This is a genomic window from Conexibacter sp. JCM 18997 (assembly GCF_055391915.1).
In genome coordinates this window covers 5,192,773-5,248,147 of record NZ_AP043885.1, presented here as the reverse complement: position 1 = coordinate 5,248,147, position 55,375 = coordinate 5,192,773, and the positions used below count along the sequence as shown (strand labels likewise).

Genomic DNA, 55,375 nt, shown 5'->3' with positions numbered 1-55,375 from the left:
CAGGCCGCCCAGCGTGGACGGGTCCAGGCACGGGCCGCGCTCGATCTTCTTGACCGCCAGCCGCCCGTCGGACAGCACGACCATGCCGTTGTAGGCCGCGCCGGTCTGGGCCGGATCCTCGGGCAGCTCGCGGCGGGCCAGCGTGGCGCCGTCGGCCGGGTTCAGCTTGACCAGCACGTTGCCGTAGATCGCGTAGACGAAGCCGTTGCCGTGGACGAGCATCACGCCCGGGTAGCTCCACTGCCCGGCCGGCGAGGCGTCCAGGATGCGCGTGCGCCACACCTCGCGCAGGGTGCGCGTGTCGACGCGCGCGACGTACCCGCCCTGCGTCGCGGCGTCCGCGCCGTAGCCGTAGACGAACAGCTCGCCGCGGCGCCGGGTGGCGGCGATGTACGGCGTGGTGAAGTCGGCCGCGGCGGCGCGGCGGCGCACGACGACCGCGCGGCCGTGGCTGAGCTCGGCGGTGGTGCAGGTCGCCGGGAACACCTGGGTGCGGGCCGAGTCGAAGTGCTCGAACGGGGCGACGGTCCGATAGAGGCCCGAGCCCGACACGCCCGGGTGCAGCGCGGCGCTGCGCGCGCAGCGGTCCGCCGCGGAGGCCGGCCCGGCCGCCGCCAGCGCGATCGCCAGCACCCCGGCGCACGCGGCGCCGGCCCGCGCGCGCGGGCTCAAGCCTCGTCCGTCAGCGCCGGCTCGTCGATCGCCGCGCGCTTGTCGGCGGTGATGCTCTCCTTGAAGCCGCGGATGCTCTCCCCCAGCGCGCGGCCGGCCGAGGGCAGCTTCTTCGGGCCCAGGATCAGCAGGGCGACGAGCGCCACGAGGGCGATCTCCATCGGACCGATGTTCGGCATTCCCATCACTCCTTGGGTGGTTCTGCGGACTCGTCGGGGTCGACGGGCGCGATGCCCGTGTCGGCCAGGACGCGAATGTCGGACGGGGGCAGGTGCACGGTCACAGCATCGCCGGGCGTGCGGCTGAACGCCGTGCCGGTGTTCTGCACGAGGCACTGCACCACGGTGCCGTCGGGCAGGCCGACCACGACCTGGTGGGCGTGGCCCAGGAAGATCACGTTGCGCACCACGCCGGGCGCGCGGTTGAGCCCCGTCGCGCCCTCGGGTTCGAGCACGATCCGCTCGGGGCGGATCGTCACCTGCGCCGCGCCCCGCGTCGCCGCGGGGCCGCTGGCGGCCACGAAGCCGCGATCGGCGATGGTGATCGCGCAGCCGCCGTCGGTGGCCCCCGCGGCGACCGCGTCCAGGAGGTTCGAGGTGCCCAGGAAGTCGGCGACGAACGTCGTCTCGGGCTCCTCGTAGATGCGCTGGGGCGCGGCGACCTGCTCGACCCGGCCGTGGTTCATGACCGCGATCCGGTCGCTCATGGTCAGCGCTTCCTCCTGGTCGTGCGTCACGTAGATGAACGTGATGCCGACCTCCTGCTGGAGCGTCTTCAGCTCGACCTGCAGGACGCGCCGCAGCTTGGCGTCCAGCGCGCCGAGCGGCTCGTCGAGCAGCAGCACCGAGGGCTTGAGCACGAGCGCGCGGGCCAGCGCGACGCGCTGCTGCTGGCCGCCGGAGAGCTGCTGCGGACGGCGCTGGGCGAACGCGTCCATCTGCACGAGCGCCAGCGCCTCGTTCACGCGCGGCGGGATGTCGCGGCGCGCGACCCCCTGGCGCTTGAGGCCGAAGGCGACGTTGTCGGAGACCGACAGGAACGGGAACAGCGCGTAGCTCTGGAAGACCGTGTTGACCGGTCGCCGGTGCGGCGGCGTGCGCGTCACGTCGACCCCGTCGAGCAGCACGGTCCCGCGCGTGGGCTCCTCGAAGCCGGCGACCATCCGCAGCGTCGTCGTCTTGCCGCAGCCCGACGGGCCGAGCATCGAGAAGAACTCCCCCGGTGCGATCTGCAGGTCGATCCCGTCGACGGCCGTGAAGTCGTCGAACGTCTTGAACAGCCCCTCGAGGCGGACTTCCCCGCTCATGCGCGCACTCCAGCCTGTCGGCGGCTCAGCGCGCGGTACAGCAGCCCGCCGAGCGCCACGAACACCGCGGTGAAGATCACCAGCGAGGTCGCCGTGGCGTTCAGCGCCGGCGTGGCCGACCCGCGCGCGCTTGTGTAGATCAGCATCGGGACGGTCTGCGTGGACTCGTCGGACGCCATGTACTGCGTGATCACGAAGTTGTCGACCGACAGCGCGAACGCGATCACCGCGCCCGCGACGATCGCGGGCTGCAGCAGTCGCACGAGCACCAGCCACATCGTGGCCGAGGGCGACGCCCCGAGGTCCATCGCGGCCTCCTCCAGCTCCGGCGTGATCGACGCCAGCCGGGCGCGCGCGATCACGATCACGAAGGGCATCGTGAAGGTCACCTGGCCGATCACCTGCGCGACCGTGCCCAGGTGCACGAACGTCAGCAGCTGCGTGATGAGCAGGAACAGCGCGATGGCCAGCACGAGCTCGGGAATGACCAGCGGGATCGTGGCCAGCAGCGCGACCTGGGCCGAGCCGCGGCCGAACCAGCGCGACAGCGCGATGGCCAGGGCGATGCCGAGCGGGACGGCGATGACCACGTCGAGCACCGCCAGCGTGAGCGACTGCTCCAACGCCGAGCGGAACACGTCGCCGTGCAGCACCGACGACGACCCGTCGGTCCACCAGCGCAGCGAGAAGCCCTGCCACTGGCTGCGCGACTTGCCGTCGTTGAAGGAGAACAGCATCGCGATGGCCGCGGGCACCAGCGACCACAGCAGGTAGGCCGCGAAGAACAGCCCCAGGAGGGTGGGCCCGCGCCGGCGCCTCATGCCGCCGCCGCCCGGGCCGCGCGCGTCGAGCTGCGCAGGTAGAAGGTCAGCAGGCCGCCGAGCACCACGAGCAGCAGGACCGACAGCGCCGCGCCGACCGTGCGCTGCTGGCTGCTCTCCACGTAGGTGTTGATCAGGTTGCCCAGCATGCTGGTGGACGGCGCGCCCGACACCAGCGCGTTGGTGTAGTAGTCGCCGAACATCGGCAGGGCGATCAGCACCAGGCCGGCCAGGATGCCCTGGCGCGAGAGCGGCAGCGTGACCTTCAGGAACGTCGTCGTCGGCGACGCGCCGAGATCCCGCGCGGCCTCCAGGTAGCGCAGGTCCAGCCGCTCCAGCGAGGCGTACAGCGGGAGGATGAAGTAGGGCACCCAGCCGTAGGCCAGCGCGATCACCACCGTGCTCGCGCGTCCGTCCAGCCAGTCCTGCGGGCCGGAGATCAGGTGCAGCCACTCCAGCGAGCGGTTGACGTAGCCGTCGGGCGCCAGCAGGCCGACCCAGGCGAGCATCCGCAGCATGTAGCTGACCAGCAGCGGGAGCACGAGCAGGACCAGCCACAGCGGCTTGGCCCGGCCCGCGCGCACGGCCACGTAGTAGGCGACGGGGTAGCCGATCAGCACGCACAGGACGACGGCGATGGCGATGTACACGCACGTGCGCGCGAACACCGACCAGATCTCGCCGCCGGGCGCCAGACCGTCGAACGCGGTCTGGAACGCCGTGGTCTGCCAGTCCAGCGGCGACCACGCCGGGTGGGGCTCGAACAGGATGTCGTCGACCGACCCGAAGGCGACCGCGAGCAGCACGTAGACGCTGACGCCGACGAACAGCGTGACCCAGGCCAGGCCGGGAAGTCCCAGCCCGGCCAGCGTCGCCAGCGGATAGCGCGATCGCGGGCGCACCCCTACTTCGCGCCGGAGGAGAACGTGGCGAACGTCTTGTCGATCAGGCCGACCTGGGCCACGGTCGGGGTCGGGTTGGGCAGGCCGTTGGCCGCCTGGGTGTCGGTCACGTAGACCTCGTCCAGCAGCTCCGGCGCGCCGACCTTGTCCTTCTTCAGCGCGGCCAGCGTCATCGTCGACAGCGGCTGCTGGTAGCCCACGTAGGTGTAGTTGGACACCGCCTGCTCGTAGGTCAGCAGGTGGTTGAGCCACAGGTGGCCGAGCACCGGGTTCTCGGCCGTCTTGGGGATCACCCACTCGTCGCTGTTGGCCGAGCCGCTGCCGTCCTCGGGGAACCAGTACTGCACGACGTCGGCCGGCGTGCCCTTGGGCAGCAGGCTCGGCGCGACGAACGCGTCGCCCATCCAGGCCTGGCTGAGGATCTCGGTCCCGTCGGCCAGCGCCTGGAAGGCCGTGTAGTGCAGCTTGACACCGCGCTTGTTGAGCTCCAGCAGCTGGTCGCCCGCGTCGTTGATCTGCTGGTCGGTCAGGTTGGAGAAGTCGCGGATGCCCATCCGCAGCAGCGCCAGCGACAGCGGATCGAACGACGCCGCGTTCTGCACGCCCATCTTCCCGATCGCCCGGTCCTCGGTCCAGAAGGCGTCCCACGGGTTGCTCATCGTCGACGGGTCGAAGTCCGGCAGCTTGTCCGCGCGCCAGGCGATGCCCGTGGTCCACACGAAGTTCGGCACCGAGTACTGCGACCCCTGGTCGTAGTACGGGTCCGCGAACACGGGCAGGACGTTCTTCAGGTTGGGGATGTAGGAGTGGTTGATCGGCTGGACGATCTTGGCCGCCACCAGCTGCGGCAGGCGGTCGACGACGGGCACCCAGGCGTCGGGCTTGACGGCGCCCGAGCGGATCTTCTTGACCGCCTCGTCGTAGCTGGCGAAGTTCGTCACGTTGACCTTGACGCCGTGCTCCTGCTCGAAGGACTTGACGACCTCCGGGCTCAGGTAGCTGGCCCAGTCGAAGACCTCCAGCGGCCCCTTCTCCGGCGCCAGCCCGGAGGCGATCGCCGTGTTGTCGGAGTACAGCGGCAGCTTCACCGGGTTGGACTTGGTGGCGATCGGGATGCCCCCGACCCCCACGCGCCCAGTACCGCCGGCGGCCGCGGTCGCCGCGGTCGATCCAGCGCCGCCGCTGCTCCCGCCGCAGGCGGCCAGGATCAGCGAGGAGCCGGACAGCGCGGCGGCGGCACCGCCCGCTCGCAACAGGAATGCGCGACGGTTCAGGTCGCTCGTCGACAGCCGGTCCATCGGTCCGTCCCTTCGTTCGTGGTTCACGCTGACGACCCCAGGAGCGTGCGCAGTCCCCGGTCGATGAACGCCAGGTCCTCCGCTGCTCGTCCGCCGCCGGCGTAGTGGCCCCAGCTCGACGGAATCGGCTCGACCCGCCCCCGGCGCAGCAGGGCCGCCTCGGCCTCGCTGTCCTCGGGCGGGAAGTACAGGTCCGTGCGCCCGGGCAGGAGCAGGACCTCCGCTTCGATGGCGGCCATGGCCGCCGCAAAGTCACCGGCGTACCGGTCGTTGGCGCTGATGTCCGCGTGGCGCCAGGTGGCCAGCTGCGTGACCATGTTGTTGGCGTCGCGCTGGGCGTACATCGCGTCCCAGGCCTCGGTCAGATACGTCTCGAGCGTGTCGTAGCCGAGCTCGCGGAAGCGCTCCTCCCGGTACCACTGCTGCGACAGCGCCCAGCCGGCCCACACGCGGGAGATCGCCCGCAGGCCGACCCGCGGCGGCTCGGTGTAGGCGCCGCCGGCGAACGCGGCGTCGGCCGTCAGCGCCGCCTCCACGCCCCCGAGGAAGACCTCGGTGTGCGGCGCGGTGCGGGCGGCGCCGCAGATCACCGCGACGCGCTCGACGATGTCGGGCCGCGACGCGCCCCACTCGTAGGCCTGCTGACCGCCCATCGAGTAGCCGACGGCCAGCGCGATCCGCTCGACGCCCAGCTCCTCCAGCAGCAGCCGCTGCTGGAGGGCGACGTTGTCATGGATCGTCACCAACGGGAAGCCCGCGCCGCCCTGCGGCCCGCTCGTCGTGCTCGGCGACGACGAGATCGCGTTGCCGATCAGGTTCGGCACGACGATGAAGTACCGCCCCGGGTCCAGCGCGAGGTCGGGCCCGATCAGGTACTCGCAGTCGACGTCGCGCCGCGCGAAGCCCATCGGGTAGACGACGGCGTTGTCGCGCGCCGCGTTCAGCGTCCCGGCGGTCGTGTAGACCAGCCGCGCGTCCGACAGCGACGCGCCGCTCTGGAGCGGGAAGTCCCCCGCGTGATAGGTCGCGCGCTCCAGCATCAGAAGAACCGCAGGTACTCCTCGGTCTCCCACTCGGTGACGTGCTGGTGGAAGCGCTCCCACTCGTCGTGCTTGTAGGCGCTGAACTGCTCGTGCATCGAGTCGCCCAGGACCGCCTTGGCCAGCGGATCGGCGTCGAACGCCGTGACCGCCTCCAGCAGCGTCTTGGGCAGACGCTGGATCCCGTCGGCGCTCCACTCGGCGTCGCTGCGGTCGTACATCGCCTCGTTGCACGGCTCACCCGGGGAGAGCTGCTGCTGGATGCCCTCCAGCGACGCCGCGCAGGTCAGGGCCAGCGCCAGGTAGGCGTTCATGGTCATGTCGGCCGCGCGGTTCTCGATGGCCCAGCGCGCCTGCGGCAGCCGGAACATCGTCGAGCGGTTGTTCATGCCGTAGCTGATGTGGGTCGGCGCCCAGGTCACGGTGCCGCCCTCGAAGCCGGCGACCCGCGCGACCAGGCCCTTGTAGGAGTTGACCGTCGAGCAGGTGAGCGCGGTCAGCGCGCCGGCGTGGCGCATCAGGCCGCCCAGCGAGTCGATCGCCGCCTCGCCCCAGCCCTCGCCCTGGTGGTAGACGTTGCCGCCCCCGCCGTCACCCAGCGCGGCGAAGCTGTGGTTGATGTGCGCGCCGTTGCGCCAGTCGCCCTGCATGGGCTTGGGCATGAAGCTGACGAACAGCCCCTGCTGCTTGGCGATCTCCTTGATCATCACGCGCAGGAACGTGAAGCGGTCCGCCGTGGTCAGCGCGTCGGCGTGACCGAAGTCCAGCTCGAACTGCGAGTAGGCGCCCTCGGCCACCACGTTGGTCAGGCCCCACCCGAGCTCCTCGATGGCCGCGGCCAGCGCGTCCAGGAAGGGCATCGAGTCCAGCGAGAACTCGGCGTCGTAGCCGAAGGCCTGGCGGCGCGGGCGGAAGCCGGCGACGGGGTCGTTGTCGAACGCCTTCACGGGCTGGCCGTCGACGTAGCGCAGGGCGGTGAACTCCGGCTCGATGCCGGCCAGCAGCTGCAGGTTGGCCTGCGCGGCGCTGTCGGCCTGGCGCTTGAGCGCGCCGCGCGGGCAGCCGGCGTAGCGCTCGCCCTGGAAGTACAGGTCGGCGAACACCCACGCGAAGGTGCGGTCCCACGGGCAGATGACCAGGCTGTCGAGATCGGGGATCGCCACCTGGTCGGGGTCGGCGGGCCCGAGATCGGGCACCATCGAGATCGAGTGCACCGCGAACTGCGGGCCCTTGCCCGCGCACAGCGCCTCGAACTCGCCGATCGGGACCGGCTTGGTCTTGGGGATCCCGAGCAGGTCGACCCAGCAGGAGAGCACGTAGCGCACGCCGGCCTCCCGCAACCGGGCGCCGGCGGCCTCGACGGCCTCCGGCGCGGGCAGGACGTGGTCGAGGCTCGGGGCCGAGGAGGTGATCACGCGTTCGCTTCCTTCCATTGCAGGGGGGCCGATCCGGCCGCTTCGATCTCGCCGGCCACGCGGCGTCCCGAGGCGATCGCGCCGTCCATGAAGCCGACCCATTCGCCGGCGGTGTCCGAGCCGGCCCAGTGGACGCGGCCGACGGGCGCGCGCAGGGCGCTCCCGGTCGACGTCCAGGCGCCGGGCGGCGCGTAGGACGCGTAACAGCCGCGCGACCAGGGCTCGTCGCACCAGGCCCAGTCGACGTAGTCCAGCGCGTCCAACGCGCGGTCGCCGAGCGTCCGGGCGATGCCGGCCAGGATCAGGTCGCGCCGCTCGGCGACGGGCAGCGCGGTCAGCTCGATCGCCTGACGCCCGGTGACGAAGCCCACGAGCATGGCCGGCTGCACATCGGGCCAGCAGTTGTCGTACAGCCAGCTGACCGGCCCGATCGTGCTGAGCACGAGGCCGTTGAGGCCGTCGGCCCGCCAGAACGGCTCGTCGTAGAAGGCGACGGCCTTGAGCGCGGCGCCCATCGGCATGCGCTGGCAGAGCTGGTCGCGACGGGCGGGCAGCGCGGGCTCGAAGCGCAGGCGCGCGGCCAGCGGCGGCGGGAGCGCGACGACGACGCGGTCGGCGGCCAGGCGGCGCCCGTCCTGCAGCTGCACGTCGACGCCGTCTGCGTGCTCGACGACCGCCGCGACGGCGGCCTCCAGCACGACCCGGTCGCCCAGCTCGGCCGCCGCGCCCTGCGACAGCGGCTGGGTCCCGCCGAGCACGCGCAGCTCCTGCGCATGCCACACGGCCGCCTCGAAGCTGCCGCCCAGGCTGTGCAGCATGAACAGCATGTGCAGGAGCGAGGCCTCGTGCCAGTCGGCGGCCAGGCAGACCTCCATCGACAGGCGCAGGAACGCGCGCGCGCCCGCGTCGTCGACGCTGGAGCGCACCCACTCGCTGGCGGTCATCGCGTCCCAGTCGGCGGCGTCGGGCGCGGTCCAGGGCGCGTCGAGCGGGACGGTGGCCGCCATCGCGTCGAGCTGATCGACCGCGGCGCACAGCTCGGTCAGCGCCGCCGGCGGCAGGTCGGGCCACAGGCCCGCCTGGCGGCGGACGCCGTCGGGCAGCTCCAGCAGCCAGTCACCGTCGGCGTAGGCGGGCCACACCTCCAGGCCGTAGCGCTGGGCCCAGGCCAGCGTGTGGTGCTGCGTCGGGCCGACGTACTGGCCGCCGCCGTCGACGGCGATGCCCGCGTGCTGCTCGGTCAGCGTGCGCCCGCCGACGCGATCGCGCGCCTCCAGCACGGTCACCTCGTGACCGCGGTCGCGCAGCTCCAGGGCGGCGGACAGGCCGGAGAGCCCGGCGCCGACGACGATCACGCGCATCAGCTCGGCCGCTCCGTGAGCTCGATGCGGTAGCCGTCGGGATCGACGATGAAGGCGATCAGCGCCGATCCCTCGCGCACCCGGAACGGCGGCTTGACCGGCTCGATGCCCAGCGGGGCCAGCCGCTCGAGCTCGGCGTACACGTCGTCGACGTGGATGGCGATGTGGGCGTAGCCGCCGCCCAGGTCGTAGGACTCGACGCCGAAGTTGTGGGTCAGCTCGAGCTGGTCGTCCTGGCCGGGCAGCCCGAGGAAGATGTTCGTCGCCTCGTCGCGCACCGGGAAGCGGCCGCGCTCCTCGAAGCCGAGCTTGGCGTAGAAGGCCACCGATCGCTCCGGGTCGCCGATCCGATAGCAGGTGTGCAGCACGCGCTTGGTGCTCATCCGGTCACCGCCTCGACGACCAGGCGCTGGAAGTGGCGCAGCAGCCACTCCTCGTCGTGCAGCAGCTGGCCCTGGCCGAACGCGCCGGACTGCAGGCTCGTCTGCACGCCCTCGAAGACGCGCCAGTCCTCGCGCATGATCTGCCCGATGTCGGCGATCGCCTCCTCCAGCTCGTCGTCGCTGACCGAGGCCGGGAAGAAGTAGTCGTTGACCTGCAGCGTGCGGCCCGGGGCCAGCGGGACGTAGCGGTAGGTGTAGAAGTGCTCGTCGCCCCGCGCCGACAGCATGAAGTTCGGCCACAGGTAGTACAGGTGGAAGTCGGCGGCGTCGGCCGCGTCGGGGCGCTTGGGCGGCGAGACGTGGGCGAACGACTTGGCGAAGCCGCTGACCCGGTAGTTGTCGCGATCGACGTGGTAGTCGCTGCGGAAGCCCGGGTGGACGGTCGCGCAGTGGTAGCACTCGGTGTTGTTGTCGAGCGTCACCTTCCAGTTGGTGGCGATCTCCCACTGGCGCCGCGCGCGGAAGGGCAGCGCGGTCAGGTCGAAGCCGCGCTCGCGCACGAGATCGCCGACGCCACCCAGCGTGTCGGCCAGCGGCGCGGCCTCGGGGTCGAGGTTGACGAACAGCAGCGGGCCCCATGTGTCGACGCGGACCTCGCGCAGGCCGATCCGGTCGCGGGGGAAGTCGCGCTCGCGATCGGACCGGGGCGCGCCCTTGAGCCGGCCGTCCAGGCCGAACGTCCAGCCGTGGTAGCCGCACTGCAGCGTGCTGCGGCAGCCCTGGCCCTCGGCCACGGGGAAGCCGCGATGCGGGCAGATGTTGACGAAGGCGGCGATCGCGTCCGCGCGGCGCACGACCACGACCGGGACCGTGGCCACCACGTCGGTGAAGTACGAACCGACCTCGGGGAGCCGCGAGGCGGCGCCGACGTACTGCCACTCACGGGCGAAGATCGCCGCCTGCTCGTCGGCCAGCAGCGCGGGATCGGTGTACCAGCAGGCGGGCAGCGTCCGGCCCTCTTCCAGTCCCGCCAGGAGCCATTCGCGGTCCATCTCGGCGGAATCGCCCGAATTAGTGTCGAACTTCGTTTCAAACACCATCTTGCGGCGAGTGTATCGTCGCGAAACGGGTTGTCAACAGCGTATTTCGTTGCGGCGAGGTGGACCGCGTGGTGCCCGCAGGTGTCCCGCCGGTCCAGTCCGGACCGCGATCGGCGGGCGAGCGGGCGGCCGCGCGCCGCCGTGGTCAGACCGGCGTGACCGGGCGGTACAGCAGGTCCAGGTAGATCCACGGCTCGGCGTCGCGGACGCCGTGCAGCGAGCGGATCTGCTGGTTGAGGAACTGCAGGAGCGCCGGCGCGTCGACGCAGGCGACCTCGGCGAAGATCTCGTAGCGCCCGGCACACAGGGCGACGTAGATGACCGACGGGAGCGCCGCCAGCTGTCCGGCGATCACCTCGGCGTTGGCGCCGCTCTCGACGGTGATGCCGACGATCGCCAGCGTCTCCAGCCCGATGCCGCGCGGGATGGTCAGCGCCATGATGCGCAGGGCGCCCGACGCGGTCAGGCGCTTGACGCGCTGGCGCACCTGGGACTCGGACACCTCGAGCTCGCGGGCGATGCCCTGGAAGGCGGTCCGGCCATCGACGCTGAGCAGGCGGATGATGCTGCGGTCGATCTCGTCCACACCGCGAAAAGCCTCGTTGGCGTCGACCTTGCCGGTGGTGTGCGAGAAGCCGAAGGCGGGGTCGTGGTAGGACAGCCGCAGGTACGGGTGCACCTCGTAGTCGGCGATCCCGCCGATCACGCCCAGGCCGCCGTCGAGCGTGGCCAGCAGCTCGTCGGTGCTGTGGCAGGTCAGCTCGGCGACGATGTTGTAGCGGCCGGTGACGGCGCCCACGTAGAACGCGCCGGGCAGCGCGAACAGCTGGCGCACGATGTCGGAGACGGCATGCCCGCCGCGCACGCGGATCCCCACCAGCGCGATCATCCGGTAGCCGTACAGATGCGGGTCGGCGACGGTGGTGATGCGGATCACGCCGTCGTCGCGCAGGCGCCCGACCTCCTGGCGCACCGTCCGCTCGCTGATGCCCAGATCGGTGGCGATCTGGCTGAACGAGCGCCGCCCGTCCTCCTGCAGCGCGGCGATGATCGCCCGGTCCTGATCCGTCAGCGAAGGGGCGAGCACGAGCGCACCGTTGGGCATCGGGTCCAGCATCGCCCGAGCGTACTTGCGCGCGCGGCGCGGCTGCACGACACCAGCGCGCCGCGCTCTGCGCTTTGATCGCTTCTGTGGTAGTACTTCGACGAATCCATGACTGTCGAGACGCTATCGCAACGAATCACGACCGCCCAGGACGAGATCGCTCGACGCCGCGACGAACTGGTCGCGCTGGCCACGGAGCTCGTCGGCTTCGACACCACGACGCGGGTGGCCGTCGGCGACCCCGCCCGGGCCGACGCCGACCTGCAGCGCGCGCTGGCCCGGCGGCTGGCGGGCCGGGGCGCGGACGTGCGCCTGTGGGAGCCGCCGGACGACGCGCTCCCGCGCACCGCCCAGTTCCCGCGCCCCATGTCGTTTGCCGGGCGACCACAGCTGACCGCCCGGTTCGCCGGTGCCGCGCCCGGGCCGACGATGCTGCTGGGCGGCCACGTCGACGTGGTCCCGGCCACCGGGGACGAGGGCTGGAGCAGCGACCCGTTCCGGGGTGAGGTGCGCGACGGGCGCCTGTACGGTCGCGGCACGACCGACATGAAGGGCGGCGTGGCGGCCATGACCGTCGCGGCCGAGGTGCTGGCGGACCTGGCGCTGCTGCCCCGCGGTGACGTCCTGCTGGCCACGGTGACCGACGAGGAGTTCAACGGCGGCGGCATGGCCGCGCTGGTCGGCGCCGGCCTGCGGGCCGACGCGGCGATCGTCCCCGAGCCGTCCTCGTTCACCACCCGCGTGTGCTGCCGCGGGTGGCTGGGCCTGCGGGTCACGGTGCGCGGCCGCCAGGCGCACGCCGACGCGCCCCAGCCCCACTGGCGCGAGGGGGGCGCGGTCAACGCCGTGACCGAGGCCTATGCGGTCGTCCAGGCGCTGGCCGAGCTGCAGCGCGCGTGGAGCGTCGCGCCAGAGGCCCAGCACGCCTACGTGGCGCCCGGGACGATCATCCCCACGCTGATCTCGGGCGGCGAGTGGTGGGTCAGCTACCCGGCCGGCTGCGAGCTGACGTTCAACATCAACTACACGCCGGGCCAGGGCGTCGACGGCGGCTGGGGCGACACGGCGCGCGCGCAGGTCGAGGCCGCGATCGCCGCCTGCGCGGGCCAGGACGGCTGGCTGCGGGAGCACCCGCCCGAGCTGGACTGGGAGATCAACCTGCCCGCCGCCGAGCTGGACCCCGACGCGCTCGTCGTGCGCAGCCTGCTGGCGGCGACCGAGTCCGTGGGACGGGCGCCCCGGCGCAGCGGGATGCATTCGTGGGACGACACGGCGACGCTCAACCACGCCGGGATCCCGGCCTGCACGTTCGGGCCCGCCGAGCGCGATCCGGCCAGCGGCCGCACGCTCTCGCACTCGGTCGACGAGTTCGTGACCGTCGACGATCTCGTGACCACGGCCCAGGGCATCGCGGCCGCCGTGCTGCACCACGCCGATGCCTGACGCGCTGGCCGGCCTCACGCTCCCGCGCGATCTGTGGATCGACGGCGAGGCCCACCCGGCCGCCGACGGGCGCACGCTGGACGTCGTCTCGCCCCGCACCGACACGGTGATCGGCGTGGTCGCCCGCGGCGGGCGAGCCGATGTCGACGCGGCGGTGGCCGCGGGCCGACGCGCCTTCGCCGCCGGGGACTGGTCGCTGGCCACCCCGGCCGAGCGCCGCGCCGTGCTGCTGCGCCTGGCCCGGCTGGTCGAGGACCACGCCGACGAGCTCGCGCTCCTGGAGTCCGTCGACATGGGCAAGCTGCTGGCCGACGCGCGCGCCGGCGACGTGCCCGACGCCGCCGCCACGCTGCGCTTCTACGCCGAGGCGATCGACAAGCGCGGCGGCGAGGTGGCTCCCACCGGGCCGTCGGACCTGGTCACCGTGACGCGCGAGCCGCTGGGCGTCGTCGGCGCGGTCGTGCCCTGGAACTACCCGCTGCTGATCGCCATGTGGAAGGTCGCCCCGGCGCTGGCCGCGGGCAACTCGGTCGTGCTCAAGCCGGCCGAGCAGTCGCCCCTGACCGCGCTGCGCCTGGGTGAGCTGGGCACGCTGGCCGGCCTGCCCGACGGCGTGCTCAACGTGGTCAGCGGGCTGGGCCCCGAAGCGGGCGAGGCGCTCGGACGCCACCGCGACGTCGACGCGCTGACCTTCACCGGCTCGACGTCGGTGGGCGGGCGCTTCCTGACCTACGCGGGCGAGTCCAACCTCAAGCGGGTGTCGCTCGAGTGCGGTGGCAAGAGCCCCTGCCTGGTCTTCGCCGACGCCGACCTGGAGCGCGCGGCCGCGCTCATCGCCGGCGACATCTTCGCCAACCAGGGCCAGGTCTGCTCGGCCCACTCGCGGGTGCTGGTGGACCGCGCGGTGCACGCCGAGCTGGTCCAGCGCGTCGTCGCGCATGCCGAGGCGCTGGTGCTCGGCGACCCGCTGGACCCGGCCTCGACCATCGGGCCGCTGGTCGACCAGGCGCACGCCGATCGGGTGATGGCCTACGTCGAGGCGGCGCGCGACGACGCGCGACTGGCCACCGGCGGCGAGCGCCTGACGCTGCACGGCTCCGCCGCCTACGTGACCCCCACCGTCTTCGACGCCGTCTCCCCCCAGGCGCCGCTGAGCCGCGAGGAGGTGTTCGGGCCCGTGCTGGCCGTGACGCCGTTCGCCGGCGAGCGCGAGGCGCTCGCGCTGGCCAACGACAGCCGCTACGGCCTGGCCGCGTCGCTGTTCACCGCCGACATCGACCGGGCGCTGCGGCTGGGCCGCCGGCTGCGCGCGGGCACCGTCTCGATCAACACCGTCGACGCGCTCGATCCCGTCGCGCCCTTCGGTGGGGTCAAGGAGTCCGGCAGCGGCCGTGACCTGTCGTTGCACGCCCTGGATGAGTACAGCGCCCTGAAGACCACCTGGGTGCGAATCGCAAAGGAGTCCTGATGCTCGAACCCGTCGTCGTCTCCCTGGCCGACCGCGCGATCGTCGACCGCGCCGACAACGCGATCGCCATGACGCTCGCGCGCACGCTGACCAACGCGGAGCACGGCTCCGACATCATGGCCGGCGTCAGCTGGATGGCGCCCGGCGAGATCAGCCGCGGCTGGTCGACCCAGGAGGTCGCCTCCGACGCGGACCTGCACCACCTCGGCCCGGTGCACGAGTTCTTCTACCTGGTGCGCGGGCGCTGCCTGGTCCGCTGGGACAAGGGCGAGCTGCCCGTCAACGCCGACGACACGATCTTCTTCGCCCCCGGCTGGACCTACTCGATCGAGAACGTCGGCGACGAGGAGGCCTTCCTCATCTACGCCTGCACGCCCCCGCTGGGGTGACCGCCGCAGCCGTTGTCCGCTCGAGCCCGCATACCGGGTCGAAGCGGACAACGGCGGTCCGTCACCGCCTGGGCTAGCGGATCCCGCCGGCGCGGGCGCGGAAGAGCGCTTCCTCGGCGTGATCGACCAGCCCGTCGGCGTCGAGCGCGTCGGTCGGGAAGACGGCGATGCCGGTGGAGACGGTCAGCGGCGTGCCCCGGTGCTCAGCCGCGCGCTCGACCGCGACGCCGATGCGCAACGACAGCGCGCGGGCGCCGGCCGGGCCGGTGCCGGGCAGCGTGATCCAGATGCGGCCCGGGCCGTCGCGGCGGGCGCCGTCGCCCTGGCGCAGAAGGCCCTCGAGCGCCTGCTCGGCGGCCTGGGCCGCGGCGACCGCGTCGTCGCCGGCGGCGATCAGCCGCTCGATCCCGTCGAGCTCGACGATCAGCACGCCGAGCGTGCGGTGGTCGACCAGGTGGTCGGCCACGCGCTGGGCGATGTGCTCGACCGCGTGGCCGTCGAGGATCCGCGGGCGCAGGTCGCGCACGTGCAGCTCGGCACCGTCGCTTTCGCCGGTCGCGGCCTGCTCGACGGTGCGCGCGGCGTCGGTGGCGGCAAACGGGACCGGCGGCGGGGCGGGTCCGACGGGCGCTGGCGTAGGTGGCGCCGGGGCGGCCGGCGTGCGCAGCGACGCCGCCGTGACCACCGCGGTGACGGCGGCCAGGCGGTCGGCCAGGTCGGCGACGAGCGCGGGCGGCGGCCGGTGCAGCTCGTCCAGGATCGCCGCCCACAGGACGCCGCGCAGCGTCTCGACGGCCTCGGCCACATCGCCCGGGCCGGCGGCGCCCGCCAGCGCGCCGGCGTGGCCGGCCAGGCCGTGCAGGTCACCCTGCGAGAGCCGCTCGAGCTCCAGATCGCTGGCCAGCGCCCGGGCCATCGCCGCACAGAGCACCGGTGCCTCCCGGGCCAGCTCGGCCACCGGCAGGCTGGAGGCCGCGGTCAGCGGCGCCCGGGCGACCAGCGCGACCAGCCAGTCGCGGGCCAGCCCCTCGGGCTGAGCGGTGAGCGCGGCAACGGGCGCATCGGCGACGGGACGAGCAGGCACGGCCCGTGTTCCTACCAACAATCGCGGACGGCCGCGATCGAGATGGCGGGCGAGCCCCATCTAGTCTGCGGACCGTGCCCCAGCTCCTGTCGATCGCCCAGGCCCGCGCGCTGGTGCGCGACGTGGTCTCCCCCCTGCCCTCCGAGACGGTCGAGCTGACCGCGGCGCTCGGCCGCATCCTGGCCCAGGACGTCGTGGCCGCCCACGATGTCGCGCCCTTCGCCAGCTCGGCCATGGACGGCTTCGCGGTCAAGGCCGGTCCGGCGGGCCGAACCCTGCCGATCGTCGACGAGTCACGCGCCGGCCACCCGGCCACCCGCCCGCTGCGCGACGGCGAGGCGATGCGCATCTCCACGGGCGCGGTGCTGCCCGAGGGCGCCGACGGCGTGCTCCAGGTCGAGCTGGTCACCACCGACGGCGACCGCGTCACGCTGAACGACGCGGTCGAGGCCGGCCGCAACGTCCGCCAGGCCGGCGAGGACCTACGGGCCGGGCAGACGGTGCTGCGCGCCGGCATGCGCCTGGGCCCGCCCGAGCTGGGCATCGCGGTCGAGGCCGGTCGCGGCGATCTGGTCGTCGCCCGCTCCCCGCGCGTCGCCGTGGTCGCCACCGGTGACGAGCTGGTCGAGCCGGGCAGCGAGCTGGCGGTGGGCCAGATCCACAACTCCAACGCCACGACGCTGGCCACGCTGGCCATGCAGTCCGGCGCGCGCGTCTTCACCGTCACCGGCGCCGACGACACGCTCGAGGACACCGAGGAGGCGCTGGGCGTCGCGCTGGACGAAGCCGACGTCGTGCTGATCTCCGGCGGGGTCTCGGTCGGCCCCCACGACCACGTCAAGCCGGCGCTCGAGGCGCTCGGCGTGCGGCAGGTGTTCTGGCGCGTGGCGCTGCGTCCCGGGAAGCCGACCTGGTTCGGCGAGCGCGACGGGCGCCTGGTCTTCGGCCTGCCCGGCAACCCGGTCTCCTCGATGGTCACCTTCCAGCTGTTCGCGCGGCCCGCGCTGCACGCGCTGCAGGGCGCGCCGTTCGGGCTGCCCGCCCGCTACGCGGCGCTGACCGAGCCCGTCCAGCGCCAGCCCGACCGCGACGAGGCGATCCGCGTCTCGCTGGCCACCGACACCGACGGCCGCCTGCGGGCCACGCCGACCGGCCCCCAGGGCTCGCACATCCTCAGCTCGATGATCGGCGCCGACGGCCTGGCCATCGTGGAAGCCGGCCCGGGCGGCGTCGACGCGGGGACCGTGGTCCCGGTCGAGCCGATCTAGTCGAGATAGCTGACGATCCGGTTGGTCAGCGTGGTCAGGGCCGGCGCGACCGACTGCATGGCCAGCGGCCGCTGGGCCAGCAGCGCCAGCAGCCGCTCGCCCTCGGCCGGATCGGCCCGGCCCACCAGCCGCGCCGCCGTGACCGCGGCCCGGCGCGTGACCTGCGGGTCGATCGTCCAGATCGCCTCGAAGCGCCGCTGGCGATCGTCCGGGCCGCCGCGCTCGACGCCCCGCTCGGGCTCCCAGGCCAGCAGGCACGCGGCGTAGCCGGGAGCATCGACGATCACCACCCACTCGTTGCCGAGCGCGTCCTCACGGGCGATCGGGACCTGCAGGACGTCGTTCTCGCGCTGGACCGCGGGGAAGTCGGCGAACACGCAGACGGCGTCGGCCAGCCGGGCCATGGCCTCGTAGCGGGGTGCGACCTGGCGGTAGAAGCGCGCCTGCTGGAAGGCCCCGAAGGCGACCGGCGCGGCGGCGTGCGAGATCGCCTCGTCCTCGATCGCCCGCGACAGCTCGATCAGCGTACGCTTGTGCAGCAGCCGCGACTGCTGGCTGCCCGACAGCGTGGCGTAGATCGACGGGCGATCGGTGGCCAGGTCGATGCTGCGGGCCTGCTCGATCGCGGCCGACACCGACAGGCCGCGCTCGCGCAGCTCGACCACCCGCTTCAGCGTGGCCACCACGTCCTCGGGATAGCGGCGATACCCGCTGGACGTGCGCTCAGGCTCCGGGAAGCCGTAGCGCTGCTCCCACATGCGCAGCGTGCCCGCGGCGATTCCGGTCTGCTCGGCGACGTCTGAGATGGCGAGAGGGCTCATGGTGATGACACGGCTACGGACGACTTGCGCGCAAAGCTCATCTCGCGCGGCGGCTGGACCGTAACCAGTACGTGCTAGTCCTGCTCACCGGGGCCACGGGGTACGTGGGCGGTCGCCTGCTCCCCCGTCTGCTCGACGACGGTCACACCGTCCGCTGCCTGGCCCGCGATCCCGATCGCGCGCGCTCCACCCTGCCCAGCGCCGCCGAGGTGGTGCGCGGCGACGTGGTCAGCGGCGAGGGCGTCGCCCAGGCGATGGACGGCGTCGACGTGGCCTACTACCTGGTCCACTCGATGGGCGCGGGCAGCAGCGACTTCGCCCAGCGCGACCGGGAGGCGGCCCAGGACTTCGCCACCAAGGCCAAGGCGGCCGGCGTGACGCGCATCGTCTACCTCGGCGGCCTGGACGGCGGCGAGAGCGAGCACCTGCGCTCCCGCCAGGAGGTGGCCAAGGTCCTGGCCGAGCACGGCCCGCCGACGGTGCACGTGCGCGCCGCGATGGTGATCGGATCGGGCAGCGCGTCGTTCCAGATCCTCGAGCGGCTGGTGCGCCGGCTGCCGGTGATGATCACGCCGAGCTGGATCGACACGCGCAGCCAGCCGGTGGCCATCGCCGACGTGGTCGACACGCTGGCCCGGCTGGCCAGCTACGAGGACCCGCCCGCCGAGGTCCAGCTGGGCGGCGCCGAGGTGCTCACCTACCGGGACATGATGCGCCAGCTGGCCCGGGCGATCGACCGCCGGCCGCCGCTGGTCGTGGGCACGTCGATGCTGTCGCCGCGGCTGTCGTCCTACTGGGTCGCCGCGGTCAGCGGCCAGTCGTTGGGCCTCGTGCGCCCCCTGGTCGACGGCCTGTCGGCCGAGATGCTGGTCGACGAGGCGCCACCGGCCGGTCTCAACGACCACCCGCTGGACTTCGACGCCGCCGTCCGGGCCGCCGTCGCCTAGTGTCCTAGCCTTACGCCGCATGAGACAGCGCTTTGCCATCGCGGGCGGCGTGCTGTTGGCCGTGTTGATCGCCCTGTTCGCCAACGCCCGGCGACTCCTCAACACCGACGGAGCGGTCGCCCGCACGACGATCTCCTCCCCGGAGGAGCACACGACGACCGGGGACGACGGCGCGGTGCGCTCGGCGCAGTCGGCCGACATCGAGATCCCCGAGGACCAGATGGTCGAGCTGTGGTCGGCGCACAACCTGGAGCGCCTGGCCCGCACCTACTGGCGCTTCCTCACGCGCATCTCGCTGGGCGTGATCCGCGTCCACTACCGCGAGGACGGGCGCGACATCTGCCTGTTCGGGTGGCCGCTGCTGTCGCTGCTGACCTTCCACGCGCCCGAGTACGAGCTCGAGCCCGACCACGGCGTGGTGCGCTGGCGCATCGAGAAGGGCCTGCTCGTGTCACGCCGCGGGCGCGAGCGCGACGGCTACCTGGAGATCGAGGTCGACCGGTGCGGGCCCAACCGCCTGCACGTCGAGGTCGAGGTGGCCAACTTCTACCCGGCGATCGCCTCGCGCCTGGGCCGCTGGCTGTACGCGAACACGCAGTCGCGCATCCACGTGATCGTCACGCACGGCTTCCTGCGGTCCCTCGCGCGGCTCGATCTCGCCGAGTCGCGTGTCGGCCGCTACCCCGAGGAGATCGCGGCGTAGCGGTGGTCGTCGTCGACGACGCCGTGGTCGGTGTCGCCGTCGGGTCCGGCGTGGCCGCGCAGGCGGCCAGCGGAGCGCGGTAGTAGGCCGACATCACGTCGGCTCCGTCGGCGGCGTGGTCGTGCCCGGCCAGGTGCCCGTACTCGTGCACCATCACCGTGCAGAACTTCGGCCACGAGAACGCCAGCTTGCGGTTGAAGCCGATGCGGCACTCCGTGTTCTGCTCGGGCGCGCCGTAGTTGGAGACCGGGTTGGCCCACCACGACCGGGCGTTGATGTTGTCCGCGTCGTCGACCCACTCGATCTGGATCTGCCCGCCGCAGGGCGCCGCGCCCCACTGGGCGACGGCGATCTGCTGCGCGACCTGCATGGCCGGCGAGCCGACGGCGAAGCGGGTCGCGGCCGGGATGTCGTCGGCCGACTGGGCGGCCGCGGTGCCCGCGGCGCCGAGGGCCAGGACGAGGGCGACGGCGACGGCACGGGCGGCGAGCTTGAGCGGGGCGGGCATGCCCCTGCGGTCGGCGCGTCTTCCGGCGATGCGGCCGTCACGGTGGGTTGCGCGCCGTCCTGACGGCTATCTGACAGGTTTGACCAGTTGGTGCCTGGTTTGACCAGTTGGATCAGACGCCGGCGGGCACGTCGGCCAGCGCGGCGTCGCGCAGGCGGGCGAGCAGACGGCGTAGCGCGACGACCTCGTCGCGCCCGGCGCCGGCCTGCCCGAGGCGCGCGCCGAGCAGCTCCGCGCAGCGCTCGGCGAAGGTCAGGCGCTCGGCCAGCGAGGCGCCCGCGAAGCGCGCGTCGCGCAGCAGCGCCTGACCCGCCTGCAGGGCCGCGGCGCCGTCGCCCTCGGCCAGCGCGGCGGCCGTCTGCGCGCTCCAGCGGTCCAGGTGCGGGCGCGCCGCCGGCGTGGCGAACCAGCCGGGCGCCCCCGGCTCGTACAGCGCGCGTCCCACGGTGCGGGCCAGCCCGCCGCCGTCGCGCAGCACGGCGGCGGCGGTCGGGAGGGGCTCGGTGGGCAGCGGCGCGACGCGCAGCGTCGGCGTCGCCGCGCCCGCGGCGCGGGCCACCCGCTGCAGCTCGGAGATGGCGAAACGGCGGTGGCCGCCCTCGGTGCGCACCGAGGCGACGGTGCCCGCGTCGGCCCAGCGGCGCAGCGTGCTGTCGGACACGCGCAACACGCGGGCCGCCTCGCCCAGGGTCACCGTCGCGCCGCCGGCCGACGGCGCGGCCGGCGGCTCGAGCGCGGGCTCGTCCGGTGCGGCCGGGGCCAGGCGCACGACGTCCAGGCCCCGGTCGAGCAGCGCGTCGATCGCGTCGTCCAGGACCGGCGCCGCGTACAGGTAGCCCTGCTGCTGGACGCAGCCGAGCGCATGCGCGACGCGCGCCTGGGCCTGCGTCTCGATGCCCTCGGCCACCACGCCCAGCTCGAGCGCCGTGGCCATCGCGGTGATCGCGCGCAGGATGTGGCGGTCGGCCTCGGAGTCGCCGATCCCCGCGACGAAGGCCCGGTCGATCTTCAGCGACTGCACCGGGAGCCGGGTCAGCGCGGTCATCGACGAGGAGCCCGCGCCGAAGCCGCCCAGGGCGAGCCCGACGCCGAGCTCGCGCAGCCGCTCCAGCGAGGCGATCGGCGAGGCCGTCTCCGCCGCCAGCGCGGTCTCGGTCAGCTCGAGCACGAGCCGGCCGGGCGGCGCCCCCGTGCGACGCAGGCTGTCGCGCAGCGCGCCGGGCAGCGTGTGGCCGGCCAGCTCGCGCATCGACACGTTGACCGACACGCGCAGCTCGCCGTGGCGACGCTGGTGCGCCCAGCGGGCCAGGTGCCGGCAGGCCTCGTCGAGGATCCACCGGCCGATCGGGACGATCACGCCGGTCTCGTGCGCCGCCTCCAGGAACGCCGCGGGGGCGAGCAGTCCCTGCTCGGGGTGGCGCCAGCGCACGAGCGCCTCGACGCAGGTGACCTGGCCGGTGATGACGTCGACGATCGGCTGGAAGGCCAGCGCCAGCTCGTCGCGCTCCAACGCCCGCTCGAGCTCCTGCCCGATGCGCGCCCGCTCGGCCACCCGCCGCTCCAGCGCCTCGTCGAACTGGACGACCACGCCGTCGCCCCGCGAGCGCGCGCTGCCGGCGGCCAGCTCGGCGGCGCGCAGGACGCCGTCGGCGCCGTCGTCACCCAGCGAGACGGCCAGACCGGCGGCGACCGACAGGCGCAGCAGCTGCTCGTGCACGTGGATCGGGCGGCTCAGCGCGGCCAGCAGCGCTTCGGCGCGGGCGCGGGCCGCGACCTCGCCGTCGACCTTGGGCAGCAGCACCAGCAGCCCGTCACGCTGGGGCTGGGCGACGTGGGCGGCGCCGCCGGCCACCGCGCGCACCCGCCGCGCGGCCTCCTGCACCGCCAGCCCGCCGACCTCCCGCCCGTAGGCGGCCCGGATGGCCCGCACGCCGTCGAGCTCCAGGCGGATCAGGGCGACGACGCCCTCGCCGCGCTCGCGCGCCTGATCGAGCGCGGCGCTGAGCCCGTCGCGCAGCGCCGCGCGCTGACGGGCCGCCGCGGTCCGCGCGAACCGGGCCTCGATCTCGGTGGAGCTCACACCGCATCTGACTGCCCGAATGACCGCAATTCAGGCAGTCGTGTCCGGGCCGGAACACGCCCGCCGTCCCCTTCCGGACGGCGGCGTTCGCGGCTGCCGCTCAGCCGAAGCGAACGCCGGCCATCGCCCGCAGCTTGCTGCGGTCGTGGGTGGCGTGGATGCGCCGCACGGTGCCCGAGCGCGACCGCATGACGAGCGACTCGGTGGTGGCGTGCTCGGCCTCGAAGCGCACGCCCTGGAGCACGTCGCCGTCTGTCACGCCGGTGGCCGAGAAGAAGCAGTCCTCCGAGCGGATCAGGTCGTCGACCGTGAGCTGGCGCTCGAGGTCGTAGCCGCCGTCCAGCGCGGCCTGGCGCTCGTCGTCGTTGCGTGGCCACAGCCGGCCGATCAGCTGCCCACCGGTGCACTTGATCGCCGCCGCCGAGATGACCCCCTCGGGCGTGCCGCCGATGCCCCACAGCAGGTCGACGGGCGACCGCTCGCTGACGGCCAGCAGCGCCGCGGAGACGTCGCCGTCGGAGATCAGGCGCACGCGCGCGCCGGCGTCGCGGATCTCCTGGATGCCCGGCAGATGGCGCTCGCGATCGAGCACGACGACGATCACGTCGCCGACCGCCTTGCGCCGCTTGCGCGCCACGGCGCCGACGACCTCGGCGATCGGGCGGTCGAGGTCCAGCAGCCCGGCGATGTCGGAGCCGCCGGCCAGCTTCTCCATGTAGACGATCGGGCCCGGATCGAACATCGAGCCGCGGTCGGCCATGGCGATCACGCTGAGCGCGCTGGGCATGCCCTTGGCCGCCAGCGTCGTGCCCTCCAGCGGATCGACGGCGATGTCGACGGCCGGCGGGGACCCGTTGCCGATCTGCTCGCCGTTGAACAGCATTGGCGCTTCGTCCTTCTCGCCCTCGCCGATCACGACGATGCCGTCCATGTTCACCGTGGTGAGCATGTGGCGCATGGCGTCGACGGCGGCCTGGTCGGCGGCCTCCTTGTCGCCGCGGCCGACGAGGCGGGAAGCGGCCAGGGCGCCGGCCTCGGTCACGCGCACGAGCTCGAGCGCGAGGTTGCGGTCCGGATGCTGTGTGGATTCGCTCATGGAGCGCAGCAGCCTAACTGTGAGGCGTTGATGAGAGTGGCCTGGAGGGATCGGGGGTGCGCCCCGACCATCCAGAGCATGTCCACCACCTTCCTCCGCCGCAGCGCGCTGGCTGCTTGTTGCCTGGCCTTCGTGACCCCGGTCGCCGGTGTCGCGCTGGCCGACGATGGTCCCGCCACAACGCCGTCCACGACGACGACGGGCACGACCACGACGACCACGCCGACCACCACCACGACGACCCCGACCACGACGACCGAGACGACGACCACGCCGGCCACGACGCCCAAGCGCACCCCGGATCCCGCCCGCCAGGCGGCCCGCAAGGCCCGCCGCGAGCAGGTCCGCGAAGCGCTGAAGACGTACCGCCAGTCCGTGCGCACGGCCTTCAAGACCCGCATCGCCGCGCACAAGGCGGCCAAGGACCTGCCCGAGGATCAGCGCGCCGCCGCGCGTCAGGCCGCCAAGGACGCGTTCAAGGCGTCGATGAAGCAGGCCCGGACCGACCTGCGCACCGCGCTCAAGGCCGCGCGCGGCCAGACCGCCTAGCAACCGAGCCCGACACATGCGACCGCTGCCGTACCTGGTCGCGGCAGCGGCCGCCTGCGCCGTTGCCGCCGCCCCGGCCCCCGCTGCGACGGCGCGGCCCGACCTGCGGGTGACGATCGCGCCCCCCGCGGGCGACCAGGCGATCATCACGATCGCCAACACCGGCACCGCCTCCGCACCGGCCAGCTGGCTGCGCGTCGTGCGCTCGGCCGACGCGGTCGCGGGCAACGGCGACCGGGCCGTGCTCCGCGTCCGGGTGCCCGCCCTGGCCGCCCGGGCCAGCGTGCGCCAGAACGTCCTGGCCAACGGCGGCGGCCGCTGGCTGATCGCCTGCGCCGACGCCATCGGCCAGGTGGCCGAGATCGGCGAGGGCGACGACTGCGGGTGCACGCCGCTGCGCCCAGCGCTGGCCGCGGCATCGAGCGCGACCAGCGCGCTGCGCGACTGCCCCGGCGGACCGCGCCCCGGCGCCGGCGGGCTGACCTCCCTGTGGCAGGGCGCCGGTGGCGACGGCTGGACCGGCGGTGACGGCACGTGGAGCGTCGCGCTCCCCGACGGCCGCATCGCCTGGCTGTTCGGCGACACGTACATGGGCGGCGTCAGCGGCGACGGCTCGCGCGGGGCGATCCGCCTGGTGCGCAACTCGCTCGTCGTCCAGAGCGGCGGCTGCCTGACCACCATGGTCAGCGGGACCGGCGCCGACCAGCGCTCGTTCGTCGACTCCGGCGACCCCGACCGCTGGTGGTGGCCGGCCCAGCCGCTGGTCGAGGGCGGCGCGCTGCGCGTGCTGATGGGCGAGATCCGCCGCACCGGCGACGGCGACTGGGACTTCGCGGGCGCGGGCACGTCGCTGGCCACCGTCTCGCTGCCCGACCTCACGCTGCAGTCGGTCCAGCGCGTCGGCCCGCCGGACGCGCGCGTCCTGTACGGCGCCTCGGCCACCGTGGCCGGGGGCTGGACCTACGTCTACGGCGTCGAGGACCACGGGCTGGCCAAGTACCTGACCGTGGCGCGGGCACCCGCCGGCCGCCTCGACGGAGCCTGGGCCTACTGGGACGGCAGCGGCTGGAGCGCCGATCCCGACGCCGCCGTGCGGATCGCCTCCGACGTCTCCAACCAGGTCACCGTCGTGCCCGCCGCGGGCGGCGGGTTCACGCTGATCACGCAGCGCTCCGGCTTCTCCCGCGAGGTCGTCACCCGCCAGGCCCGGCAGCCGCAGGGCCCATGGTCACCGCCGCGCCGCCTGACGACGATCCCCGATCCCGGCGCGGGCGCGATCACCTACAACGCGCTCGTCCATCCCGCGCTGTCGGCACCCGGGCGCTGGACGCTGTCCTACAACGTCAACGGCGCCACGCCCGCGGACGTGCTGGCCGACGCCGGCCTGTACCGGCCGCACTTCCTCGACGTCACTCCTCCGGGCGGGGCCTGACCGACGCGGCGATCTCGATCAGGCGCGCCGCCGGCCACGGACCCTGCGCGGTCAGGCGCAGGTGCAGCCCGTGCGCGTGCCAGGTCAGCTCGACGGCCGGGCGGAGCGACGGCTGGGCCTCGATCAGCTCCGCCTCGCGCCAGCGGCCCACCGCCGCGTCGACCGGCACGTCGCGGCCCGGGTCGGGCGACGGCCACGGGCGCTCGGGCGGCGGATCGAGGCCCACGTAGAGCGCGAGGCGCCCCGGCGCGCCGGCCCGCGAGTCGTCGAGGTTCCACTCGATCTCCACGCCCTCCGGCGCGAGCGCGTGCACCTCGGTCCAGCGGGCCAAGGGAAGCGCGACCGAGGGCAGCGGGACCGGACGGCCGAGCTGCGCGTCGGCGGCGGCCAGGCCCTCCAGCGGATCGCCGCTCACGTCTGCGGCTCGCCCTCGAGGACCGCGCGCAGCTCGGTCGCCTTGGCCCGCAGCGCGTCGCGATCCAGCGCGCCGTCGCCCTCCAGCGCCTGCTCGCACTCGCGGGCCAGGACGCTGGCCCGCGGGAAGCCGAAGGTCCCCGCCGATCCGGCCAGCATGTGCGCCTGGCGGCGGCCCTCCTCGCGCGCCTCGGCCGATGCGCCGTCGGCCAGCGCGGCCTCGATCAGGTCGACGCGACCGAGCACGTCGCCGCGCCGGCGCTCCCACACCCGGCGCAGGATGTCCTGGGTGTCGTCGCTCACGCGTCCCACCCGAACGCCGCGCGGACCGCGTCCGCCAGCTCCGGGAGCTGGAAGGGCTTGGCGATGACCGCGTCCGCACCCGCGGCCAGGAGCGCCGCACGCTCGGTGGCATCGTCGCCCTTGGCGGTCAGGAAGGCGATCGGCCGACCCGCGGTGCGCGCGTCGGCGCGCAGCCGCCGCAGCGTCTCGACGCCGTCGATCCCGGGCATCTCGACGTCGAGCAGGATGCCGTCGGGCGGCTGCTCGACGGCCAGCGCGATGCCCGCCTCGCCGTCGGGCGCCGCGAGCGCCTCCCAGCCGGCCAGCTCCAGCGCGATCGCCGCGGCCTCACGGACCAGCTCGCTGTCGTCGATCACCAGCACGCGGGTCATGACGGATGGCCCTCCAGGTTGCCCAGCCGCGATCGGCATTCGGCGGCCAGCTCCTCGTTGGCCTCGCCCCCGGCGGCCTGCGCCGTGCGCAGCGTGGTCCACAGCGCGCGCCGTTCGGCGTCGATGTCGCCCAGCGAGGCGTAGGCCAGCGCGAGCTCCAGGCCCGCGACCGCCCGATCGGGCGCCAGGTACAGCGTGCGCCGCAGCCAGTGGACCGCGTCGGCGTCGTCGCCGCGGGCCCGCGCGGCCCGGCCGAGCAGCAGGGCGACGTCGGCGTCCAGATCGGGGTCGGGCGGCGTCTTGGCGGCGGTGGCCACGGCGGGCCGGGGCGGGCGGCGCCGCGCGCGGGGCCGGTCGTGGTCGGCGGCGGCCGCCGCCACGGTGGCGACGGCGGACATCGTCGCGCTGCCCCCGCTCAGGCGGTCGGCGGCGCCCAGCACCAGGCGACCGCCGGGCGCCAGCGCTTGTTCGAGAGATGCCACCGTCCGCGTCACGTCCGCCTCGTCGAAGTAGATCAGCACGTTGCGACAGGTGACCACGTCGAAGGGCCGCTCGCCCCGCGGCGGGATCGGATCGCGGATCAGGTTGTGACGGGCGAAGCGCACCAGCGCCTGCACCTCGGGCCGCACCCGCAGCGCATGCCCGTCGGCGGTGAACCAGCGCGTGCGCAGATGCACCGGCAGCGAGGCCGTCGCCCGCTCGCGGTAGCGGCCGATGCGCGCCCGCTCCAGCGCCGTCTCCGACAGGTCGGTGGCCAGGATGTCGACCGGCGGCGCGATGCCGCCGAAGGCCTCCAGCGCCAGGATGGCCAGCGAGTAGGCCTCGTCGCCGGTCGCGCAGGCGGTGCACCACAGGCGGACGCGATCCTCACCGCGCTCGCGCGCCGCGGCGTGCAGCGCGCGCCAGTCGAGCGCCTCGAGCTCGGTCGCGTTGCGCAGGAAGAACGTCTCCTTGACCGCCACCTCGTCGACCAGGTGCGCCAGCAGCGCGCGCCCGTCGGCCGGATCCTGCAGGCGCCGCAGCACCTCGCCGGGGGAGCCGACGTCCAAGCGCGCCACCGCCGCGGCCAGCGAGCTGCGCCGCGCGCCGTCGAGCACGATCCCGCTGTCGCGGCGCACGCGATCGGCGATCAGGTCCAGGGCGCTCACGTGTGCGCTCCCGCCCGGGAGCGCAGCGCGGCGACCGCGGGGCCGATGTCGGCCAGCGCGAGCACGAGCTGCGCGCCGGCCAGGGCGGCCGCCTTGGGCATGCCCGCGACGGCGGAGCTGGCCACGTCCTGGGCGATGACCAGACCGCCGCGGGCCACCAGCGCGGCCGCGCCCGCGGACCCGTCGTCGCCCATGCCGGTGAGCACCACGCCGGCGGCCGCCGCGCCCAGCACGTCGGCCATCGAGCACAGCAGCGCGTTGGCCGAGGGCCGGTGCGGGCCGCCACGGTCGCGCCGGTCCAGCCGCATCCGCAGGCCGGCCTCGATCGTCAGGTGCCGCTCGTCGGGCGCCATCCACACGCCGGGACCGGCGGTCACGCCGTCCTCGGCCAGGCGCACCGGGGCGGCGATCGCCTGGTCCAGCCAGCGCACCAGCCCTTCGGTGAAGCCGACGGTCATGTGCTGCACGACGAACACCGGCACGTCGGGCTGGGCGGGCAGCGCGCCGAGCACGCTGCGCAGCGCCGAGGGGCCGCCGGTCGAGGCGGCCACGCCGATCGCCCGCACCCCGCGGGCGCTGGCCAGCCGGACCGGCGCGGCCTCGCGCTCGCGCACCGGCCGCGCGGATCGCGTCGGAGCCGGCGGCGCGGTCACGTGCAGCCGGCTGAGGCGACGCATGCGCCGGCGCAGCGTGATGCCGGGCTCGCCGTTGATGTCGCCCAGCGTGACGTCGCCCTTGTGCAGCACGTCGACGGCGCCGGCGGCCAGCGCCTCGGTCGCGCGCTCGTCGGCGTAGGAGGACAGCACGACGACGGGCAGCGGCCGCTGGGCCATGATCCGGCGCGTCGCCTCGATGCCGTCGATGCCGGGCAGCTCCAGGTCCATCGTCACCAGGTCGGCCTTCAACCCCGACAGCGCCGCCAGCAGCTCCTCGGCGGTCCCGTAGGCGCCGACCACCTCGATGTCGCCCTCGGCCTTCAGCACCCGGGTCAGCGCGTGCACGTAGGTCCGCGAGTCGTCGCAGATCGCGACCCGGATCACGGGCGCACCACGAGGCGCTCGACGATGCTCAGCAGCGTGCGCTGGTCGAACTCGCCCTTGTCGACGTAGGCGTCGGCGCCCGCCTCGGCCCCGCGCCGCCGATCGTCCTCGCTGCCCCGCGAGGACACGACCACGACCGGCAGCGTGGCCCAGCGCGCGTCGTCGCGCAGCGCCAGCAGCAGGCCGAAGCCGTCGAGCACCGGCATCTCCACGTCGGTCAGCACCAGGCGCACGGCGGGCTCCTGCTCGAGCTGCTCGAGCGCCTCGCGCCCGTCGCGCGCGGTCAGGACGGTGTAGCCGGCGCCCGTGAGGATCGTGCGCTGCAGCTCGCGCACGGTGAACTGGTCGTCGACGACCAGCACCGTGGGCGACGTCTCGACGCCCACGGCCGGCTCGGGCGCCGCGTCGAGGACCGGGCCGCGCACGATGGTCGAGCGCCGCACGATGTGGCGGGCGTCGGCGATCAGCGCGATCGACCCGTCGTCGAGGAAGGTCGCGCCGACGTAGCCGGGCACGCGGGCCAGCAGCGGACCGAGCGGCTTGACGATGCCCTCGCGCTCGCCCATCAGCCGGTCGATGCGCACGGCGACGCGGCGGTTGAGCGCGTTGACGATCACCGCCGGGCCCGACGCGGCCCAGGGCGCGTGCATGCCCATCACGTCGGCCAGGTCGACCAGGGGCACCGCCTCGCCGCGCACGTCGACGGCCGCCCGCTCGCCCAGGTTGATGATCTGGTCCTGCTCGACCACCTCCTCGAGGATGGCCAGGCCGAGCCCGAACACCTGGCCGGCGCGCTCGACGAGCAGCAGCCCCAGCACCGCGAGCGTGGACGGCAGGCGCAGCGTGAACTCGGTGCCCTGCCCCGGCTCGCTGGTCACCATCAGCGCGCCACCCAGGCCCTCGGCGTCGCGGCGGACCGCGTCCAGGCCGACGCCCCGCCCGGCCAGGTCGCCGACCGCCTCGGCGGTCGACAGGCCCGGCGTGGCCAGCAGCTCGGCCAGCGCCAACGGCGAGTCGGCTCGGGCCAGGAGCTCGGGCGCGACGCCGCGGCCGTCGTCGGAGACGGTCAACGTGACGCCGCTGCCGCGCGCCTCGGCGCGCAGGACGATCCGGCCGGCGCGCGGCTTGCCCGCCGCCTCGCGCTCGGCCGGCGGCTCGATGCCGTGGGAGACCGCGTTGCGCAGCAGGTGGACGATCAGGTCGGGGAGGTTGTCGAGGATGGCGCGATCGAGCTGGGCGTCGACGCCGACCAGGTCGAGCGTCACCTCCTTGCCCTCGGCGGCGGCGATGTCGCGCACCGCGCGCGGGAAGCGACCGACGATCGAGGCCAGCGGCAGGGTGCGCAGATCGAGCACCGCGTGCTGCAGCCCGAGCATCAGCGTCTCGCCGTACTCCAGCTCGTCGCGCACGCGCTCGTCGGCGATGTCCCCGACCACGTGCTCGAAGCGGCGCAGGCCCATCAGCGCCTGGCCGGCGACGTCGAGCAGGTCGTCGACGCGGTCGGCGGCGACGCGCAGCGTGCGGACCGGCTGCGCGGGCGACGTCGGGGCGGGCGCCGGGGGCGGCGGCACGACCGGCGCGACGGCGACGTGTCTCGGTCCGCCGTTGTGCGGCTCGGGCTCGGGGTCCGGCTCGGGTTCCGGCTCCGGCTCGGGCTCGGGCTCGGGCGCCGCCTCGGCCTCGACCGCCACGGGCGCCTCGTCGCCGCGCAGCTGCGCGACGATCGCCGGCGCATCGATCGCCTGGCCCTCCATCGCCCCGCGGATCGCGTCGGTGACGGCCAGCAGCGGCGCCGCCTGGGCGGGATCCAGCTCCCCGCTCGTGCGGGCCTGGGACAGGACGTCCTCGACGGCGGCCGCGACGGTCCCGATGTCGCCCAGGCCCACCATCCCGGCGGTGCCCTTCAGCGAGTGGGCATGGCGGAACAGCTCGCGGATCGCCTCCGCGTCGCCCTCCCCCGCCTCGACGGCCAGCAGCGTCTGCACCATCTGGTCCAGCCGCTCGGTCGCCTCACCGCGGAAGATGTTCAGGAGGCGCTCGTCCATCGCTCCGCCTTACCCGTTTACCCGTCGGCCGCTTCGGCCAGCGTGCGCAGGATCGCGCCCGCGTCCAGCACACCCACGAGCTCGCCGTCCAGGAGCGCGCGCCCCCGCATCCCGGCGGTCGCATCCGGCTCCAGCTCGCGCGGCAGCGGCTCGACGCCGAGGATCTCGTCGACGGTCAGCCCGGCGACGAACCCGTCCACGTCGGCCACCACGAGGAAGCGTCCGCCATCGCTGTCCTGCTCGAGCACGTCGCTGAGCTCGACGACCGGAAGCACGGCGCCCCGCAGGCTGCACACGCCGACGACGCCCGCGGGCGCGCCGGGCACCTTGGTCACCGGCTGGCGATCCTCGACCTCGCGCACGTCGCGTACGTCGAGCACGTAGCGGCCGGCGCCGACCCGGACGTGGACGCCGTCAGCCACGACCGTCTACTCCGCGGCGCGACGGCCGTTGCCGGAGTGCTCGACCTCCAGGCCGACCCGGCGCAGCGTGCGCTCGAGGCGCTCGACGAGCTTCTCGACCTGCTCGGTCGTCTCCAGGCGCCGCTCCTGCTCGGCGGCCAGCTGCTGGGCCGCGCTGCGGATCTCGGCCATCGCCTGAGAGACCTGGTCGGCGGCGTTGCGCTGCTGCTCGGTCGCGCGCAGCGTCGCCTCGAGCTCCTCGCCGGTCGAGTGCATCAGCTCGACGACCTCGGCCGCCTGCTTGGAACCGCGCTCGGTGGCCAGGATCGTCGCGTTGGTGTCGTCCTGCAGGGTGCTGATGATGCCCTTGATCGAGTCGGTCGAGCGCACGCTGCGCTCGGCCAGCTTGCGCACCTCGCTGGCCACGACCGCGAAGCCCTTGCCCGCCTCGCCGGCCCGCGCCGCCTCGATCGCCGCGTTCAGCGCGAGCAGGTTCGTCCGCTCGGCGATCTCGGTGATCAGCTGGAGGATCTCGCCGATCTGCTGGCCGCCGTGCCCGAGGTCCAGGGTGCGCTGGGCGATCGTCTCGACCTGCGCGCGCATGTCCTCCATCGTGTCGCTGGTCTGCGCCGCGGCGCTGGCGGTCGTCTGTGCGCCCGCCGCGATCGAGCGCGCGGTCGCGGTCATCTCCTCGATCGTCGCCGCGGTCTGGGCGATCGCCGCGGACTGCTGGCTGGTGGCGGCGGCCGCCTCCTGCGCGGCGGCCCGCATCTCCAGCGACGCCTCGGTCAGCGTCTTGGCCGTCTCGCGGATGCGGTGGAACAGGCGGGCCAGCAGGCGCACGACGTAGACCACCAGGACGCCCCCGACGACGAGCGCGATCAGGCCCAGGACGATCGTCCAGATCAGCGCCTGGTTGGCGGTGTCCTTGGCCTCGGCCCGAGAGGCGGTGACGAGCGCGTTCTGGGTGTCGCCGAAGCGCTGCACCGTGTCGGCGAAGTCCTGGACCGCCTGCTCGTAGGAGTCGACCGCGGCCTTCTCGTCGGGCTCGCCCTTGCGGGCCAGCGCCTGGTCGGCGGCGATCTTCAGCTTGTCCGAGGCCTCGGAGACGGCGTTGATCTGGCGCACGGTCTGCGCGGTCGGCGCGCCGGCGGTGCGCGCCTGGGCCTCCAGATCCTCGTAGTCGGACTCCAGCGCGGCCAGCGGCGAGGACTCCGGGCGGCCGTCGCGCAGCGCCTCGTCGGTCTCGTTGACGCGGGCCAGCAGGTTCTCGCGGATCTTCGTCAGCGCCCGCGACGTCTGGGCCTGCTTGTCGGCCACCGACCACTGATCGACGGCCGCGTCGTAGCGGGTCAGGGCGACCACGACGGTCGCCACCCACAGCACGCCGATGATGGCTGCAGTGATCGCTACGCGGAGCGCGGGTCCTCGAAGGGCCTTCACCGGGCCGAAACCTACCCGCTAGCTTCCCGCTCCATGACGGACCTGTTGCAGCTGCGACAGCTGCTGCCAGAGCCCGGAAGCGTGACGGCCGCGCAGGCCGCCGCGCATCTGACCGCTCGCGAGGTGCTCCTGCTGAACATGGTGACCTCCGCCGACGGCCATACGACGGTCGATGGCCGCAGCCGGGGAATCCGCGGCGGGCCGGGCGATCGCGCCCTGTTCCATGCGCTGCGCGCGCACGCCGACGTGATCCTCGTGGGCACCGCCACGATGCGCGCCGAGCGCTACGGCGCCTGGATCCGCGACGCCGACGTCGCGGCCATGCGCGCGCAGGCGGGGCTCGAGCGGCCGCCGGTGGGAGCGACGATCACGCGGCGGGGCGACGTGCCCTGGGACATCCCGCTGTTCGCGTCGGATGCCACGGTCGTCGTCTACAGCGGCGTGGACGTGACGCCGCCGCCCGAGGTGACCGCCGACGTGCAGGTCGTCGTCGTCGCGGACGCCGATCCGGCGGTCGTGGTCGCCGACCTGCGCGCCCGCGGGCTGCGCTCGATCCTGTGCGAGGGCGGCGCCACGCTGAACGCCGCGCTGCTGCGCGCGGGCCTGGTCGACGAGCTCGAGCTGGTCATCGCCCCCCAGGTCGTCGGCGGCACCAGCGCGCTGACCGCCGTGCACGGTCCGCTCGGCGTGGACGACGTCGCGCTGGAGCCGATCGACCTCCTCGAATCCCACCACGCGTTGATGGTCCGTTACCGCGTTGCGCCGGGCGTGTGATAGAGACCATGGCAGTGGCCCAACGCGTGATCGGGGTGGACGTCGGCGGCACCAAGGTGTCGATCGCCGTGCTGACCGGCGGAACCCTTGCGGAGCCGCATATCGAGCCGACCGACCTGACGTCGTCGGACGCGCTCATCGACCAGCTGGTCGACGGCATCCAGCGCGCCGAGGGCGCTGGCGAGCTGGCCGCGGTGGGCATCGGCGTCCCGTCGGTGATCGACTGGGACACGGGCACCGTGCGCTCCTCGGTGAACATCCCGCTGCAGGACGTCTCCCTGCGCCAGCGGCTGCGCGAGCGCCTCAACGTGCCCGTGTTCGTCGACAATGACGCGTCGGTCGCGGCGCTGGCCGAGGCCCACGAGCCCGACGGCAGCGTCATCCAGAACCTCGTGATGTTCACGATCGGCACCGGCGTCGGCGGCGGCATCGTCATCGACGGCCGCGTCTACCGCGGCGTCACCGGCGCCGCCCCGGAGCTGGGCCACATGATCATCGCCGCGCAGGAGTCGGCCGAGGGCGACGGGCGCTTCGCCCACGACGAGCGCTTCCCCCAGCCGGGGTCGCTGGAGTCGCTGGCCTCCGGCCGGGCGCTGGACCGCCTGGCCCGCGGCCGCGGGTTCGAGAGCGGCGTCGTGGCCGTGGAGGCGGCCAAGGACGGCGACGAGCGCGCGATCGAGGCCGTGGCCATCCTCGGGCACCGCCTGGGTCTGGGCATCGCCAACGCGATCAACCTGTTCGACCCCGAGGTCGTGGCCATCGGCGGCGGCGTCTCCGTGGCCGGGGATCTGCTGCTGCAGCCCGCGCTGCAGACCGCCAAGCGCTTCACCCTGCCCGGAGTGGGCACCTGCACACACGTACGCATCGCGCGCTCGGGTCCGCGCGCCGGCGTGCACGGAGCCGCGCTGCTGGCTCAGCAGGAGCTCCTGCTGGGCGAGCGGCCACGAACGACGATCCAGGAGACCACAGGATGACCCGCCATGACCCTGACTGACGACAACCCGCTCGTCGAAGGCCTGGAGCGCCTGCCCGTCGGCCCGACGACGATGACGATCTTCGGGGCCACCGGCGACCTGGCCCGGCGCAAGCTGCTGCCCGCGCTCTACAACCTGGCCCACGAGGGTGCGCTGCCGGAGCGCTTCAACCTGATCGGCGTCTCGCGCGGCGACGAGTCGACCGAGGACTACCGGGCCTGGGCCCGCGAGGCGATCAACGAGTTCAGCCGCCGCGCCCCGGACGCCAAGGTCCTCGAGGCGCTGCTGGCCAACGTCCGCTACGTCTCGGGCACGTTCGACGACCCGGAGACCTACGCGAAGCTGAAGGTCGAGATCGAGGCCTTCGACGCCGAGAACGACGCGCCGCTGAACCGCCTGTTCTACCTGTCCACGGCGCCCGGGTTCTTCCCGGTGATCGTCGAGCAGCTCGGGCTGGGCGGGCTGTCCTCGCACCCCGAGGCCGACGTGCGCGTGGTCATCGAGAAGCCGTTCGGCACCACGGGCGAGGAGGCGCGCGAGCTCAACCGCCGCGTGCTGGCCGTGTTCGAGGAGAGCCAGATCTTCCGCATCGACCACTACCTGGGCAAGGAGACGGTCCAGAACGTCCTGGCCTTCCGCTTCGCCAACGGGCTGTTCGAGCCGCTGTGGAACCGCAACTACATCGACCACGTCGAGATCACCGCGGCCGAAGAGGTGGGCATCGGCACGCGCGCCGGCTACTACGACACGGCGGGCGCGCTGCGCGACCTGGTGCAGAACCACATGCTCCAGCTGCTCTGCCTGCTGGCCATGGAGCCGCCGGTCACCTTCACCGCCGACGAGGTGCGCGACGAGAAGGTCAAGGTGCTGCGGGCGATCCAGCCGCCGGCGCCCGAGGCCACGGTGCGCGCCCAGTACACCGCGGGCACCGAGGGCGGCGAGACGGTCAAGGGCTACCTCGAGGAGGACGGCGTGCCGCCCGACTCGCAGACCGAGACCTACGCGGCGCTGCGTCTGGAGGTCGACAACTGGCGCTGGAACGGCGTGCCGTTCTACCTGCGCACCGGCAAGCACCTGGCCCGCAAGGTCACCGAGATCGCCGTGATCCTCAAGCCGGTCCCCCACCTCGCGTTCCAGACGGAGGGCTCGCTCGGCGTGCAGCCCAACCAGCTCGTGCTGACCGTGCAGCCCAACGAAGGCGTGTCGCTGTCGCTGGGCGCCAAGATCCCCGGCACGCGCATGCGCATCCGCCCGGTGCAGATGGAGTTCCTGTACGGCACGGCGTTCATGTCGCAGTCGCCCGAGGCCTACGAGCGCCTGATCACCGACGCCATGCGCGGCGACGCGACGCTGTTCACCCGCAACGACGAGGTCGAGGCGCAATGGCGCATCATCGACCCGGTGCTGCAGGCCTGGGCCGAGCGCGAGCCCGAGCTCGACACCTACGAGGCGGGCACCCAGGGCCCGCCGGCGGCGACGCGGATCATGGTCGAGGGCGACACGTGGCGCGCGATCTAGCCGACCAGACCTGGTTCGCCCGCGACACCACGCCGGCGGCCATCGAGCAGGCGCTGCGCGAGCTGCTGGTCCAGCGCCGCCACGGCGACATGGGCGTGGCGGTGCCGGCCCGGGTGCTCAACCTGATCGCGATCGTGGACCGCGACTGGCGCGGCGAGGTCGAGAACCGCCTGGAGCGCGTCGGGCGCTACCACGCCTCGCGCACGGTGCTGATCGCCGTCGAGCCGGGCCGCCGGACGATCGACGCCCGCGCGACCGTGATCACCGACGACGAGGGCCTGGCCGGCGAGTTCTCGACCACCCACGAGCACGTCGTCGTCGACATCGGCACCAAGCACGTCCAGCACCTGGCCACGATCATCGACCCGCTGGTGGTCACGGACCTGCCCACGATGCTGTGGGCGCCGCACGGCCACGCCGACGCGGTCGACGAGCTGCTCGGGCTGGCCCAGGTGGTGCTGCTGGACTCGGTCGACGAGCCCGACATCGAGGACGCGATCGGCCGGGCCCGCGCGCTGTCGGACCGCGCCTACGTCGTGGATCTGGCCTGGCTGCGCTCGACCCCGTGGCGCGAGCGCATCGCCGCCGCGTTCGACCCGCCGCCCTACCGCCCGCAGCTGGCCACGATCTCCAGCGTCGAGATCCGCCACCACCCCGACTCGGCCATCGCCGGCGTGCTGCTGATGGGCTGGCTGTCGTCGCGGCTGGGTTGGAAGCCCGGGGCGCTGGCCCGCCGCACGGACGGGTGCATGGAGTGCCGCGCCCGGACCCGCAAGGGCGAGGTGCGCATGACGCTGAAGCCGGCGCCCGAGCAGTCGGTGCGCGGCCTGGAGGGCCTGACCATCGAGACCGGCAACGGCACCGTGCTGTCGCTGGACCGCGGCACCGGCGGGCTGCTGGCCCGCCGCGCGAGCCGTCGCGGGGGCGAGCGCGAGTGGACGATCATGGGCGCGTCGCGCGGCGAGCCGGGCATCCTGGGCGAGGGCATTCGCCAGGCGCTGCTACGCGATCCGACCTACGGTCCAGCCCTGGACGCCGCTGCGCAGATGGTGGCCTGACCGCATCCGTCCTACTCTTGCCAACGTGAGCACGAGCGAGAGGACCCTCCGGGCCCAGCGCCTGGGCGACCACGTGGCGCCGCTGGGCAGCCCCTTCCCGCCGATCGCGGAGTACGCGTTCCTGAGCGATTGCGAGACCACCGCGCTCGTCGCGCCCAGTGGGGCGATCGAGTGGATGTGCCTGCCCCGCATGGACAGCCCGTCGATCTTCGGCGCGATGCTGGACCGCGACGCGGGCTCGTTCCGCCTCGGTCCCGCCGATACGACGGTGCCGGCCGCGCGCCGGTACCTGCCGGGCACGATGGTCCTGGAGACGACGTGGGGCACGCCGCTGGGCTGGCTGGTCGTGCGCGACCTGCTGCTGATCGGCCCGTGGCACCACGACAGCGAGCGTTCGCGCACGCACCGCCGCTCGCCCACCGACGACGACGCCGATCACGTCCTGCTGCGCACGATGCGCTGCGTCAACGGCTCGGTCGAGGTGCACCTGGACTGCCAGCCGCTGTACGACTACGGCCGCGTCCACGCCGCCTGGGAGTACGACGGGCCCGGCTACGGCTCGGCCGTGGCCACGTTCCCCGGTCACGACCTGCGCCTGCGCATGAGCACCGACCTGCGCCTCGGCTTCGAGGGCTCGCGCGTGCGGGCGCGCACGACGCTGCGCGACGGCGACACCGCGTTCGTGGCCCTGGCCTTCAGCGAGCACGGCGGTCCCGAGACCTACGAGGAGAGCTACGAGCGCCTCGTCCACACGGCCGACTTCTGGCACGAGTGGCTGTCCCACGGCGAGTTTCCCGACCACCCGTGGCGCACGTACCTGCAGCGGTCCGCGCTGACGCTGAAGGGCCTGACCTACTCGCCCACCGGCGCGATGATCGCCGCGGCCACCACGTCCCTGCCCGAGACGCCGGGCGGCGAGCGCAACTGGGACTACCGCTACAGCTGGATCCGCGACTCGACGTTCATGTTGTGGGGGCTGTACACGCTCGGCTTCGACTGGGAGGCCAACGACTTCTTCTACTTCATCGCCGACGCCGCGGAACGTGATCCGGACATCCAGATCATGTACGGCATCGGCGGCGAGACCGAGCTGCAGGAGCACGTGCTGGAGCACCTGCATGGCTACGACGGGGCCAAGCCGGTGCGCATCGGCAACGGCGCCTACGACCAGGATCAGCACGACGTGTGGGGCGCGATGCTCGACTCGATCTTCCTGCACACCAAGTCGCGCGACCACCTGGCCGAGTCGCGCTGGCCGATCATCTGCCGCCTGGTCGAGAAGGCGATCGAGCGCCACGGCGAGGCCGACCGCGGCATCTGGGAGGTGCGCGGCGAGCCCAAGCACTTCGTCTCCAGCAAGGTCATGTGCTGGGTGGCGATGGACCGCGGCGCGCGCCTGGCCGCGCTGCGTGAGGACGAGGAGATGCACGCGCGCTGGCGTCAGGCGGCCGACGACCTGCACGCCGACATCTGCGCCAACGGCGTCGACGAGCGCGGCGTCTTCACCCAGCACTACGAGACCGACGCGCTGGACGCCTCGGCGCTGCTGATGCCGCTCCTGCGCTTCCTGCCGCCGGAGGACCCGCGCATCCAGGCCACCGTCCTGGCCATCGCCGAGGAGCTGACAGTCGACGGCCTGGTGCTCCGCTACAAGGTCGAGGAAACCGACGACGGGCTGTCGGGCGAGGAGGGCACGTTCACGATCTGCTCGTTCTGGCTGGTGTCGGCGCTGAGCGAGATCGGCGAGCACCAGCGGGCGCGTGAGCTGTGCGAGAAGCTGCTCGGCTACGCCTCGTCGCTGCACCTGTACGCCGAGGAGATCGACCCGCGCTCGGGCCGCCACCTGGGCAACTTCCCGCAGGCGTTCACCCACCTGGCGCTGATCAACGCGGTCATGCACGTGATCCGCGCCGAGGAGGAGATGCGCGAGGCGCAGCCGACGCTGTCGGCCGCCCGCGAGGACGAGTTCGAGTCGGAGGGGACGCTGTGAAGCTGACCAGGCTGGACGACAAGGAGGCCGTCGCCGCCTACGCCGCCCGCGCGGTGGCCGACGCGGTCAACGCGACCCGCGAGCCGTTCCACCTGGCGCTGGCCGGCGGCACGACTCCCGAGCGGGCCCACGAGCTGCTGGCGCCGCTGGTCGACGACTGGGCCCACGTCCACATCTGGATCAGCGACGAGCGCGCGGTCGGGCCCGAGGACGACGACGCCAACTGGAAGATGGTCCGCACGTCGCTGCTGGACCGCATCACGATCCCGGCCGAGAACCTCCACCGCGTGCTGGGCGAGGAAGGCGCGGACGTCGCCGCCGCCTACTACGACGCCGAGGTGCGCGGCGTCGTTCCGGCCGGCCCCGACGGCCTGCCCCGCTTCGACCTGATCATGGCCGGCATGGGCCCCGACGGCCACACGCTGTCGCTGTTCCCCGGCCACGACGAGCTCGACATCACCGACGTGCTCGTGGCCGGCCTGCACGACTCGCCCAAGCCGCCGCCGCACCGCATCACCTTCACGCTGCCGCTCGTCTACGCGTCGCCCCGCGTGATGCTGCTGGTCGCGGGCGCCGACAAGGCCGACGCGCTGTCGCGGGTGCTGGCGGGCCCGGACAAGGCGACGCCCGCCTCGATGCTCGACGGTGCCGGGACGCTGGAAGTCGTCGCGTCGGCCGACGCGCTGACCGACTGACGGCGGCAAGCCGGCGGCAAGCGCTGGCAAGGGGGCGACAAGCGTCCGGCGACATCGTTGCCGGCCATGAACACGAACCTCCTCCGGGCGGCGCTCGCCGTCGCCCTCACCACGATCTGCGCGGCGGCCGCCACCGCACCGGCCTCGGCGGCCGACATGCGCTACTCGGTCGACGTCACCGGCATCCAGGTGACCGACTGGAGCTACCAGTCCGAGGTCTACCCCGACGAGCTGACCGGCTGGTCGAAGAACTGGGGCACCCAGACGCTCGGGTTCAGCACGCCGACGAAGTACGTCTTCGAGGCGTTCACGCTCCCTGAGTCGATCCCGGGCGCGCCCAGCTGGATCCTCCAGGGGCCGCTGAACCAGCCCAAGGTCAAGGCCACCGTCAGCCGCAAGGCGACGGTCACCCACAAGGACGGGCTCCCCGTGTGCGAGGGCAGCAACCTCGACCCCGAGTGCCTGTTCGTGCCGCTCCCGGGCAGCACGAAGCAGACCGGCTGCGGCCGCAAGACGCCACGCATGGGCGTGACCTTCGACCTCCCCGACAAGCTGGCCGGCGCGATCGTCGTCGAGCCCGCCGTGATCGGCACGTTCGAGTACGCCAAGTGCGCGCCCGACCACGACGCGCTGGTCGAGACCGACCAGCTCGAGGCGACCTTCGCCGGCTCGCTGAAGAAGTGGCGGGCCCTGCGCGTCGGCCAGACGCTGAAGCTCCGCCACGAGGCGCAGAGCACGCCCGGCTGCCCGCTGCCCAGCCCCGCCCGCAACCAGCTCGACACGTGCGTCGTCACCGACATCACGGTCGAGATCACCCGCACCCGTTGAGGAACCATCCGATGCGACTCACCACCCTCGCGGCGGCCGCGCTCGGCTGCCTGGTGATCGCCGCGCCCGCCAGCGCGGACTCGATCGCCTACGTCAAGTCCGGCAACGTCTTCAAGGCGACGCCCGACGGCACACGCCAGGTCCAGCTGACCACCGGCGGCGGCGCGTTCAGCGTCTCCCAGGCCGACAACGGCGCGATGGTCGCGCTGACCGGTCGCGAGACGCTCGCGCGGCTCGCGCCGGACGGCAAGGTCCTGGGCGAGATCCCCACCTACGTCAGCGACGGCCAGAAGACCGGGACGGGCGTCGACACGTTCGGCGGCCCCTTCGATCCGCAGCTCTCACCCGATGGCAGCAAGGTCGCCTTCGAGTGGTACAACACGACCTACGGCGCCTCCACCGGCTGCACCGAGTCGTCGTTCCCGCCCTGTTACACCTACCGCTCGAGCAAGGGCGTCGGCATCACCTACGCCGACCGCTACACCGCTCCCCAGGAGTTCGGGCTGCTGACCGGCTGGAGCTACCCGCAGTGGCTGGACGGCGCCACGCTGATGCGCTCGTTCGCGGGCGTCGGCTTCAACGAGGACGCCGTCTTCAACACGCTGACGCCGGGCACCGACAACAACACCGGTGACCTGCGCCGCTGGTTCCACGACACCGAGGCGCGCGACATGGTCGACATGCAGCTCTCGCCCGACCGCTCCTCGGTGGTCGGCGTGGGCGGCGACAGCGACGAGCTGCTGCGCTTCTACCGGGTCCTGGAGGACCCGCTGGCCCGCGACGGCGGGTCGGTCGAGCGTTGCTGGCAGCTGACCGATCCGGCCGGGGGCGCGTTCAAGGACCCGACCTACAGCCCGGACGGCACCCGCGTGGCCTACGCCGACGCCGACGGGGTCCACGTGGTGGTCCTGGGCGATACGCGTTCCGGCTGCCCGCACGACCTCGCTCCGTCCCTGCTGATCGCGGGCGCCAGCTCCCCCGACTGGGGCCCGGCCGACGTCCCGGCGGCCAAGCAGAAGAAGGCCAAGGCCAAGCGGCCGCGCGCCGGGAAGCGGCACGGCTGACGCAGTCCGGCAAGCCCGCCCGGGCCGTTCTGTACCGTTGAAGCGGATGGCCGACCTCGCGGGAGCCCGGGTGGGAATGCTGGAAGCGCTGGAGGAGGCTCGGCGTCGGACGTACGCGCTGGTCGCCCACCTCGACGCCGACCAGCGCGAGCGCGTGATCGACCCGATCATGTCGCCGATCGCCTGGGACCTCGGCCACATCGGCGCCTACGAGGACCTGTGGATCGCCCATCGCGTCGGCGGGCTGCCGCTGCTGCGCGAGGACCTGGCCGCGCTGTACGACGCGTTCGAGACGCCGCGTGCCGTGCGCGGCGACCTGGAGTTCCTGCGCGGCGACGAGCTGGACGCCTACCTGGCCGAGGTGCGCGAGCGCACGATCGCGGTGACCGAGGAGCACGGCGCCGGGGACCTGCACGAGCTGGTCCTGCGCCACGAGCTCCAGCACACCGAGACGATGCTGCAGGCGATGGCGCTCGGCGGGCTGCTGCCCGTCGGCGTCGGCGTCCCGGACGCGGTCCCGGCGGGCGACGAATGGGTGTCGGTGGCCGGCGGTCCGACCGTGCTCGGCGCGGACGCCGACGGCTTCGCCTACGACAACGAGCGGCCCCGGCACACCGTCGAGATCGCGCCCTTCCGGATCGCCAGGCGCCCGGTGACCAACGCGACCTGGCTGACCTTCACCGAGGGCGGCGGCTACGAGCGTCGGCCGTGGTGGTCGCACGAGTCGTGGATGTGGAAGGAGGAGTACGACATCGGCGACTGTCCGAGCTCGGTCCGCACCGGGGATCCGGACGCACCCGTCGTCCACATCTCCTGGTTCGAGGCCGACGCCTTCGCTCGCTGGGCCGGTGCGCGCTTGCCGACCGAGGCCGAGTGGGAGAAGGCGGCGACCTGGAACCAGGTCCAGGGTGTCGGGCAGGTCTGGGAGTGGACCGCGTCGCCCTTCCTCGCCTACCCGGGCTTTGCGCCCTACCCGTACCGCGAGTACTCCGAGCCGTTCTTCGGCGACCGCTACCGCGTGCTGCGCGGCGGCTCGTGCGCCACCCATCCCCGCGTCGTCTCGGCGACGTTCCGCAACTGGGACCTGCCGCAACGGCGGCAGCTGTTCGCAGGCCTACGACTGGCGAAGGACGACGACGCATGAGCGCACTCGACATCCACACGTCGGAGCAGCGCTCGCTGGCCGACGACGTTCTCGACGGGCTCACGCGGCCGTTCAAGGAGCTGCCGCCCAAGCACTTCTACGACACGCGCGGCAGCGAGCTGTTCGAGGAGATCTGCGCCCAGCCCGAGTACTACCCGACGCGCACCGAGCTGGCCATCCTCGAGGCCCGCGCCGGCGAGCTGATGGACGGCGTCGACGAGCTGGTCGAGCTCGGCTCGGGCGCCACGACGAAGGCGCGGCTGCTGCTGGCCGGGTCCAACGCGCAGCGCTACATCCCGGTGGACGTGTCGGAGAGCGTCGTGCGCGCGGCCGGCGACGAGCTGGCCGACCTGGGCGTCGACGTGCACGGCGTGGTCGGGGATGTCGAGCGCCACCTGGATCGGCTACCGGCGCCCACGGGCCGCCGCGCCGTCGCCTTCCTGGGCGGTACGATCGGCAACTTCCCTCCGGGCTCGCGGCGGCGATTCCTGCGCACGGTCGGCCAGCTGCTCGCGCCCGGCGACCGCCTGCTGCTGGGCACCGATCTGGTCAAGGACCCGACGATCATCGAAGCGGCCTACAACGACGCGGCCGGTGTGACGGCCGAGTTCAACCGCAACGTGCTCGCCGTGGTCAACCGCGAGCTGGGCGCCGACTTCGACCTGGACGCCTTCGAGCACGTCGCCTTCTTCGACCGCTCGCGCCAGTGGATCGAGATGCGCCTGCGCGCGCTGACGCCCCAGCGCGTGAACATCACCGCGCTGGATCTGGGCGTCGACTTCGCCCACCGCGAGGAGCTGCGCACGGAGATCAGCGCGAAGTTCACGCCCAAGCGCATCGCCGCCGACCTGGCCGCCGCGGGCCTGCAGCTCGAGGCGCTGGTCACCGACCCGCGCGAGTGGTTCGCGGTGTCGGTCGCCACCAAGCCCGGCTAGCGCGAGCGCACCGGCGCGAGCCGTTGTCCGCTCGAGCCCGGATACCGGGTCGGATCGGACAACGGCGACACGACGCGCGGCGCTAAGGTGCCGCGCCAATGCAGATCGACGGCTGTGGAGCACTGGTGGTGGGCGGGGCCTCGGGCCTCGGAGCGGCGACCGCGCGGGCGCTGTCCGAACGCGGCGCGCGCGTCGTCATCGCCGACGTCAACGAGACCAGGGGCCGCGCGCTGGCCAACGAGCTGGCCGCCTCCTACGTGACGGCGGACGTCACCCAGGCCGACCAGCTCGAAGCGGCGGTCAGCGCCGCGGCGGGCGCGCCGGGCGGGCTGCGCATCTCGGTGCACTGCGCGGGGATCGGCTGGGCCGAGCGCACGATCACCCAGCGCGGACCGCATCCGATCGAGCCGTTCGCCAACGTGATCGCGGTCAACCTGATCGGCACCTTCAACGCGCTGCGCCTGGCGGCGGCGGCCATGAGCGCCAACGAGCCCGACGCCAACGGCGAGCGCGGCGTGTGCGTCAACACCGCGTCGATCGCCGCCTACGACGGGCAGATCGGCCAGGCCGCCTACGCCGCCTCCAAGGGCGGCGTCGTCGGGATGACCCTGCCGGTCGCGCGCGACCTGGCCCGCTTCGGCATCCGCGTCTGCACGATCGCCCCGGGTCTGTTCGACACGCCGCTGCTGGCCGGGCTGCCCGAGGACGCGCGCGAGGCGCTGGGCCGGTCGATCCCCTTCCCGCCGCGGCTGGGCGATCCGGCCGAGTTCGGCGCGCTGGCCAGCCACATCGTCGAGAACGCGATGCTCAACGGCGAGGTCATCCGGCTCGACGGCGCGCTGCGCATGGCGCCGCGGTAAACCCACGGGGGCCCGTCGCCTGGCGGCAGCGGTCACAATGCCCACCGTCAGCGGCCGCGGCCCGCCAGCGACACCCCTAGAGCTCCGAAAGCCACGTGGTCCGCGAGCTGCGGGCCGACCGGCAACGCGCGGATCGCCGGGATCCGCCGGCCGATGACGCCGAGGTCCAGCGCGGCGATGACCAGGCCGGCGACCGCGCCCGTCCACACCCGGCCGCGGGCGGGCAGGACACGGTCGAGCACCACCGTCCAGCCCAGCGAGATGGCCAGATGCACCGGCACCGCCGCGGCCAGCCGGGCGCCCTTGGACGCGTCCTCCCCGACGACGATCGCTCCGGCGGCCAGCGCCGCCTCGAGCGGATCGCGTCCAGTGGCCAGCGCGTAGGCGGTCGACGGCGCGCCTGAGAGCGTCGCGGCCAGCAGCCCGGCGCGCAGCACGCTCACGACAGCGCGGCGATCCCCGGACGGGCGGCGCGCGCGCGGACGGCGCGGATCGCCACCCCGAGACGGCGCACGCCCTCGTCGGCCTCCTCGGAGTCCAGGCGCGCATAGGAGATGCGCATCGCGCCGCTCCCGCCGGCCTCGGCCTCCATCGCGCTGCCGGGCAGGAAGGTCACGCCGCAGCGGATCGCCTCGCTGAGCAGCGCGCGCTCGTCGATCGGGCGGCGGAACGTCAGCCACAGGTGGTGGCCGCCGACCGGCGTGCGCACCCGCACCTCGTCGCCCAGCCGGGTGCGCACGCTCTCCAGCAGCGCATCGCGGCGGGCGCGGTAGATCGGGTTGCCGTCCTCGACCAGCCGCTCGTGCGCGCCGCTGGCCAGCCACCGGTGCGCGACGTGCTGCACGAGGCTCGACGTATGCGTGTCGGAGTGCAGCTTCAGCCAGCTCAGACGCTGACGGACCGGGCCGCTGGCCGCGATCCACCCCAGCCGCAGGCCGCCGCCGATCGTCTTGGAGAGCGAATCGACGTAGATCACGTGGTCGGGCTGCTGCTGGCGCAGGCGCGGGCGCTGCGGTCCGTCGAAGCGGACGGTCGCGTAGACGCCGTCCTCGAGCACGAAGAACGACCGTTCGCGGGCCAGCTCCATCAGGCGCGCCGCGCGAGCCGGCGACATGTCCTGGCCGGTCGGGTTCTGGCAGCCCGACTGGATCGCCACCAGCTTGACCTCGTGCCGCGCGAGGATCCGCTCGAGCGCGTCGATGTCCATCCCGTCCTCGTCGACGGGCACGCCGATCACCCGCGCGCCGGTGACCTGCAGCGAGCTGAGGATGCCGATGAACGTGGGCGACTCGCACACGACGACGTCGCCGGGCGCGACGACCGAGCGGCAGACCAGATCGATCGCCTGGCGGGCGCCGGAGGTGACGAGGATCTCGTCGGCGCTCTGGGCGAAGCCGAGCTCGCGGCCGCGCTCGGCGATGTCCTCGCGCAGCTCGGCCAGCCCGTCGGGATCGAGGTAGGCCAGCGCCTCCCCGCCCAGGTCGTCGAGCACGTCCTGCGCGATCGCCCCGAGCTCGGTGGCCGGGAAGACGGCGGGATCCGGCGCGCCGGTGGCCAGCGACACGATGCCCGGGTCGGCCGGGATCATGTACGTCGAGAGGAACATCTCGTTGGAGAACGAGGAGCGCAGCTCGGGCAGCACGGCGGTCTGCCAGTCGATCGGGTCGCGGTCGTCGGCGTCGGGCGCCGGGGGCGGGACCGAGCGCACGAACGTGCCGCGCCCGACCGCTGAGGTCACGTAGCCCAGCTCGGCCAGGCGGCGGTAGACGCGCACCGCGGTCAGGTGGTTGATCGACGCCTGCTCGGCGAGCGCCCGCGTGGTCGGCAGCTTCTCACCGGGCCCGAGGTCGCCCGCGTCGATCGCCTCGCGCAGGCGGTCGACCAGCTGGCTGGTGATCGACGCGCTCGAGTCGCGATCGATGTCATTCAAGTTCAAGTTGTAGGACATTGAATTACGTCTTTCGGGCTTGCATTCTGCTCTTGCGACCAACAGGAGTCAACCAATGTCCCACAAGTATCCCACCACCGACGTGACCATCCGCTACGCCTTCCCCGACGACGCACCGGCCGTCGCGGCGCTCGCCGCCGTCGACTCGCAGGTCGTCCCGGAGGGTGTGCTGCTGGTGGCCGAGGTCGGCGGCGAGCTGTGGGCGGCGGTTTCCCTGACGTCCAAGGGATCGATCGCCGACCCGTTCCGCCCGACCGCCGATGTGCGCGCGCTGCTCGTGGCCCGCGCCCGCCAGCTGCGCAAGGCCGACCGGGTCGAGTCGCTGTTCGAGCCCGCGGCCTGGTTGCGAGCGGCCCTGCCCGGTCGCTGAGGAATCCCGCGCATGCCGCCGGCGGCGGCACCGGGTGAGCGGACGTCCTGCCCCAACCTCCAGTCGGGCCGGGCCTTCCAAATCCGCTCGCCCGGTGCGGCCGCCGGCGGCTCCAGCGATCAGGCAGGCTGATCGCTGGACGCGCGAACTCGTCTTCGACTTCTCAATCGACCCGCGTCATCATCAACTCCCATGGAGCTCCGGCACCTGCGCACCCTCGAAGCGATCGCCCGCCACGGCAGCTTCACCCGCGCCGCCGAGGAGCTGCATCTGGCGCAGTCGGCGCTGTCCCAGCAGATCCGCCGCCTGGAAGGCGAGCTCGGCGTGGAGGTGCTGCGCCGGACCAGCCGCACCGTGACGGTCACCCCGGCCGGCGAGGTCGTGCTCGACTACGCGCGCCGGGCCCTGGCCGAGGTCGACGGCCTGCAGTCCGAGCTGCAGCAGCTGACCGGTGTGCTGTCGGGGCGCGTCTCGATCGGCGGCATGTGGCCGACCGGCAACTTCCGCCTCCCCTGGGTGATGGGGGAGTTCCACGAGCGCCATCCGGGCGTCGAGATCCACATGATCGAGGACACCGCCGACCGGATGCTCGACATGCTGCGCACCGACGAGCTCGATCTGGCCTTCGCCTCCGTGGACCCGGACCGGCTGGGCGACGAGTTCGCCGCGACGATCCTCTTCCAGGAGCAGCTCTTCGTGGCCGTCGCGCCCGACCACGCGTTCGCCGCACGCGACCACGTCACGTTCGACGAGCTCGCGGGGCAGACGCTGATCGCCTACCGCGACGGCTCCGAGCTGCGCCGTCGCCTGGAGTGGGCCATGGGCGAGAGCGGCCACACGCCGAAGAACGCCTTCTACTGCACCGAGATGGGCGCGGTCCGCGCGCTGGCCAGCCATGGCCTCGGCGTCGCCGTGCTCCCCCAGTCGATCGTCGCCGAGGAGGGCCCGCCGATCGTCGGCGTCCCGATCGGGCCCAAGCCGCTGACCTGGCCGGTGGCCATCGTGTGGCGCGCGGCCCGGCGCCAGCCGCCCGCGGCCAAGGCGTTCCTCGGACTCACGCTCGAGGCCGCGCGCGGCGACAGCGCCGACGTGTCGGCGACCCTGAAGGTGGCGTAGGCCGCTACCGCTTCGCCGACCGCGTCCGGACCGAGACCTTCGTGTCCTCGGCGTGGCGCGTCCCGGCGCGCAGCGTCTGACGCACCACCCGGGGCGTCTTGGCCCCGCGACGGGAGGTCACGTGGCGCACGCTGCCCAGCCGGCAGCCCGCCGCCTCCAGCAGGGTGCGGGCGCCGCCGGTGGTGCGCCCGTGCAGGTCGGGCACGACGCAGGCGCGCGCCGCCGGGGTGGCCACCGGCGGCGTGGTGGCCGGCGGCTGGGTGGTGACCGGCGGCGCCACGGGGGCGGTCGGCGCGGCGGGCGGCGCGGACGGGAGGAAGGGCCAGTTCAGCGCGACCGACACCGTGCCGCCGTCGTAGTCGGCGGTGACCAGGTCGGGCAGGCCGTCGGCCAGGAAGTCGCCCGCGGCCACGGACATGGGGCGCGGTCCGGTGGCGACCGGCGAGCCCGGGGCCGGCGTGAACGTCGCGTTGCCGCTGCCCAGCAGCACCGAGATGGAGTTGTCGTCCTGGTTGACCACCGCGAGGTCCGCAATCCCGTTGGCGTCGAAGTCCGCGGTGATCGTGGCGAAGGGGCTGTTGCCGACCACCGTCGGCGGGCCGGGCGCGGGCGTGAAGGCGCCGTTCCCGTCCCCGAGCATGACCGTGATCGTCCCGTCGCCGACGTCGGCGATCGCGATGTCCGCGTCGGCGTCGCGGTCGTAGTCGGCGACCGCCACGGCGGCGGGGAAGCTGCCGCCGTAGCTCAGCGGCGAGCCGGGCGTCGCGGTGAAGCCGCCGGCGTTGTCGCCGAGCAGCACCTTGACGCCGCCGGTCGGGAACCCGGCGACCACCGCGTCCGGCTTGCTGTCCGCGTCGAAGTCGGCCAACACGGCGGTGATCGGGGTGCCGCCGGTGGCGATCGGCGAGGCGCTGGACGGCGTGAACTGACCGTCTCCGTCACCGAGCAGAACCCGCATGTCGCCGTCGCCGTACTCGGGCACCAGCAGGTCCAGCGTCGGGCCCGTGTCGACCCGTCCGAGCGTGAGCTTGTAGGGCAGGTTGCCCACCGCGATCGGGGAACCGGCGGCCTGCGTGAACTGGCCCGTCCCGTCGCCGAGCAGCACGGTCAGCGTGTTGGCGTTCTGGTTGGCGGTCACCAGGTCCAGGTTCCCGTCGCCGTCGAGGTCGCCGGCCACGATCGCCCCGGGGCCGTCACCGACCGCGATCGGCCCAACCGGCGAGGCGCTGAAGCGGCCCAGGCCGTCGCCGAGCAGGATCCGCACGGCATCGCTGTCGTGATCGGCCACCGCCAGGTCAGCGCGCCCATCGGCGTTGACATCGCCCACGGCGACGTCCAGCGGCGCCAGCCCGGCGGCGATCGGCGAGCCGGGCGCCGGGACGAACGGCAGCGCCGCGGCCGGTGCGGCGCCGATCGCGAAGGTCAGCGACGTCAGTACAGCGGCAGCGATCCCTGCTCGGCCCAGTTCCATGGGCGGCAGCCTTCCAGATTCCTGACCATCGCGCTCCGGAGCTATCCGCGACGCGGCTTGGCGCGCATGAGGCCCACGAGCTTGGGCACGACGCACTGGACGGCCGGCGCGCTGGGTGCGGTCGGCGCCGCCGGCGCGGGGCTGAGCTGGAGGATGAACGGCGGATCGCCGGCGTTCTCCGCCAGTGGCCGTGACGGCGCGAACGAACGGCGGGCAGCGAAGACAGCCCGGCTCGGACCGCCGCGCCGAGCACGCGGCGAGTCGGTTCGCTTTTCGGACCCTGACGTGATCGACCTTATGCGCGCTATACGACGTTAAGGTCGAACACGTCGCCCCTTTTCGCCGCGCGGCCCGCGGCGCGCGGACGACCCACGCGCCATCGCTGCCCGTCGTTCGCCGGCGCCGACGCCACCGCCCACGACTGCGCCGCGGGGGCGCGAACGAAAGGCGGGCAGCGAAGGGCGTCGCCCCGGACCTAGGCCAGCCGCTTGCCCAGCAGCCGCGCGTGCGCGGCCACGTCCGCCGCGAACGACGGGAAGTCGCTGACCGACAGCGCCTGCGGGCCGTCGCAGAGGGCGACCTCGGGGTCCTCGTGGACCTCGACGATGATTCCGTCGGCGCCGACGGCCGCGGCCGCGCGAGCCAAGGGCTCGACGAGGCGGCGGTCGCCCGCGGCGTGCGAGGGATCGACGATCACCGGCAGGTGGGTGTGGAGCTTGAGCCAGGGAACGGCGCCGAGGTCCAGCGTGAAGCGGGTCGCGGTCTCGAAGGTGCGGATCCCGCGCTCGCACAGGACGACCTCGGCGGTGCCCTCCTTGAGGACATAGTCAGCGGCCATCAGCAGCTCCTCCAGCGAGGAGGACAGGCCGCGCTTGAGCAGCACCGGCTTGCCGAGCTTGCCGGCGACCTCCAGCAGCGCGTAGTTCTGCATGTTGCGGGCGCCGATCTGCACCACGTCGGCGTACTCGGCGATCGCGTCGGCGTGCTGGCTGTCGAGGAACTCGGTGACCACCGGCAGGCCGGTCTCCTCGCGCACCTGGGCGAGGATCTCCAGCGCCGGCACGCCCAACCCCTTGAAGGCGAACGGCGACGTGCGTGGCTTGAAGGCGCCGCCGCGCAGCAGCGACGCGCCCGCGGCCTTGACCGCCCGGGCCACCGTCAGCGTCCCCTCCAGCGACTCGACGGTGCACGGTCCGGCGATCAGCGCGAACGTCTCCCCGCCGCCGATCACCCGGCCGGCCACCGCGAACGAGGTGGGCGCGTGGTCGTGCAGCTCCGAGGAGGCCAGCTTGTAGGGACGGGAGATCGGCACGACGCGATCGACGCCGCGCATCCCCTCCAGGCCCAGCTCGCGGACGCCCTCGGGATCGCCGATCGCCCCGATCGCCGTGGTCAGCTCGCCCGGCATGGTCAGCACGTGGACGCCCGTCGTCTCCAACCGCGCGACGACGGCGGCGATGTCGGCCGGCGAGGCCTGCGGTGACATGACGACCATCACGACAGCGCAAGCATCGCACGCGCGATCAGGCGGCGACGACCTCGCGCAGCGTGCCGTCGTGCACGTCGTCGATGTCCGGGAAGCCTCGGGTGGATGAGCGCGAGCTCCTCGGTGCCGAGCAGCCGCGGCGAGATCAAGAGCGAGCGGAGCGCGTCGGTCACGATCCTGGTGGACCCTCTCCTGTCGATAAAGCCTACAGAATTAGTGTACTTTATGACCCGCATGCCCCGCACCGACGTCCACCAGCACCTCTGGAGCCCCGCGCTGATCGACGCGCTGGCCGCGCGCACGAGCGTGCCGCGCGTGCGCCCCGACGGTCACGGGTACGCGCTGGAGCTCGCCGGAGAGCCGCTGTCGATCGTGCCGGCCGACGATCCCGGCCGGCGCGCCGAGCTCGTCCACGCCGACGGCCTGGACCGCGCGATCGTCGCGCTGTCGACCGCGCTGGGCATCGAGACGCTCCCCGCCGACGAGGCCGCGCCGGTGCTCGCGGCCTGGGAGGCGACCGCCGACGACCTGCCCCGCGAGCTGGACACCTGGACCGCGGCCAGCCTGACCGGGAACCTGGCCGACGAGGCGGTCGCGCTGGAGCGCCGGCTGGACCGATCCGCCGGCCTGTGCCTGCCCGCCGTCGCGCTGGCCACCCCCGCCGCGGTCGAGCAGCTCGCGCCCCTGCTGGCCGCGCTCGAGCGCGCCGGCCGCCCGCTCTTCGTCCATCCCGGACCGGCCGCCGCCCACGCCGGCGCCCCGGCGTGGTGGCCCGCGCTGACCGACTACGTGGCCCAACAGCAGGCCGCCTGGCTGGCCTTCGCGGTGGCCGGCCGCCCCAACCACCCGCGCCTGCACGTGGTCTTCGCCGCGCTGGCCGGGCTGGCGCCGCTGCAGGCCGAGCGCCTGGAGGCCCGGGGCGGCCCCGCGGCCGCGGCGCTGGCCGACGACCGCGTCTTCTACGAGACCTCCTCCTACGGCGCCCGCGCGATCTCGGCGATGACGCTCGCCGTCGGCCTGCGCCGCCTCGTACACGGCTCCGACCGGCCGGTCGTCGAGCCGTCGCCGGCCGCCGGCCCCGAGCTGGGCGCCGTGGCCTGGCAGGCCCTGTCCCGTGACAACCCCGCGCGGCTGCTCGCGCCCGACCCCTCACCGGTGCCATGACCGATCCCCTCGCCCTCGCCCGTGACTACGCCCAGCGCCCCGAGCTGTGGCAGCACCTCGTGCAGCACGACCCCGACCGCCGCACGTTCGAGCTGCTGCGCGACGACGACGAGGTCACCGCCTGGGTCATCTGCTGGAGCGAGGACACCGACACCGGCTACCACGACCACGACGGCTCGGCCGGCGCGGTCGCCGTGGTCGGCGGCCAGGTGATCGAGGAGCGGCTGCGGATCGGCGACGGCCCGTCCCAGCGCGTGGCCGGAACCGGCGACGCGTTCGCGTTCCACGGCGCGGACATCCACCGCGTCCGCCACGCCGGCGGCGTGCCCGCGGTGACCATCCACGTCTACTCGCCGCCGCTGCGCCGCCAGGGCGCCTACGCGATCGGCGCCGACGGCACGCTCACGCGCCTGGTGCTCTCAGAGACCGAGGAGCTGCGTCCGCTGGAGTCATAACCTTCGGGGGCGTGGAAGGCATCGACCCCGAGCGCCTGGCCGACGCCCTGCGCGTCCTGGCCGAGGCCGAGCAGCTGCCGCCCGAGCACCCCGACGCGGTCGCCGTGCGCCGCGCCACGGGCCGCCTGTTCAAGACGGTCAAGGAGCAGCGCCGGGCCGAGCGCCGCGCCGCGGTCCAGGCCAACGACCAAGCGGTCACCGCCGCCACCGCCACCGGCGCGCCCGATCGCATCGACGACGAGACCCAGGGGATCCCGCTGCGGTCGTCGTCCACCGGCGCCAGCGCCGGCACCCTCGTGCGCGCCCGCGCCTGCTACATCTGCAAGCAGCGCTACCGCGAGGTCGACGCCTTCTACCACCAGCTCTGCCCAGCCTGCGCGGCGCGCAACCACGAGCGCCGCACCGCCCGGACCGACCTGACCGGCCGGCGCGCGCTGCTGACCGGCGGCCGCGCGAAGATCGGCATGTACATCGCGCTGCGCCTGCTGCGCGACGGCGCCCACACGACGATCACCACGCGCTTCCCCCACGACGCCGCGCGTCGGTTCGCCGCGATGGACGACAGCGCCGACTGGCTGCACCGCCTGCGCGTGATCGGCATCGACCTGCGCGACCCCGGCCAGGTCGTGGCGCTGGCCGACGACGTCGCCGCCCAGGGCCCGCTGGACATCCTCATCAACAACGCGGCCCAGACCGTCCGCCGCTCGCCCGGCGCCTACGCGCACCTGGAGGCGGCCGAACGCGCGCCCCTGCCGCCCGGCCCGCTGCCCGAGCTGCTCTCGCTGGGCCGCAGCTACGCCGCCCACACCACGGACGTCGAGGCGATGCTCGGCGGCGGGGACCACTGGTCGCCCACGCCGCAGGTGCTGACCGCGCTGGCCCTGACCGCCGGCTCGGCCTCCCCCACCCGTCTGGCCACCGGCACGGCGATCGACGCCGCCGGCCTGGCGCCCGATCTCCAGGAGCACAACAGCTGGAGCCAGGTGGTGGGCGACGTCGACGCGGTCGAGCTGCTCGAGGTCCAGCTGTGCAACCAGACCGCCCCGTTCATCCTGGTCAACCGGCTGCGGCCGGCGCTCGCGGCGTCCGCCGCCCGGCGCACCTACGTGGTCAACGTGTCCGCCATGGAGGGCCAGTTCTCCCGTGGCTACAAGGGCCCGGGCCACCCGCACACGAACATGGCCAAGGCCGCGCTGAACATGCTCACCCGCACCAGCGCGCGTGAGCTGCTCGAGCAGGACGGCATCCTGATGACCGCCGTCGACACCGGATGGATCACCGACGAGCGTCCGCACCCGACGAAGATGCGCCTGGCCGAGGCGGGCTTCCACGCGCCGCTGGACCTGGTCGACGGCGCCGCGCGCGTGTACGACCCGATCATCCGCGGAGAGGCGGGCGAGGACGTCCACGGCGTCTTCCTCAAGGACTTCGAGGCGGCGCCGTGGTGAGCCTCAGCTGGTCGCCGCGTCGCGCATGCGCCGGTGCATCAGCGCGGGCAGCCCGGCGCTGAGCACCACGGAGCCGGCGACGGCCAGCGCGGTCGAGCGCTTCGTCATCCGCCCGGAGCGCTTGAGCGCGCGCACGCTCAGCGCGACGTGCGGGAGGAACCCCAGCGCCGCCGTGGCCAGGCCCGGGTTGTAGCTGCGCTCGCCCACCGCCATGCCGCTGTGCATGGCCACGTTGCCCGCCTCGATGCCGAGCACGAGCGCCGCGACGGCCGGCGTGCGCCGCCACAGCGCCAGGGCGGCCAGCGCGCTGGCCCAGCCCAGCGTGACGTTGACGTGGAAGCCGAGGCGCTCGGTCAGCGGCCACGTCGGCTGCCCGCTGCCCAGGAAGCGCTCGTTGCAGAACTCCAGGAAGCCGCCGGGGCGCACCCACTCCTCGGTCTGATGGGCCACGAGCAGCGGGAAGGCGAGCGCCGCGACCCACAGGTCGTCCTGCTCGATCTCCTCACGTCGGGCGCAGACGAGGCCCCACGCCGGTCCCAAGGAGGCAGCCGCCAGGAGCGGCCAGCGTCCGTGGGTGTCAATCACAGACCGAGGCCCTGCACGCCCATCTCGTCGAAGCCGACGTGGTGGGCCAGCTCGTGGCGGACCGTGCGCACGACCTGCTCGTGGAGCAGGTCCGGGTCGTGGCCGAAGTCGCGCCGCAGCGTGTCGCGGTAGATGACGATCCGGTCGGGCACCTCGTCGCGATGCGCGCCGTCGCCGTGGTACAGCCCGTAGGCGCCCATCTTGCGGCCGTCGTCGGAGATCACCACGGCGACGTGCTCGAGCGCGTTGCGCAGCAGGTCGGGCAGCTCGTCCAGCGCGTCGCGCACGAGCTCCTCGAAGTCGTGGTCGTCCAGCGGGTCCAGGCGCATGAAGTCCGACTCGGTCGGCTCGGCGTACAGGCCGTCGCGGGCCAGCCGCTCCGAGCGCCGCACGACCTCCTCGAAGTCGGCCTCGGAGGCCGGCTCGCGCCAGTCGGCCAGGCGGCCCATCACGAGCGTGACGACCGCGCCGAGCACGACCACGCAGACGACGAAGATGGCCGCCGACTCGAGCAGCCGCACGGGAAGCGAGGCGCTCAGGCCCTGCAGGACGGCGATCGCCGCCAGGCCCGCGCTGAGCGCGACGACGGCGGCGAAGGCGATGCGCCGAAGGCCGGGCATGTCAGGCGCGCAGACCGTGTCGAAGGATGGACGCGAAAAGCACGGCCTGCATCCGATGGATGCTAGCTGGGTAGAGGGGGTCCATGGGCATCGGAACCTCCATCTTCCTGATCGCAGTCGGCGCGATCCTCAAGTTCGCCGTCACCGCGTCGGTTTCGGGCATCGATCTCGCGACCGTCGGCGTGATCCTCATGATCGTCGGCGCCGTCGGGCTGCTGATCTCGCTCTTCCTGTTCACGCGCGCCACCGACCGGCGCCGTGAGGCCACCGTCGTGCGCGAGCGCCCGGTGGACCCGTACACCTGAGCCGCGCGGGGTCGCCGGTAATCTCGGCGGCCGATGAGGCTGGATGTCCGCCCCGCGAAAGCCGAGGAGATCGCGACGATCGTCGACGTGCTGCGGGCCACCGGCCTGGGCGCCAACGTCGGCCGTCTGCTGCGCTACCCGCTGGACTCGCCCACCGGTGACGTCCTGGCGGCGGTGGCCGGCGACGAGATCGTCGGCGGCGCCGCGGTCG

56 protein-coding genes and 1 pseudogene (2 of these 57 running past the window's edge) are annotated in these 55,375 nt (G+C 73.6%); 26 read left to right on the top strand and 31 right to left on the bottom strand.

The window, feature by feature from the left end; genetic code table 11:
• The 12 genes from ACZ5UI_RS26315 to ACZ5UI_RS26260 form a co-directional block, all read right to left on the bottom strand.
• Positions 1-672, bottom strand: the beginning of a protein-coding gene (locus ACZ5UI_RS26315; RefSeq protein WP_464192816.1) for a hypothetical protein. The gene continues 777 nt to the left of window position 1, outside the view; only the first 672 of its 1,449 coding nucleotides appear in the window; the start codon lies at positions 670-672; its stop codon lies off the left edge, out of view.
• Positions 669-833, bottom strand: a complete 165-nt coding sequence (locus ACZ5UI_RS26310; RefSeq protein ID WP_464192814.1) for a twin-arginine translocase TatA/TatE family subunit — start codon at positions 831-833, stop codon at positions 669-671. Before ACZ5UI_RS26310 ends, ACZ5UI_RS26315 begins: the two co-directional genes overlap by 4 nt.
• A gap of 23 nt (positions 834-856) precedes the next feature.
• Positions 857-1,978, bottom strand: a complete 1,122-nt coding sequence (locus ACZ5UI_RS26305; RefSeq protein ID WP_464192812.1) for an ABC transporter ATP-binding protein — start codon at positions 1,976-1,978, stop codon at positions 857-859.
• Positions 1,975-2,799: an ABC transporter permease gene (locus tag ACZ5UI_RS26300; RefSeq protein WP_464192810.1), complete on the bottom strand. Its 825-nt coding sequence runs from the start codon at positions 2,797-2,799 to the stop codon at positions 1,975-1,977. The genes ACZ5UI_RS26305 and ACZ5UI_RS26300 overlap by 4 nt, the downstream gene beginning before the upstream one ends.
• A complete protein-coding gene (locus ACZ5UI_RS26295; RefSeq protein ID WP_464192809.1) occupies positions 2,796-3,701 on the bottom strand; it encodes an ABC transporter permease in 906 nt (301 codons plus the stop codon). The genes ACZ5UI_RS26300 and ACZ5UI_RS26295 overlap by 4 nt, the downstream gene beginning before the upstream one ends.
• Positions 3,702-3,703: 2 nt before the next feature.
• Positions 3,704-4,999, bottom strand: a complete 1,296-nt coding sequence (locus ACZ5UI_RS26290; RefSeq protein WP_464192807.1) for an ABC transporter substrate-binding protein — start codon at positions 4,997-4,999, stop codon at positions 3,704-3,706.
• A 23-nt stretch (positions 5,000-5,022) separates the two neighbouring features.
• Entirely contained in the window at positions 5,023-6,039 is a 1,017-nt protein-coding gene (locus ACZ5UI_RS26285; RefSeq protein ID WP_464192805.1) for an alpha/beta fold hydrolase, read from the bottom strand.
• A complete protein-coding gene (locus ACZ5UI_RS26280) occupies positions 6,039-7,454 on the bottom strand; it encodes a glutamine synthetase family protein (protein ID WP_464192803.1) in 1,416 nt (471 codons plus the stop codon). The genes ACZ5UI_RS26285 and ACZ5UI_RS26280 overlap by 1 nt, the downstream gene beginning before the upstream one ends.
• The gene (locus tag ACZ5UI_RS26275) at positions 7,451-8,884 is read right to left on the bottom strand and encodes a flavin monoamine oxidase family protein (protein ID WP_464197898.1); all 1,434 of its coding nucleotides are present in this window, start codon (positions 8,882-8,884) and stop codon (positions 7,451-7,453) included. Before ACZ5UI_RS26275 ends, ACZ5UI_RS26280 begins: the two co-directional genes overlap by 4 nt.
• On the bottom strand, positions 8,815-9,198 hold the full coding sequence (locus tag ACZ5UI_RS26270) for a VOC family protein (RefSeq protein WP_464192800.1): 384 nt from the start codon (positions 9,196-9,198) through the stop codon (positions 8,815-8,817). Before ACZ5UI_RS26270 ends, ACZ5UI_RS26275 begins: the two co-directional genes overlap by 70 nt.
• Entirely contained in the window at positions 9,195-10,298 is a 1,104-nt protein-coding gene (locus tag ACZ5UI_RS26265) for an aromatic ring-hydroxylating oxygenase subunit alpha (RefSeq protein ID WP_464192797.1), read from the bottom strand. The genes ACZ5UI_RS26270 and ACZ5UI_RS26265 overlap by 4 nt, the downstream gene beginning before the upstream one ends.
• A 145-nt stretch (positions 10,299-10,443) precedes the next feature.
• Positions 10,444-11,415 carry an Lrp/AsnC family transcriptional regulator gene (locus tag ACZ5UI_RS26260; protein WP_464192795.1) on the bottom strand — a complete coding sequence of 324 codons (972 nt, stop codon included), beginning with the start codon at positions 11,413-11,415 and terminating at the stop codon, positions 10,444-10,446.
• A 96-nt stretch (positions 11,416-11,511) separates the two neighbouring features.
• Between ACZ5UI_RS26260 and ACZ5UI_RS26255 the strand changes: the two genes are divergently transcribed.
• Genes ACZ5UI_RS26255 through ACZ5UI_RS26245 form a run of 3 tightly spaced genes read left to right on the top strand, consistent with a single transcriptional unit; the run spans position 11,512 to position 14,703 of the window.
• Complete coding sequence (locus ACZ5UI_RS26255; RefSeq protein ID WP_464192793.1) at positions 11,512-12,846, top strand: M20 family metallopeptidase; 1,335 nt, start codon at positions 11,512-11,514, stop codon at positions 12,844-12,846.
• Positions 12,839-14,314 (top strand): aldehyde dehydrogenase family protein, encoded by a 1,476-nt coding sequence (locus ACZ5UI_RS26250; RefSeq protein ID WP_464192791.1) that lies wholly within the window; start codon positions 12,839-12,841, stop codon positions 14,312-14,314. Before ACZ5UI_RS26255 ends, ACZ5UI_RS26250 begins: the two co-directional genes overlap by 8 nt.
• Positions 14,314-14,703, top strand: coding sequence for a cupin domain-containing protein (locus ACZ5UI_RS26245; RefSeq protein ID WP_464192789.1), 390 nt, complete (start codon positions 14,314-14,316; stop codon positions 14,701-14,703). The genes ACZ5UI_RS26250 and ACZ5UI_RS26245 overlap by 1 nt, the downstream gene beginning before the upstream one ends.
• A gap of 73 nt (positions 14,704-14,776) precedes the next feature.
• Here ACZ5UI_RS26245 and ACZ5UI_RS26240 read toward each other — a convergent pair whose 3' ends face one another.
• Positions 14,777-15,787, bottom strand: a complete 1,011-nt coding sequence (locus ACZ5UI_RS26240) for a diguanylate cyclase domain-containing protein (RefSeq protein ID WP_464192787.1) — start codon at positions 15,785-15,787, stop codon at positions 14,777-14,779.
• 74 nt (positions 15,788-15,861) lie between these two features.
• Between ACZ5UI_RS26240 and ACZ5UI_RS26235 the strand changes: the two genes are divergently transcribed.
• Positions 15,862-17,055 carry a molybdopterin molybdotransferase MoeA gene (locus ACZ5UI_RS26235; protein WP_464192785.1) on the top strand — a complete coding sequence of 398 codons (1,194 nt, stop codon included), beginning with the start codon at positions 15,862-15,864 and terminating at the stop codon, positions 17,053-17,055.
• Here the strand turns inward: ACZ5UI_RS26235 and ACZ5UI_RS26230 are convergent.
• The gene (locus ACZ5UI_RS26230) at positions 17,052-17,876 is read right to left on the bottom strand and encodes a DICT sensory domain-containing protein (RefSeq protein ID WP_464192783.1); all 825 of its coding nucleotides are present in this window, start codon (positions 17,874-17,876) and stop codon (positions 17,052-17,054) included. The two genes, ACZ5UI_RS26235 and ACZ5UI_RS26230, sit on opposite strands and share 4 nt — an antisense overlap.
• A gap of 71 nt (positions 17,877-17,947) precedes the next feature.
• Here ACZ5UI_RS26230 and ACZ5UI_RS26225 point away from each other — a divergent pair, with 71 nt between their 5' ends.
• Positions 17,948-18,823: an NAD(P)H-binding protein gene (locus tag ACZ5UI_RS26225; protein WP_464192781.1), complete on the top strand. Its 876-nt coding sequence runs from the start codon at positions 17,948-17,950 to the stop codon at positions 18,821-18,823.
• A 19-nt stretch (positions 18,824-18,842) separates the two neighbouring features.
• Positions 18,843-19,526, top strand: coding sequence for a hypothetical protein (locus ACZ5UI_RS26220; protein WP_464192779.1), 684 nt, complete (start codon positions 18,843-18,845; stop codon positions 19,524-19,526).
• Here the strand turns inward: ACZ5UI_RS26220 and ACZ5UI_RS26215 are convergent.
• From ACZ5UI_RS26215 to glpX, 3 genes are all read right to left on the bottom strand, one after another.
• Positions 19,441-20,034, bottom strand: a complete 594-nt coding sequence (locus ACZ5UI_RS26215) for a hypothetical protein (RefSeq protein WP_464192777.1) — start codon at positions 20,032-20,034, stop codon at positions 19,441-19,443. The two genes, ACZ5UI_RS26220 and ACZ5UI_RS26215, sit on opposite strands and share 86 nt — an antisense overlap.
• A gap of 112 nt (positions 20,035-20,146) precedes the next feature.
• Positions 20,147-22,114: an EAL domain-containing protein gene (locus ACZ5UI_RS26210; RefSeq protein ID WP_464192775.1), complete on the bottom strand. Its 1,968-nt coding sequence runs from the start codon at positions 22,112-22,114 to the stop codon at positions 20,147-20,149.
• Positions 22,115-22,214: 100 nt separating this feature from the next.
• Positions 22,215-23,210 carry a class II fructose-bisphosphatase gene (gene glpX, locus ACZ5UI_RS26205; protein WP_464192773.1) on the bottom strand — a complete coding sequence of 332 codons (996 nt, stop codon included), beginning with the start codon at positions 23,208-23,210 and terminating at the stop codon, positions 22,215-22,217.
• A gap of 78 nt (positions 23,211-23,288) precedes the next feature.
• On the opposite strand from glpX, the gene ACZ5UI_RS26200 reads away from it, so the two are divergent.
• Entirely contained in the window at positions 23,289-23,759 is a 471-nt protein-coding gene (locus ACZ5UI_RS26200; RefSeq protein ID WP_464192771.1) for a hypothetical protein, read from the top strand.
• A 16-nt stretch (positions 23,760-23,775) separates the two neighbouring features.
• A complete protein-coding gene (locus tag ACZ5UI_RS26195; RefSeq protein ID WP_464192769.1) occupies positions 23,776-25,191 on the top strand; it encodes a DUF4185 domain-containing protein in 1,416 nt (471 codons plus the stop codon).
• On the opposite strand, the gene ACZ5UI_RS26190 is transcribed toward ACZ5UI_RS26195, so the two are convergent.
• From ACZ5UI_RS26190 to ACZ5UI_RS26155, 8 genes and pseudogenes are all read right to left on the bottom strand, one after another.
• The gene (locus ACZ5UI_RS26190; RefSeq protein ID WP_464192767.1) at positions 25,169-25,606 is read right to left on the bottom strand and encodes a hypothetical protein; all 438 of its coding nucleotides are present in this window, start codon (positions 25,604-25,606) and stop codon (positions 25,169-25,171) included. The genes ACZ5UI_RS26195 and ACZ5UI_RS26190 overlap by 23 nt on opposite strands.
• Complete coding sequence (locus tag ACZ5UI_RS26185; RefSeq protein WP_464192765.1) at positions 25,603-25,908, bottom strand: Hpt domain-containing protein; 306 nt, start codon at positions 25,906-25,908, stop codon at positions 25,603-25,605. The genes ACZ5UI_RS26190 and ACZ5UI_RS26185 overlap by 4 nt, the downstream gene beginning before the upstream one ends.
• Positions 25,905-26,279 carry a response regulator gene (locus ACZ5UI_RS26180; protein ID WP_464192763.1) on the bottom strand — a complete coding sequence of 125 codons (375 nt, stop codon included), beginning with the start codon at positions 26,277-26,279 and terminating at the stop codon, positions 25,905-25,907. The genes ACZ5UI_RS26185 and ACZ5UI_RS26180 overlap by 4 nt, the downstream gene beginning before the upstream one ends.
• Positions 26,276-27,427 (bottom strand): CheR family methyltransferase, encoded by a 1,152-nt coding sequence (locus ACZ5UI_RS26175; RefSeq protein WP_464192761.1) that lies wholly within the window; start codon positions 27,425-27,427, stop codon positions 26,276-26,278. Before ACZ5UI_RS26175 ends, ACZ5UI_RS26180 begins: the two co-directional genes overlap by 4 nt.
• Positions 27,424-28,467: a chemotaxis protein CheB gene (locus tag ACZ5UI_RS26170; protein WP_464192759.1), complete on the bottom strand. Its 1,044-nt coding sequence runs from the start codon at positions 28,465-28,467 to the stop codon at positions 27,424-27,426. Before ACZ5UI_RS26170 ends, ACZ5UI_RS26175 begins: the two co-directional genes overlap by 4 nt.
• A complete protein-coding gene (locus tag ACZ5UI_RS26165; RefSeq protein ID WP_464192757.1) occupies positions 28,464-30,512 on the bottom strand; it encodes a hybrid sensor histidine kinase/response regulator in 2,049 nt (682 codons plus the stop codon). The genes ACZ5UI_RS26170 and ACZ5UI_RS26165 overlap by 4 nt, the downstream gene beginning before the upstream one ends.
• A 17-nt stretch (positions 30,513-30,529) precedes the next feature.
• Positions 30,530-30,934, bottom strand: coding sequence for a chemotaxis protein CheW (locus tag ACZ5UI_RS26160; RefSeq protein WP_464192755.1), 405 nt, complete (start codon positions 30,932-30,934; stop codon positions 30,530-30,532).
• Positions 30,935-31,123: 189 nt separating this feature from the next.
• Positions 31,124-31,507, bottom strand: a pseudogene (locus ACZ5UI_RS26155) (methyl-accepting chemotaxis protein); the annotation flags it as partial.
• Positions 31,508-32,389: 882 nt separating this feature from the next.
• Here ACZ5UI_RS26155 and ACZ5UI_RS26150 point away from each other — a divergent pair.
• The 11 genes from ACZ5UI_RS26150 (at position 32,390) to ACZ5UI_RS26100 (ending at position 44,196) form a co-directional block, all read left to right on the top strand.
• Complete coding sequence (locus ACZ5UI_RS26150; RefSeq protein WP_464192753.1) at positions 32,390-33,130, top strand: dihydrofolate reductase family protein; 741 nt, start codon at positions 32,390-32,392, stop codon at positions 33,128-33,130.
• Between the two features lie 8 nt (positions 33,131-33,138).
• Complete coding sequence (locus tag ACZ5UI_RS26145) at positions 33,139-34,104, top strand: ROK family protein (RefSeq protein ID WP_464192751.1); 966 nt, start codon at positions 33,139-33,141, stop codon at positions 34,102-34,104.
• Between the two features lie 6 nt (positions 34,105-34,110).
• Positions 34,111-35,622 carry a glucose-6-phosphate dehydrogenase gene (gene zwf, locus ACZ5UI_RS26140; RefSeq protein ID WP_464192749.1) on the top strand — a complete coding sequence of 504 codons (1,512 nt, stop codon included), beginning with the start codon at positions 34,111-34,113 and terminating at the stop codon, positions 35,620-35,622.
• Positions 35,607-36,680 (top strand): glucose-6-phosphate dehydrogenase assembly protein OpcA, encoded by a 1,074-nt coding sequence (locus tag ACZ5UI_RS26135; protein WP_464192747.1) that lies wholly within the window; start codon positions 35,607-35,609, stop codon positions 36,678-36,680. The genes zwf and ACZ5UI_RS26135 overlap by 16 nt, the downstream gene beginning before the upstream one ends.
• A gap of 61 nt (positions 36,681-36,741) precedes the next feature.
• Positions 36,742-38,670, top strand: coding sequence for a glycoside hydrolase family 15 protein (locus ACZ5UI_RS26130; protein ID WP_464197896.1), 1,929 nt, complete (start codon positions 36,742-36,744; stop codon positions 38,668-38,670).
• Complete coding sequence (pgl, locus tag ACZ5UI_RS26125) at positions 38,667-39,365, top strand: 6-phosphogluconolactonase (protein WP_464192745.1); 699 nt, start codon at positions 38,667-38,669, stop codon at positions 39,363-39,365. Before ACZ5UI_RS26130 ends, pgl begins: the two co-directional genes overlap by 4 nt.
• Before the next feature lie 66 nt (positions 39,366-39,431).
• Positions 39,432-40,193, top strand: coding sequence for a ubiquitin family protein (locus ACZ5UI_RS26120; RefSeq protein WP_464192743.1), 762 nt, complete (start codon positions 39,432-39,434; stop codon positions 40,191-40,193).
• Between the two features lie 11 nt (positions 40,194-40,204).
• Positions 40,205-41,257 (top strand): TolB-like translocation protein, encoded by a 1,053-nt coding sequence (locus ACZ5UI_RS26115; RefSeq protein WP_464192741.1) that lies wholly within the window; start codon positions 40,205-40,207, stop codon positions 41,255-41,257.
• Positions 41,258-41,303: 46 nt separating this feature from the next.
• Positions 41,304-42,401: an SUMF1/EgtB/PvdO family nonheme iron enzyme gene (locus ACZ5UI_RS26110; RefSeq protein WP_464192738.1), complete on the top strand. Its 1,098-nt coding sequence runs from the start codon at positions 41,304-41,306 to the stop codon at positions 42,399-42,401.
• Entirely contained in the window at positions 42,398-43,336 is a 939-nt protein-coding gene (gene egtD, locus ACZ5UI_RS26105) for an L-histidine N(alpha)-methyltransferase (RefSeq protein ID WP_464192736.1), read from the top strand. The genes ACZ5UI_RS26110 and egtD overlap by 4 nt, the downstream gene beginning before the upstream one ends.
• A 98-nt stretch (positions 43,337-43,434) precedes the next feature.
• Positions 43,435-44,196 (top strand): SDR family NAD(P)-dependent oxidoreductase, encoded by a 762-nt coding sequence (locus ACZ5UI_RS26100; RefSeq protein ID WP_464192734.1) that lies wholly within the window; start codon positions 43,435-43,437, stop codon positions 44,194-44,196.
• Between the two features lie 47 nt (positions 44,197-44,243).
• Here the strand turns inward: ACZ5UI_RS26100 and ACZ5UI_RS26095 are convergent, their stop codons facing one another.
• Both ACZ5UI_RS26095 and ACZ5UI_RS26090 read right to left on the bottom strand, forming a co-directional pair.
• Positions 44,244-44,639 (bottom strand): hypothetical protein, encoded by a 396-nt coding sequence (locus ACZ5UI_RS26095; protein ID WP_464192732.1) that lies wholly within the window; start codon positions 44,637-44,639, stop codon positions 44,244-44,246.
• Complete coding sequence (locus ACZ5UI_RS26090; protein ID WP_464192729.1) at positions 44,636-46,126, bottom strand: aminotransferase-like domain-containing protein; 1,491 nt, start codon at positions 46,124-46,126, stop codon at positions 44,636-44,638. Before ACZ5UI_RS26090 ends, ACZ5UI_RS26095 begins: the two co-directional genes overlap by 4 nt.
• Positions 46,127-46,199: 73 nt before the next feature.
• On the opposite strand from ACZ5UI_RS26090, the gene ACZ5UI_RS26085 reads away from it, so the two are divergent.
• Together ACZ5UI_RS26085 and ACZ5UI_RS26080 are read left to right on the top strand one after the other, a co-directional pair.
• Complete coding sequence (locus ACZ5UI_RS26085; RefSeq protein ID WP_464192727.1) at positions 46,200-46,514, top strand: hypothetical protein; 315 nt, start codon at positions 46,200-46,202, stop codon at positions 46,512-46,514.
• A gap of 192 nt (positions 46,515-46,706) precedes the next feature.
• Positions 46,707-47,630 carry a LysR family transcriptional regulator gene (locus ACZ5UI_RS26080; RefSeq protein WP_464192725.1) on the top strand — a complete coding sequence of 308 codons (924 nt, stop codon included), beginning with the start codon at positions 46,707-46,709 and terminating at the stop codon, positions 47,628-47,630.
• A gap of 4 nt (positions 47,631-47,634) precedes the next feature.
• Here the strand turns inward: ACZ5UI_RS26080 and ACZ5UI_RS26075 are convergent, their stop codons facing one another.
• Positions 47,635-49,101 (bottom strand): FG-GAP-like repeat-containing protein, encoded by a 1,467-nt coding sequence (locus ACZ5UI_RS26075; protein WP_464192722.1) that lies wholly within the window; start codon positions 49,099-49,101, stop codon positions 47,635-47,637.
• A gap of 475 nt (positions 49,102-49,576) precedes the next feature.
• Positions 49,577-50,599, bottom strand: a complete 1,023-nt coding sequence (aroF, locus tag ACZ5UI_RS26070; protein WP_464192720.1) for a 3-deoxy-7-phosphoheptulonate synthase — start codon at positions 50,597-50,599, stop codon at positions 49,577-49,579.
• 93 nt (positions 50,600-50,692) lie between these two features.
• Between aroF and ACZ5UI_RS26065 the strand changes: the two genes are divergently transcribed.
• Genes ACZ5UI_RS26065 through ACZ5UI_RS26055 form a run of 3 tightly spaced genes read left to right on the top strand, consistent with a single transcriptional unit; the run spans position 50,693 to position 53,654 of the window.
• On the top strand, positions 50,693-51,751 hold the full coding sequence (locus ACZ5UI_RS26065) for an amidohydrolase family protein (protein ID WP_464192718.1): 1,059 nt from the start codon (positions 50,693-50,695) through the stop codon (positions 51,749-51,751).
• Complete coding sequence (locus tag ACZ5UI_RS26060; protein ID WP_464192715.1) at positions 51,748-52,206, top strand: cysteine dioxygenase; 459 nt, start codon at positions 51,748-51,750, stop codon at positions 52,204-52,206. The genes ACZ5UI_RS26065 and ACZ5UI_RS26060 overlap by 4 nt, the downstream gene beginning before the upstream one ends.
• 11 nt (positions 52,207-52,217) lie before the next feature.
• A complete protein-coding gene (locus ACZ5UI_RS26055; protein WP_464192712.1) occupies positions 52,218-53,654 on the top strand; it encodes an SDR family NAD(P)-dependent oxidoreductase in 1,437 nt (478 codons plus the stop codon).
• A 3-nt stretch (positions 53,655-53,657) separates the two neighbouring features.
• Here the strand turns inward: ACZ5UI_RS26055 and ACZ5UI_RS26050 are convergent, their stop codons facing one another.
• Positions 53,658-54,239, bottom strand: coding sequence for an HXXEE domain-containing protein (locus ACZ5UI_RS26050; protein ID WP_464192710.1), 582 nt, complete (start codon positions 54,237-54,239; stop codon positions 53,658-53,660).
• The gene (locus tag ACZ5UI_RS26045; protein ID WP_464192708.1) at positions 54,236-54,859 is read right to left on the bottom strand and encodes a metallopeptidase family protein; all 624 of its coding nucleotides are present in this window, start codon (positions 54,857-54,859) and stop codon (positions 54,236-54,238) included. The genes ACZ5UI_RS26050 and ACZ5UI_RS26045 overlap by 4 nt, the downstream gene beginning before the upstream one ends.
• A gap of 83 nt (positions 54,860-54,942) precedes the next feature.
• Between ACZ5UI_RS26045 and ACZ5UI_RS26040 the strand changes: the two genes are divergently transcribed.
• On the top strand, positions 54,943-55,164 hold the full coding sequence (locus tag ACZ5UI_RS26040; RefSeq protein WP_464192705.1) for a DUF6458 family protein: 222 nt from the start codon (positions 54,943-54,945) through the stop codon (positions 55,162-55,164).
• A 33-nt stretch (positions 55,165-55,197) separates the two neighbouring features.
• Positions 55,198-55,375 carry the 5' end (the start) of a GNAT family N-acetyltransferase gene (locus tag ACZ5UI_RS26035; RefSeq protein ID WP_464192703.1) on the top strand. The gene runs 656 nt beyond the window's last position, so only the first 178 of its 834 coding nucleotides appear in the window; its start codon is at positions 55,198-55,200; its stop codon lies beyond the right edge, outside the window.

Bases quoted from the DNA above. Each gene is read 5' to 3' on its own strand.
- ACZ5UI_RS26310 (WP_464192814.1), bottom strand. From the start codon at position 833: ATGGAGATCGCCCTCGTGGCGCTCGTCGCCCTGCTGATCCTGGGCCCG.
- ACZ5UI_RS26305 (WP_464192812.1), bottom strand. From the start codon at position 1,978: ATGAGCGGGGAAGTCCGCCTCGAGGGGCTGTTCAAGACGTTCGACGAC.
- ACZ5UI_RS26300 (WP_464192810.1), bottom strand. From the start codon at position 2,799: ATGAGGCGCCGGCGCGGGCCCACCCTCCTGGGGCTGTTCTTCGCGGCC.
- ACZ5UI_RS26290 (WP_464192807.1), bottom strand. From the start codon at position 4,999: ATGGACCGGCTGTCGACGAGCGACCTGAACCGTCGCGCATTCCTGTTG.
- ACZ5UI_RS26285 (WP_464192805.1), bottom strand. From the start codon at position 6,039: ATGCTGGAGCGCGCGACCTATCACGCGGGGGACTTCCCGCTCCAGAGC.
- ACZ5UI_RS26270 (WP_464192800.1), bottom strand. From the start codon at position 9,198: ATGAGCACCAAGCGCGTGCTGCACACCTGCTATCGGATCGGCGACCCG.
- ACZ5UI_RS26265 (WP_464192797.1), bottom strand. From the start codon at position 10,298: ATGGTGTTTGAAACGAAGTTCGACACTAATTCGGGCGATTCCGCCGAG.
- ACZ5UI_RS26260 (WP_464192795.1), bottom strand. From the start codon at position 11,415: ATGCTGGACCCGATGCCCAACGGTGCGCTCGTGCTCGCCCCTTCGCTG.
- ACZ5UI_RS26255 (WP_464192793.1), top strand. From the start codon at position 11,512: ATGACTGTCGAGACGCTATCGCAACGAATCACGACCGCCCAGGACGAG.
- ACZ5UI_RS26250 (WP_464192791.1), top strand. From the start codon at position 12,839: ATGCCTGACGCGCTGGCCGGCCTCACGCTCCCGCGCGATCTGTGGATC.
- ACZ5UI_RS26245 (WP_464192789.1), top strand. From the start codon at position 14,314: ATGCTCGAACCCGTCGTCGTCTCCCTGGCCGACCGCGCGATCGTCGAC.
- ACZ5UI_RS26230 (WP_464192783.1), bottom strand. From the start codon at position 17,876: ATGAGCCCTCTCGCCATCTCAGACGTCGCCGAGCAGACCGGAATCGCC.
- ACZ5UI_RS26220 (WP_464192779.1), top strand. From the start codon at position 18,843: ATGAGACAGCGCTTTGCCATCGCGGGCGGCGTGCTGTTGGCCGTGTTG.
- ACZ5UI_RS26215 (WP_464192777.1), bottom strand. From the start codon at position 20,034: ATGCCCGCCCCGCTCAAGCTCGCCGCCCGTGCCGTCGCCGTCGCCCTC.
- glpX (WP_464192773.1), bottom strand. From the start codon at position 23,210: ATGAGCGAATCCACACAGCATCCGGACCGCAACCTCGCGCTCGAGCTC.
- ACZ5UI_RS26200 (WP_464192771.1), top strand. From the start codon at position 23,289: ATGTCCACCACCTTCCTCCGCCGCAGCGCGCTGGCTGCTTGTTGCCTG.
- ACZ5UI_RS26195 (WP_464192769.1), top strand. From the start codon at position 23,776: ATGCGACCGCTGCCGTACCTGGTCGCGGCAGCGGCCGCCTGCGCCGTT.
- ACZ5UI_RS26180 (WP_464192763.1), bottom strand. From the start codon at position 26,279: ATGACCCGCGTGCTGGTGATCGACGACAGCGAGCTGGTCCGTGAGGCC.
- ACZ5UI_RS26165 (WP_464192757.1), bottom strand. From the start codon at position 30,512: ATGGACGAGCGCCTCCTGAACATCTTCCGCGGTGAGGCGACCGAGCGG.
- ACZ5UI_RS26150 (WP_464192753.1), top strand. From the start codon at position 32,390: ATGACGGACCTGTTGCAGCTGCGACAGCTGCTGCCAGAGCCCGGAAGC.
- ACZ5UI_RS26145 (WP_464192751.1), top strand. From the start codon at position 33,139: ATGGCAGTGGCCCAACGCGTGATCGGGGTGGACGTCGGCGGCACCAAG.
- zwf (WP_464192749.1), top strand. From the start codon at position 34,111: ATGACCCTGACTGACGACAACCCGCTCGTCGAAGGCCTGGAGCGCCTG.
- ACZ5UI_RS26120 (WP_464192743.1), top strand. From the start codon at position 39,432: ATGAACACGAACCTCCTCCGGGCGGCGCTCGCCGTCGCCCTCACCACG.
- ACZ5UI_RS26115 (WP_464192741.1), top strand. From the start codon at position 40,205: ATGCGACTCACCACCCTCGCGGCGGCCGCGCTCGGCTGCCTGGTGATC.
- ACZ5UI_RS26110 (WP_464192738.1), top strand. From the start codon at position 41,304: ATGGCCGACCTCGCGGGAGCCCGGGTGGGAATGCTGGAAGCGCTGGAG.
- egtD (WP_464192736.1), top strand. From the start codon at position 42,398: ATGAGCGCACTCGACATCCACACGTCGGAGCAGCGCTCGCTGGCCGAC.
- ACZ5UI_RS26100 (WP_464192734.1), top strand. From the start codon at position 43,435: ATGCAGATCGACGGCTGTGGAGCACTGGTGGTGGGCGGGGCCTCGGGC.
- ACZ5UI_RS26085 (WP_464192727.1), top strand. From the start codon at position 46,200: ATGTCCCACAAGTATCCCACCACCGACGTGACCATCCGCTACGCCTTC.
- ACZ5UI_RS26080 (WP_464192725.1), top strand. From the start codon at position 46,707: ATGGAGCTCCGGCACCTGCGCACCCTCGAAGCGATCGCCCGCCACGGC.
- ACZ5UI_RS26075 (WP_464192722.1), bottom strand. From the start codon at position 49,101: ATGGAACTGGGCCGAGCAGGGATCGCTGCCGCTGTACTGACGTCGCTG.
- ACZ5UI_RS26065 (WP_464192718.1), top strand. From the start codon at position 50,693: ATGAGCGCGAGCTCCTCGGTGCCGAGCAGCCGCGGCGAGATCAAGAGC.
- ACZ5UI_RS26060 (WP_464192715.1), top strand. From the start codon at position 51,748: ATGACCGATCCCCTCGCCCTCGCCCGTGACTACGCCCAGCGCCCCGAG.
- ACZ5UI_RS26045 (WP_464192708.1), bottom strand. From the start codon at position 54,859: ATGCCCGGCCTTCGGCGCATCGCCTTCGCCGCCGTCGTCGCGCTCAGC.
- ACZ5UI_RS26040 (WP_464192705.1), top strand. From the start codon at position 54,943: ATGGGCATCGGAACCTCCATCTTCCTGATCGCAGTCGGCGCGATCCTC.